Source organism: Streptomyces sp. R41 (genome assembly GCF_041053055.1).
GTDB lineage: Bacteria > Actinomycetota > Actinomycetes > Streptomycetales > Streptomycetaceae > Streptomyces.
Map to the genome: position 1 here is coordinate 9,408,423 of NZ_CP163443.1, position 56,580 is coordinate 9,465,002.

The 56,580-nt window shown below is 70.0% G+C and carries 50 protein-coding genes and 3 pseudogenes (1 of these 53 cut by a window edge); 27 read left to right on the forward strand and 26 right to left on the reverse strand.

Features of this window, described 5'->3' with window-relative positions:
* Positions 1-107 precede the first annotated feature (107 nt).
* The 5 genes and pseudogenes from AB5J53_RS42740 (at position 108) to AB5J53_RS42760 (ending at position 3,251) form a co-directional block, all read left to right on the forward strand.
* On the forward strand, positions 108-710 hold the full coding sequence (locus AB5J53_RS42740) for an LAETG motif-containing sortase-dependent surface protein (RefSeq protein ID WP_369250962.1): 603 nt from the start codon (positions 108-110) through the stop codon (positions 708-710).
* Between the two features lie 117 nt (positions 711-827).
* Positions 828-1,280 (forward strand): annotated as a pseudogene (locus tag AB5J53_RS42745) (ATP-binding protein); the annotation flags it as partial.
* Between the two features lie 337 nt (positions 1,281-1,617).
* Positions 1,618-2,205 carry a hypothetical protein gene (locus AB5J53_RS42750; protein ID WP_369252961.1) on the forward strand — a complete coding sequence of 196 codons (588 nt, stop codon included), beginning with the start codon at positions 1,618-1,620 and terminating at the stop codon, positions 2,203-2,205.
* Positions 2,205-2,411 carry a hypothetical protein gene (locus AB5J53_RS42755; RefSeq protein ID WP_369252963.1) on the forward strand — a complete coding sequence of 69 codons (207 nt, stop codon included), beginning with the start codon at positions 2,205-2,207 and terminating at the stop codon, positions 2,409-2,411. Before AB5J53_RS42750 ends, AB5J53_RS42755 begins: the two co-directional genes overlap by 1 nt.
* 60 nt (positions 2,412-2,471) lie before the next feature.
* Positions 2,472-3,251, forward strand: coding sequence for an oxidoreductase (locus AB5J53_RS42760; RefSeq protein ID WP_369250963.1), 780 nt, complete (start codon positions 2,472-2,474; stop codon positions 3,249-3,251).
* A gap of 939 nt (positions 3,252-4,190) precedes the next feature.
* Here the strand turns inward: AB5J53_RS42760 and AB5J53_RS42765 are convergent.
* Positions 4,191-5,075 carry a LysR family transcriptional regulator gene (locus tag AB5J53_RS42765; RefSeq protein ID WP_369250964.1) on the reverse strand — a complete coding sequence of 295 codons (885 nt, stop codon included), beginning with the start codon at positions 5,073-5,075 and terminating at the stop codon, positions 4,191-4,193.
* Positions 5,076-5,195: 120 nt separating this feature from the next.
* On the opposite strand from AB5J53_RS42765, the gene AB5J53_RS42770 reads away from it, so the two are divergent.
* The 5 genes from AB5J53_RS42770 to AB5J53_RS42790 all read left to right on the forward strand — a co-directional run bounded on the left by AB5J53_RS42770 (position 5,196) and on the right by AB5J53_RS42790 (position 10,634).
* Positions 5,196-5,867: a succinate dehydrogenase gene (locus AB5J53_RS42770; protein WP_369252829.1), complete on the forward strand. Its 672-nt coding sequence runs from the start codon at positions 5,196-5,198 to the stop codon at positions 5,865-5,867.
* 1 nt (position 5,868) lies between these two features.
* Positions 5,869-7,818, forward strand: coding sequence for a fumarate reductase/succinate dehydrogenase flavoprotein subunit (locus AB5J53_RS42775; protein WP_369250965.1), 1,950 nt, complete (start codon positions 5,869-5,871; stop codon positions 7,816-7,818).
* Positions 7,815-8,564: a succinate dehydrogenase/fumarate reductase iron-sulfur subunit gene (locus tag AB5J53_RS42780; protein WP_369250966.1), complete on the forward strand. Its 750-nt coding sequence runs from the start codon at positions 7,815-7,817 to the stop codon at positions 8,562-8,564. Before AB5J53_RS42775 ends, AB5J53_RS42780 begins: the two co-directional genes overlap by 4 nt.
* Before the next feature lie 328 nt (positions 8,565-8,892).
* Entirely contained in the window at positions 8,893-9,663 is a 771-nt protein-coding gene (locus tag AB5J53_RS42785) for a GNAT family N-acetyltransferase (protein ID WP_369250967.1), read from the forward strand.
* Complete coding sequence (locus tag AB5J53_RS42790; protein ID WP_369250968.1) at positions 9,663-10,634, forward strand: lysophospholipid acyltransferase family protein; 972 nt, start codon at positions 9,663-9,665, stop codon at positions 10,632-10,634. The genes AB5J53_RS42785 and AB5J53_RS42790 overlap by 1 nt, the downstream gene beginning before the upstream one ends.
* Here the strand turns inward: AB5J53_RS42790 and AB5J53_RS42795 are convergent.
* The 6 genes from AB5J53_RS42795 to AB5J53_RS42820 form a co-directional block, all read right to left on the reverse strand.
* Entirely contained in the window at positions 10,631-12,985 is a 2,355-nt protein-coding gene (locus tag AB5J53_RS42795; RefSeq protein WP_369250969.1) for an ATP-binding cassette domain-containing protein, read from the reverse strand. The two genes, AB5J53_RS42790 and AB5J53_RS42795, sit on opposite strands and share 4 nt — an antisense overlap.
* Positions 12,986-13,051: 66 nt before the next feature.
* Positions 13,052-14,095: an LLM class flavin-dependent oxidoreductase gene (locus tag AB5J53_RS42800; protein WP_369250970.1), complete on the reverse strand. Its 1,044-nt coding sequence runs from the start codon at positions 14,093-14,095 to the stop codon at positions 13,052-13,054.
* Positions 14,096-14,272: 177 nt separating this feature from the next.
* The gene (locus tag AB5J53_RS42805; RefSeq protein ID WP_369250971.1) at positions 14,273-15,610 is read right to left on the reverse strand and encodes a DUF3500 domain-containing protein; all 1,338 of its coding nucleotides are present in this window, start codon (positions 15,608-15,610) and stop codon (positions 14,273-14,275) included.
* A gap of 165 nt (positions 15,611-15,775) precedes the next feature.
* Complete coding sequence (locus AB5J53_RS42810) at positions 15,776-17,281, reverse strand: ATP-binding protein (RefSeq protein WP_369250972.1); 1,506 nt, start codon at positions 17,279-17,281, stop codon at positions 15,776-15,778.
* The gene (locus AB5J53_RS42815) at positions 17,278-18,003 is read right to left on the reverse strand and encodes a response regulator transcription factor (RefSeq protein ID WP_369250973.1); all 726 of its coding nucleotides are present in this window, start codon (positions 18,001-18,003) and stop codon (positions 17,278-17,280) included. Before AB5J53_RS42815 ends, AB5J53_RS42810 begins: the two co-directional genes overlap by 4 nt.
* Before the next feature lie 123 nt (positions 18,004-18,126).
* Entirely contained in the window at positions 18,127-18,255 is a 129-nt protein-coding gene (locus AB5J53_RS42820) for a hypothetical protein (RefSeq protein WP_369250974.1), read from the reverse strand.
* A 573-nt stretch (positions 18,256-18,828) separates the two neighbouring features.
* Here AB5J53_RS42820 and AB5J53_RS42825 point away from each other — a divergent pair.
* The 5 genes and pseudogenes from AB5J53_RS42825 to AB5J53_RS42845 all read left to right on the forward strand — a co-directional run bounded on the left by AB5J53_RS42825 (position 18,829) and on the right by AB5J53_RS42845 (position 23,175).
* Positions 18,829-19,602: a nuclear transport factor 2 family protein gene (locus tag AB5J53_RS42825; RefSeq protein WP_369250975.1), complete on the forward strand. Its 774-nt coding sequence runs from the start codon at positions 18,829-18,831 to the stop codon at positions 19,600-19,602.
* Between the two features lie 79 nt (positions 19,603-19,681).
* A complete protein-coding gene (locus AB5J53_RS42830; RefSeq protein ID WP_369250976.1) occupies positions 19,682-20,650 on the forward strand; it encodes an aldo/keto reductase in 969 nt (322 codons plus the stop codon).
* A gap of 38 nt (positions 20,651-20,688) precedes the next feature.
* Positions 20,689-20,883 (forward strand): annotated as a pseudogene (locus AB5J53_RS42835) (hypothetical protein); the annotation flags it as partial.
* A 379-nt stretch (positions 20,884-21,262) separates the two neighbouring features.
* Positions 21,263-21,898 (forward strand): hypothetical protein, encoded by a 636-nt coding sequence (locus AB5J53_RS42840; protein ID WP_369250977.1) that lies wholly within the window; start codon positions 21,263-21,265, stop codon positions 21,896-21,898.
* A 404-nt stretch (positions 21,899-22,302) separates the two neighbouring features.
* A complete protein-coding gene (locus AB5J53_RS42845; RefSeq protein WP_369250978.1) occupies positions 22,303-23,175 on the forward strand; it encodes a ricin-type beta-trefoil lectin domain protein in 873 nt (290 codons plus the stop codon).
* A 4-nt stretch (positions 23,176-23,179) separates the two neighbouring features.
* Here AB5J53_RS42845 and AB5J53_RS42850 read toward each other — a convergent pair whose 3' ends face one another.
* From AB5J53_RS42850 to AB5J53_RS42860, 3 genes are all read right to left on the reverse strand, one after another.
* Entirely contained in the window at positions 23,180-24,427 is a 1,248-nt protein-coding gene (locus AB5J53_RS42850; protein ID WP_369250979.1) for a hypothetical protein, read from the reverse strand.
* A gap of 307 nt (positions 24,428-24,734) precedes the next feature.
* Entirely contained in the window at positions 24,735-25,466 is a 732-nt protein-coding gene (locus AB5J53_RS42855) for a DUF4232 domain-containing protein (protein WP_369250980.1), read from the reverse strand.
* Positions 25,467-25,658: 192 nt separating this feature from the next.
* Positions 25,659-27,035: a serine/threonine-protein kinase gene (locus AB5J53_RS42860; RefSeq protein ID WP_369250981.1), complete on the reverse strand. Its 1,377-nt coding sequence runs from the start codon at positions 27,033-27,035 to the stop codon at positions 25,659-25,661.
* A gap of 46 nt (positions 27,036-27,081) precedes the next feature.
* Between AB5J53_RS42860 and AB5J53_RS42865 the strand changes: the two genes are divergently transcribed.
* Together AB5J53_RS42865 and AB5J53_RS42870 are read left to right on the forward strand one after the other, a co-directional pair.
* Positions 27,082-27,633, forward strand: coding sequence for an RNA polymerase sigma factor (locus AB5J53_RS42865; protein ID WP_369250982.1), 552 nt, complete (start codon positions 27,082-27,084; stop codon positions 27,631-27,633).
* A gap of 210 nt (positions 27,634-27,843) precedes the next feature.
* A pseudogene (locus AB5J53_RS42870) lies at positions 27,844-28,776 on the forward strand (hydrolase); the annotation flags it as partial.
* Positions 28,777-28,857: 81 nt separating this feature from the next.
* On the opposite strand, the gene AB5J53_RS42875 reads toward AB5J53_RS42870, so the two are convergent.
* Genes AB5J53_RS42875 through AB5J53_RS42885 form a run of 3 tightly spaced genes read right to left on the reverse strand, consistent with a single transcriptional unit; the run spans position 28,858 to position 33,037 of the window.
* Positions 28,858-30,204, reverse strand: coding sequence for a jacalin-like lectin (locus tag AB5J53_RS42875; RefSeq protein WP_369250983.1), 1,347 nt, complete (start codon positions 30,202-30,204; stop codon positions 28,858-28,860).
* A 29-nt stretch (positions 30,205-30,233) separates the two neighbouring features.
* Positions 30,234-31,619 (reverse strand): glycoside hydrolase family 43 protein, encoded by a 1,386-nt coding sequence (locus AB5J53_RS42880; protein WP_369250984.1) that lies wholly within the window; start codon positions 31,617-31,619, stop codon positions 30,234-30,236.
* 29 nt (positions 31,620-31,648) lie between these two features.
* Positions 31,649-33,037 (reverse strand): glycoside hydrolase family 43 protein, encoded by a 1,389-nt coding sequence (locus AB5J53_RS42885; protein WP_369252831.1) that lies wholly within the window; start codon positions 33,035-33,037, stop codon positions 31,649-31,651.
* 334 nt (positions 33,038-33,371) lie between these two features.
* On the opposite strand from AB5J53_RS42885, the gene AB5J53_RS42890 reads away from it, so the two are divergent.
* A complete protein-coding gene (locus AB5J53_RS42890; protein ID WP_369250985.1) occupies positions 33,372-33,863 on the forward strand; it encodes an HAD family acid phosphatase in 492 nt (163 codons plus the stop codon).
* 85 nt (positions 33,864-33,948) lie between these two features.
* Here the strand turns inward: AB5J53_RS42890 and AB5J53_RS42895 are convergent, their stop codons facing one another.
* Both AB5J53_RS42895 and AB5J53_RS42900 read right to left on the reverse strand, forming a co-directional pair.
* Complete coding sequence (locus tag AB5J53_RS42895) at positions 33,949-34,164, reverse strand: dodecin (protein ID WP_189185607.1); 216 nt, start codon at positions 34,162-34,164, stop codon at positions 33,949-33,951.
* A gap of 38 nt (positions 34,165-34,202) precedes the next feature.
* A complete protein-coding gene (locus tag AB5J53_RS42900; protein ID WP_369250986.1) occupies positions 34,203-35,006 on the reverse strand; it encodes a GntR family transcriptional regulator in 804 nt (267 codons plus the stop codon).
* Positions 35,007-35,220: 214 nt separating this feature from the next.
* On the opposite strand from AB5J53_RS42900, the gene AB5J53_RS42905 reads away from it, so the two are divergent.
* The 3 genes from AB5J53_RS42905 (at position 35,221) to AB5J53_RS42915 (ending at position 39,562) form a co-directional block, all read left to right on the forward strand.
* Positions 35,221-36,771 (forward strand): beta-N-acetylhexosaminidase, encoded by a 1,551-nt coding sequence (locus AB5J53_RS42905; protein ID WP_369250987.1) that lies wholly within the window; start codon positions 35,221-35,223, stop codon positions 36,769-36,771.
* Between the two features lie 17 nt (positions 36,772-36,788).
* The gene (locus AB5J53_RS42910) at positions 36,789-38,183 is read left to right on the forward strand and encodes a cellulose binding domain-containing protein (protein WP_369252833.1); all 1,395 of its coding nucleotides are present in this window, start codon (positions 36,789-36,791) and stop codon (positions 38,181-38,183) included.
* Between the two features lie 116 nt (positions 38,184-38,299).
* Complete coding sequence (locus AB5J53_RS42915) at positions 38,300-39,562, forward strand: extracellular solute-binding protein (RefSeq protein ID WP_369250988.1); 1,263 nt, start codon at positions 38,300-38,302, stop codon at positions 39,560-39,562.
* Positions 39,563-39,635: 73 nt separating this feature from the next.
* On the opposite strand, the gene AB5J53_RS42920 is transcribed toward AB5J53_RS42915, so the two are convergent.
* Positions 39,636-40,220, reverse strand: a complete 585-nt coding sequence (locus AB5J53_RS42920) for a helix-turn-helix domain-containing protein (RefSeq protein ID WP_369250989.1) — start codon at positions 40,218-40,220, stop codon at positions 39,636-39,638.
* A gap of 117 nt (positions 40,221-40,337) precedes the next feature.
* On the opposite strand from AB5J53_RS42920, the gene AB5J53_RS42925 reads away from it, so the two are divergent.
* Genes AB5J53_RS42925 through AB5J53_RS42935 form a run of 3 tightly spaced genes read left to right on the forward strand, consistent with a single transcriptional unit; the run spans position 40,338 to position 42,620 of the window.
* Positions 40,338-41,174, forward strand: a complete 837-nt coding sequence (locus AB5J53_RS42925) for an EamA family transporter (RefSeq protein ID WP_369250990.1) — start codon at positions 40,338-40,340, stop codon at positions 41,172-41,174.
* Positions 41,175-41,220: 46 nt separating this feature from the next.
* A complete protein-coding gene (locus tag AB5J53_RS42930) occupies positions 41,221-41,868 on the forward strand; it encodes an FMN-binding negative transcriptional regulator (RefSeq protein ID WP_369250991.1) in 648 nt (215 codons plus the stop codon).
* Between the two features lie 44 nt (positions 41,869-41,912).
* Positions 41,913-42,620, forward strand: a complete 708-nt coding sequence (locus AB5J53_RS42935; protein WP_369250992.1) for a B3/4 domain-containing protein — start codon at positions 41,913-41,915, stop codon at positions 42,618-42,620.
* 299 nt (positions 42,621-42,919) lie between these two features.
* Here the strand turns inward: AB5J53_RS42935 and sigJ are convergent, their stop codons facing one another.
* Together sigJ and AB5J53_RS42945 are read right to left on the reverse strand one after the other, a co-directional pair.
* Positions 42,920-43,771 (reverse strand): RNA polymerase sigma factor SigJ, encoded by an 852-nt coding sequence (sigJ, locus tag AB5J53_RS42940; RefSeq protein WP_369250993.1) that lies wholly within the window; start codon positions 43,769-43,771, stop codon positions 42,920-42,922.
* The gene (locus AB5J53_RS42945) at positions 43,768-44,346 is read right to left on the reverse strand and encodes a carboxymuconolactone decarboxylase family protein (protein ID WP_369250994.1); all 579 of its coding nucleotides are present in this window, start codon (positions 44,344-44,346) and stop codon (positions 43,768-43,770) included. The genes sigJ and AB5J53_RS42945 overlap by 4 nt, the downstream gene beginning before the upstream one ends.
* 298 nt (positions 44,347-44,644) lie before the next feature.
* Between AB5J53_RS42945 and AB5J53_RS42950 the strand changes: the two genes are divergently transcribed.
* Positions 44,645-44,953 (forward strand): hypothetical protein, encoded by a 309-nt coding sequence (locus AB5J53_RS42950; RefSeq protein ID WP_369250995.1) that lies wholly within the window; start codon positions 44,645-44,647, stop codon positions 44,951-44,953.
* Between the two features lie 383 nt (positions 44,954-45,336).
* Here the strand turns inward: AB5J53_RS42950 and AB5J53_RS42955 are convergent, their stop codons facing one another.
* The 7 genes from AB5J53_RS42955 to AB5J53_RS42985 form a co-directional block, all read right to left on the reverse strand.
* On the reverse strand, positions 45,337-46,650 hold the full coding sequence (locus AB5J53_RS42955) for a vanadium-dependent haloperoxidase (protein WP_369250996.1): 1,314 nt from the start codon (positions 46,648-46,650) through the stop codon (positions 45,337-45,339).
* Between the two features lie 481 nt (positions 46,651-47,131).
* Entirely contained in the window at positions 47,132-48,649 is a 1,518-nt protein-coding gene (locus tag AB5J53_RS42960; protein WP_369250997.1) for an amidase, read from the reverse strand.
* 169 nt (positions 48,650-48,818) lie between these two features.
* Positions 48,819-49,820 (reverse strand): zinc-binding dehydrogenase, encoded by a 1,002-nt coding sequence (locus tag AB5J53_RS42965; protein WP_369250998.1) that lies wholly within the window; start codon positions 49,818-49,820, stop codon positions 48,819-48,821.
* A gap of 591 nt (positions 49,821-50,411) precedes the next feature.
* The gene (gene fmdA, locus AB5J53_RS42970) at positions 50,412-51,662 is read right to left on the reverse strand and encodes a formamidase (RefSeq protein WP_369250999.1); all 1,251 of its coding nucleotides are present in this window, start codon (positions 51,660-51,662) and stop codon (positions 50,412-50,414) included.
* A 25-nt stretch (positions 51,663-51,687) separates the two neighbouring features.
* Positions 51,688-52,326, reverse strand: coding sequence for an AmiS/UreI family transporter (locus tag AB5J53_RS42975; protein ID WP_369251000.1), 639 nt, complete (start codon positions 52,324-52,326; stop codon positions 51,688-51,690).
* A gap of 81 nt (positions 52,327-52,407) precedes the next feature.
* Positions 52,408-52,686, reverse strand: a complete 279-nt coding sequence (locus AB5J53_RS42980; RefSeq protein ID WP_369251001.1) for an FmdB family zinc ribbon protein — start codon at positions 52,684-52,686, stop codon at positions 52,408-52,410.
* Positions 52,687-52,875: 189 nt separating this feature from the next.
* Complete coding sequence (locus tag AB5J53_RS42985) at positions 52,876-53,184, reverse strand: CrcB family protein (RefSeq protein ID WP_369251002.1); 309 nt, start codon at positions 53,182-53,184, stop codon at positions 52,876-52,878.
* 161 nt (positions 53,185-53,345) lie between these two features.
* On the opposite strand from AB5J53_RS42985, the gene AB5J53_RS42990 reads away from it, so the two are divergent.
* Together AB5J53_RS42990 and AB5J53_RS42995 are read left to right on the forward strand one after the other, a co-directional pair.
* Positions 53,346-54,509 carry an NAD-dependent formate dehydrogenase gene (locus tag AB5J53_RS42990; protein WP_369251003.1) on the forward strand — a complete coding sequence of 388 codons (1,164 nt, stop codon included), beginning with the start codon at positions 53,346-53,348 and terminating at the stop codon, positions 54,507-54,509.
* A gap of 239 nt (positions 54,510-54,748) precedes the next feature.
* Positions 54,749-55,171 (forward strand): hypothetical protein, encoded by a 423-nt coding sequence (locus AB5J53_RS42995; RefSeq protein WP_369252835.1) that lies wholly within the window; start codon positions 54,749-54,751, stop codon positions 55,169-55,171.
* 460 nt (positions 55,172-55,631) lie between these two features.
* On the opposite strand, the gene egtD is transcribed toward AB5J53_RS42995, so the two are convergent.
* Positions 55,632-56,580, reverse strand: partial view of an L-histidine N(alpha)-methyltransferase gene (gene egtD, locus AB5J53_RS43000; protein ID WP_369251004.1) — the 3' portion only. 14 nt of this gene lie beyond the right edge of the window; 949 of the gene's 963 nt are visible here — the last part of the coding sequence; its start codon lies beyond the right edge, outside the window — the gene reads right to left on this strand; it ends in the stop codon at positions 55,632-55,634.

A 56,580-nucleotide genomic window follows, 5' to 3' on the forward strand; every position in this document is an offset into this window, starting at 1 on the left:
GTGCCGCCTGTTTCACTTCGATACGAACTCCGTAGCCTCCCGGGGAACCCGTGCAGACAGCGTGCAGGACCGGCCGGTGTTTCAGTGCGTGGCGCCGCCCGGCTGCCTTGGCGGCGGCCTCCGCGGCAGCCGTCGGGGTCGGGCTGACGGCCACCCCGGCCTCGGCCCACACCCCCGCCTGGTCGGTGACCTGTTCGCAGGTGACCGTCGACCTGACGAACTACACGGTCCAGGTCATCAACACGGTCGAGGTGACGGACGACGGCAAGGACCTCGCGCCGTTGTTCACCTTCCGCGATGAGCTCCACCACACGTACGCCATACCGAGGCACGACAAGCCCGTCTCGATCCACATCGTGGTGACGGCCGGCGACGGCGGCGACACGTTCGAGGACACCAAGACGTCCCCGGTGTGCGACACGGCTACTCCGTCGGCCACTGCGACCTCGACGACCCCGAGCTCGACGACCCCGGCCTCGATCGCTCCGGCCACTGCCACGTCCACCGGTACGTCGTCGAGCGCGTCGTCCGCCCCGTCGTCGAACTCCCCGTCGGCGGCCGGCGCGACCCCGACCGACTCGGCCGCGCCACTGGCCGAGACGGGTTCCTCCAGCGCCACTCCGCTGATCGCCGCGACGGCCGGCGTCGTCGTGGCCGCCGGCGCCGCTCTCCTGCTGGTCGCCCGCAGGCGCAGGGCCACCCGCCCCTGACCGTTGCTCCGTACGTCCCGGTTCGTCGGCTGCCGACGACTGGGACGACCCACAGGAATGCCCCCGGCTGTGCTCGGCGATAGCGTGAGCCGCAGCGGGGGGGGAGAGAGTGGGCGGATGGCGGACGAACAGCAGATCGTCGGTCGGGAGGGTGAGCTCTCCGAGCTCTCCCGGCTCGCCGCGTCGCCCGACGGCCGGGCCCTGTTGCTGCGCGGCGAGGCCGGGGCCCGCAAGAGCGTCCTCCTCGACGCGGCAGCGGCGGACGCCGCCGCACTCGGACACCGGGTGATCCGCGCGGCCGGCGTCGAAGCGGAGACCGGGCTGCCGTTCGCCGGCCTGCGTCAGGTGCTGTATCCGCTGCTCCCGCGTGCCGCCGACCTCGACGATCGAACCCGCGCGGCGTTCGACATCGTCTTCGGCGGTACGACGGGCGAGGCACCGTCCGTGATGGCCCTCGGCATCTCCGTACTCGACCTGCCGGCCCTGGCTTCCGGCGACGTGCCGCTGCTCGTGGCGATCGACGACGCCCACTGGTTCGACCCGCAAAGCGCCGAGGTCGGCCGGTTCATCGCGCGTCGGCTCGCAGGGCACGCCGTGCGGATGGCCATCGGCTTACGCGCCGACACCGCTTCGGCCAGGGGCGCGGCCGGGCTGCCCGGGCTGATCGTCCCGCCGCTCGCCCCCGACGCGGCGGCCCGGCTGCTCGACGAGCGCGCCCCGCACTTGCCGACCGGCGCCCGCAGCCAGGTCCTGGAACCGGCGCAGGGCAACCCGCCTCGCCCTGCTGGAGCTGCCGCGCGCCCTCGGCCGGGGCGCGGGGTCGGGCGAACTGCCGCTGTCCCGGCGCGTCGAGCACCTCTACGGCGACCGGATCCAGGCCCTCGCCCGGGCCGAGCGCACCGAGCTGTTGCGGGCCGCTCTCGACGGCGCCGCCACGGGCGGAGCGCCCGCGCCGGCCGGCCGGGCCCGCTACCGGATGAGCAACGTCGACGCGGCGCTCGCCGGCGGTCTGCTCACCGTGGACGGCGCCACCGGAGACCTGGTCTTCCGTCATCCGCTGGTCCGCTCCGCCCTGTTGCAGTCCGCCACACCGAACGAGCGGCGCGCGGCCCACGCCGAACTGGCCCGGCTGCACCGCGAGGACATCGAACGCCAGGCCGCGCATCCGGCGAAGCTGCTGGGCGCGGGCCTGGGCCGGGCCGCCGTGGCCATCGGCCCGGCCCAGATCAAGGGTGTCAAGGCGCTGCCCCCGGCGCAGCCGCGCGCGGGCTTCCCGGTCCTCGGCAATCCCGCGAACCGCCGCCGCGCCGTCTCCCTCACCGCCGCGCAGTTCCGTTACGGCCTCGGCAACGCGCTGCCGCCGGCCGTGTCCGACGACCTGCACGCCCGCCTCACCATCCCCTCGCCGGGCCGGCCGCTCTTCCAGGCCGCGTTCGCCAACTTCGCCCGACGGTCCCCGGCGGCCGTGGCCACCGACAACACGGACCGCTGCTGATGATCTCCGGCCAGGCCGACCACACTGTCCCCGACGTGGTGACCCGCTTGGCCTACAAGCTCTACGGCGATTCGCCGGCGGTCACCGACCTCAAGCAGTTCCCCGACCGCGGCCACTCCCAGGTCGTAGACCACGGTTGGCGGACTGTGGCCCTTCAGTGGCCGGCCGACCAGGACATCCACGGCCGCGACGCAACGGGCGCCTGACGGGACATACATCCAATCGGCGCCCGGTGGCCGGGTGCCGCAGCGAAGGAGTCGAGACGAATGAGCACGGAACTTCAGGGCAGGACCGCGGTCGTGACCGGCGCCAGCAAGGGCATCGGACTGGCCGTCACGGAGGCGCTGGCCGGGGCGGGGGCGACGGTGGTCGCCGGATCCCGCACCACCTCGCCGGGCCTGGACGCGCTGATCAAGCACGGCACCGTCACCTGGGTACCCGTCGACCTCACCGAACCCGGTGCCGCCGAACAGCTCGTGCAGGCGGCGGACGGCCGGATCGACGTCCTGGTCAACAATGTCGGCTCGGCCCCGGCCCGCACCGGCGGCTTCCTCTCGATCACCGACGAGGACTGGGCCCGCACCGTCGACCTGAACCTGCTGACGGCCGTACGGGTCACCCGCGCCGCCCTACCGGTGATGCTGGAGGCCGGCCGGGGCTCGGTGGTGACGATCGCCTCGGTCAACGCCACCCTGCCAGACCCCCTGGTGATCGACTACAGCGCAGGCAAGGCCGCCCTGGTCGCCTTCTCCAAGGCACTGTCGAAGGAGGTCGGCCCCAAGGGCATCCGGGTCAACACCGTCAGTCCGGGCCCGGTCGAGACGGAGCTGTGGCTGGGCGGCGACGGCGTGGCCGCGACCGTCTCGGCCGCCGCCGGGATCACCCCCGACGAGGTGGTGGCAGGGGCGGCCGGCGCCACGGTCACCGGCCGCTTCTCCCAGCCGCAGGAGGTCGCCGAACTGGCCCTCTTCCTCGCCGGCGACCGCGCCCGCAACATCACCGGCAGCGACCTGGTCATCGACGGGGGCTTCATCCCAACGTGGTGACGACTACAGGGCCTGCCCGCACCAAGCACGGCTGCATGAGCACCGCAGCCCCATAGGCGCACAAGCCACGACGCACCCGCAGTCGCCGACGCACGCGAGGGGACGTACCGGAACGTCCGCCAGGTGCACAAGCCACGACGCACCCGCGGTCGCCGACGCACGCGAGGGGACGTACCGGAACGTCCGCCAGGTGCACAAGCCACGACGCACCCGCGGTCGCCGACGCACGCGAGGGGACGTACCGGAACGTCCGCCAGGTGCACAAGCCACGACGCACCCGCGGTCGCCGACGCGCGTGGGGGGAGGTGCCGGAATGTCTGCCAGGTACACGCGCCACGACGCACCCGCAGTCGCCCACGCACGCAAGGGGACGTGCCGGAACGTCCGCCCGCAGCGGATGGCGCGTCACCGCCGGGTTTCTCGGAAGCCGACCGATTCCGCGCCAGACCGAGGACGGATGCTCCGGCACGGCCCCGACCCACCACCGGACCGCAGGCGAACCGGCAGTGCGCACAACCCGTCGACGGCGACGCGGGCACGGCCCCGACCCACCACCGGACCGCAGGCGAACCGGCAGTGCGCACAACCCGTCGACGGCGACGCGGGCACGGCCCCGACCCACCACCGGACCGCAGGCGAACCGGCAGTGCGCACAACCCGTCGACGGCGACGCGGGCACGGCCCCGACCCACCACCGGACCGCAGACGAACCGGCAGCGTGCACAACCTGTCGAGGCCGACGGACGGGCGGACGGGCGGACGGGCGGACGGACGGGCGGACGGGCGGACGGGCGGACGGGCGGACGGACGGGCGGACAGGCGGACAGGCGGACAGGCGGACGGGCGGACGGGCGGACGGGCGGACGGGCGGACAGGCGGACAGGCGGACAGGCGGACGGACGGCGCCAGATCAACCGCCCCGGACGTTTTCCACCCGCCTCAGCGCTCCAGCAGCATCCGCTGCAGCTCCCGGGCCGCCCGCGGCGGAGCCACATCGCTGCGATGCGCCAGCGCGATCGTCCGGTGCAGCCCGGGCCGGGCCAGCGGTGTCACCCGCAGCCCCCGCCCGGACCGGGTCGCGACCATGCGGGGTACGACGGCCACGCCGAGCCCCGCCCGGACGAAGCCGAGGACGGCGTCCATCTCGCCGCCCTCGACGGCGAAGTCGGGTTCGAAGCCCTCGGCGCGACAGGCGGCAACCGTGAGTTCTCGCAGGTCGTAGCCATGCCGGAACATCACCAGACGCTCACCTTCCAGATCGGCGACACGGACCGTGCGTCGACCGCGGCCGGGTGCGGGGGCTTCCGGCGACGACACCACCACCAGGTCCTCGCGCAGCAGCTCCACCGTGGTCAGCGCGGGGGACGGCGTCGGCAGGGGCAGGACGACCAGCGCGAGGTCGAGCGCGCCGCGCGCGAGCTCTCGTACGAGATCGTGCGAACCGCCCTCCTCGATCAGCAGCCGGATACCCGGATAGCGGTCGTGGAAGGCGCGCAGCACGTCCGGGAGCAGACCGGTGCACACGCTCGGGGTCGCGCCGAGGCGGACCCGGCCGCTGCGCAGCTGGGCCAGTTCCTGCACCTCGTGCCGGGCCGTGTCCGCGTCCGCCAGGATGCGCCGGGCCAGCGGCAGCAGCGCCTCGCCCGCGTCCGTGAGCGTGATGTTCCCGCGTGCCCGCAGGAACAGATCCGCCCCCAACTCCCGCTCCAGCGCCTTGATCTGCTGGGACAGGGACGGCTGGGCGACATGGACCAGATCGGCGGCCCGGGTGAAGTGCCGGGTCTCGGCGACCGCCACGAAGTACTGGAGCTGTTGGAACTGCACACTGCCACGATAGTCCACACCTATGGAATCGAGCCGGACCATGTCTTGGACCGATCGGCCCCTGGGGCCCTAACGTTCCGTGACATGGCTCTGGCAACGCGGACGGACCGACGGCCGTCCATGGCGCGCACCGTGTGGGACAGCTCCGTCGGCAAGAAGACCGTGATGGCCGTCAGCGGACTGATCATGGTGCTGTACCTGGTCGCCCACATGATCGGCAATCTGAAGATCTACTTCGGGGCGGGCGAGTTCGACCACTACGCGCACTGGCTGCGCACCGTGGGCGAACCCTTCATGCACTACGAGTGGACGCTGTGGCTCATCCGCGTGGTGCTGGTCGCCGCCGTCGTCGCGCACGCCGTCTCCGCGTACCAGCTCAGCCGGCGCGACATCAAGGCGCGCCCCAGCAAGTACGCCCACAAGAAGCCGCGGGCGAGCTACGCCACGCGCACCATGCGCTGGGGCGGCATCATCCTCGGCCTGTTCATCGTCTGGCACATCCTCGACCTGACGACCGGCACCGTGCACTCCGGCGGCTTCCAGGAGGGCCACCCGTACCAGAACGTCGTGGACACCTTCTCCACCTGGTACGGCAACGTCATCTACATCGTCGCGATGCTCGCGCTCGGCCTGCACATCCGGCACGGCTTCTGGAGCGCGGCACAGACCCTGGGCGCCGGCAGCCGCACCCGCGACCGCGCCCTCAAGACCGTGGCCAACGCCCTCGCGCTGGTGCTGACGGCGGGCTTCATCTCCGTACCCGTCGGTGTCATGACTGGAGTGGTGAGCTGACATGACCGCATACACCGAGTACGCGACCGGGGAGCCGGTCGTCGACGGCAAGGCCCCGGCCGGTCCGATCAACGAGCGCTGGGACACCCGCCGCTTCGAGGCCAAGCTGGTCAACCCCGCCAACCGCCGCAAGCACACGGTGATCGTCGTCGGCACCGGCCTGGCGGGCGGATCGGCCGGCGCCACGCTCGCCGAACAGGGCTACCACGTCGTCCAGTTCTGCTACCAGGACTCGCCCCGCCGCGCCCACTCGATCGCCGCGCAGGGCGGCATCAACGCGGCGAAGAACTACCGCAACGACGGCGACTCCATCCACCGGCTCTTCTACGACACCGTCAAGGGCGGCGACTTCAGGGCGCGCGAGTCGAACGTCCACCGGCTGGCGCAGATCTCGGTGGAGATCATCGACCAGTGCGTCGCGCAGGGCGTGCCCTTCGCCCGCGAGTACGGCGGTCTGCTCGACACCCGCTCCTTCGGCGGCGTCCAGGTGTCACGGACGTTCTACGCCCGAGGCCAGACGGGTCAGCAGCTCCTGCTCGGCGCCTACCAGGCGCTGTCCCGGCAGATCGCCGCTGGCAACATCGAGATGCACCCCCGGACCGAGATGCTCGACCTGATCGTGGTCGACGGGCGGGCGCGCGGCATCGTCGCCCGCGACCTGATCACCGGGAAGATCGACACGTACTACGCGGACGCGGTGGTCCTCGCCAGCGGCGGTTACGGCAACGTCTTCTACCTCTCGACGAACGCCATGAACTCCAACGCCACCGCGATCTGGCGGGCGCACCGGCGCGGTGCCTACTTCGCCAACCCCTGCTTCACCCAGATCCACCCCACCTGCATCCCGCGCACCGGCGACCACCAGTCCAAGCTCACCCTGATGAGCGAGTCGCTGCGCAACGACGGCCGTATCTGGGTGCCGAAGGCGAAGGGCGACACCCGCTCGGCGAACGAGATCCCCGAGGACGAGCGCGACTACTACCTGGAGCGCATCTACCCGTCCTTCGGCAACCTCGTGCCCCGCGACATCGCCTCCCGCGCCGCCAAGAACGTCTGCGACGAGGGCCGCGGTGTCGGCCCCGGCGGCCAGGGCGTCTACCTGGACTTCGCCGACGCCATCCGTCGCATGGGCAGGGCGAAGGTCGAGGAGAAGTACGGCAACCTCTTCGACATGTACGCGCGGATCACCGCCGAGGACCCGTACACGGTCCCGATGCGGATCTACCCCGCCGTGCACTACACGATGGGCGGACTGTGGGTCGACTACGACCTCCAGACCACCATCCCGGGCCTGTTCGCGATCGGCGAGGCCAACTTCTCGGACCACGGCGCGAACCGGCTGGGCGCCTCGGCCCTGATGCAGGGCCTGGCCGACGGCTACTTCGTCCTCCCGTCGACGATCAACGACTACCTCGCCCGCAACCCGCACCATGACGAGGTGACCGACGAACACCCCGTCGTCCAGGAGGTGTTGGCCGAGACCGAGGACCGGCTTCGGCTGCTCCTCGCCGTCGACGGCGACCGCACGCCCGACTCCTTCCACCGCGAAGTCGGCGAACTCATGTGGGAGTTCTGCGGCATGGCGCGTACGGAGACCGGGCTGCGCAAGGCACTTGAGCGCATCCCGCAGATCCGTGAGGAGTTCTGGCGGCGCATCAAAGTCCCGGGCACGGGCGAGGAGTTCAACCAGTCCCTGGAGAAGGCCAACCGCATCGTCGACTACCTCGAGCTCGCCGAACTCATGTGCCTCGACGCGCTGCACCGGGCCGAGTCCTGCGGCGGTCATTTCCGCGAGGAGTCCCAGACGCCGGACGGCGAAGCGGCCCGCAGGGACGAGGAGTTCTCGTACGCGGCCGCCTGGGAGTTCACCGCCACCGGCGACGCGCCCGTCCTGCACAAGGAAGACCTGGTCTTCCAGTACGTCCACCCCACTCAGCGGAGCTACGCATGAAGCTCACCCTGCGCGTCTGGCGGCAGAAGAACGCCGACGCCGACGGAGCGATGTCCACGTACGAGGTGGACGACATCTCGGCCGACATGTCCTTCCTGGAGATGCTCGACACCCTCAACGAGGAGCTCATCCTCAAGGGCGAGGACCCGGTCGCCTTCGACCACGACTGCCGTGAGGGCATCTGCGGCGCGTGCTCGCTCGTCATCAACGGCGACGCGCACGGGCCCGAGCGCACCACCACCTGCCAGCTGCACATGCGGTCCTTCCAGGACGGCGACACGATCGACATCGAGCCGTGGCGGGCTTCGGCCTTCCCTGTCGTGAAGGACCTGGTGGTGGACCGGTCGGCCTTCGACCGGATCATCCAGGCCGGCGGTTACATCACCGCCCCGACCGGCGCGGCGCCCGAGGCGCACGCGACGCCCGTGCCGAAGCCGGACGCGGACTTCGCCTTCGAGCACGCCGAGTGCATCGGCTGCGGGGCGTGTGTGGCGGCCTGCCCGAACGGGGCCGCCATGCTCTTCACCTCGGCGAAGATCAATCACCTGAACGTGCTGCCGCAGGGCGCGCCCGAGCGGGAGACCCGGGTGCTCGACATGGTGGCGCAGATGGACGAGGAGGGATTCGGCGGCTGCACCCTCACCGGGGAGTGCGCGACCGCCTGCCCGAAGGGCATCCCGCTGTTCTCCATCACCAGCATGAACAAGGAGTGGCTGCGGGCTACGCGTAAAGCGGGGAAGCGCTAGGGCGGTCTTGCAACTGCGGGCCGGATGGGGCTGGTCGCGCGGTTCCCCGCGCCCCTTCGGGGCGCTCCCGCCAGGCCCGTCTTTCAGGAAAACGTTCGCCGGGAAGGTGCGGACGGGCGGGACCGGTCGTGGTGCTCACTCCGGTCCCGCCAGGCACCCACGGCAGTCCCGGGGCCACGCCGATCCCCGGCATTCAACATCCCCACATCCCACCTCCTGGCCACGGTCACGTGCACGCCAACCGGCATCGGAAGAACAGGAGCGCACAGACCGCACCGACACGGTCTGCCGCCGCACCGCCGAACCGGCCCGTGACCAGGAGAGTGCCATGACCGGCGTTTCCACCCTCGACAGCCCCCCACAGCCCGTGGCCCCCACCCGCTACACCGTCACCCTCGCCCGCGACGAGGCCGACGTGCGGGCAGCCCAGCGGCTGCGGCACGACGTCTTCGCGGGGGAGATGGGAGCCCTCCTGTCCACCCCGCAGCCGGGCCTCGACATCGACCCCTTCGACGCGTACTGCGACCACCTGCTGGTCCGCGACACGGTGAGCGACCAGGTCGTCGGCACCTACCGGCTGCTGCCGCCGGAGCGTGCCGCGATCGCCGGACGGCTGTACTCGGAGGGCGAGTTCGACCTCGGCCCGCTGGCCGGAATCCGCTCCGGGCTGGTCGAGGTGGGCCGTTCCTGCGTGCACCCCGATCACCGCGACGGCGCGGTCATCGGGCTCATCTGGGCCGGGATAGCGCGGTACATGGTCGACGGCGGCCACGAGTGGCTCGCGGGCTGCTGCTCGATCCCGCTGGCCGACGGCGGCGCGCTCGCTGCCGGGACCTGGGACCGCGTCCAGGCGAAGCACCTGGCGCCCGAGGAGTACCGCGTACGGCCGCTGCTGCCCTGGAGCGCGGAGGGCGTCGCCCGCCCCGCGCGGACGGAGCTGCCCCCGCTGCTGCGCGGCTACCTCCGGCTCGGCGCCTGGGTGTGCGGCCAGCCGGCCCACGACGCCGACTTCGGTGTCGCCGACCTGTACGTGCTGCTGTCGATGCGCCGGGTCAACCCGCGCTATCTGCGGCACTTCCTCTCGCTCGTCCCGGCCTGATGAGCGCCCCTCGTACCGGAGCGCCCCGTCTGTCCGTCATACGCCGCCCCCGCTTCGGCGGGGCGGCGCTGCCCGGCCGGCGCGGGGTTGTCCTCGCGGACTCCGCGACGGTGTCCCCGGCGCCGCGTCCCGTCGCGGCTCGCCCCGCCCCGCCGACCAGCGCGTGGCTGCCCACCGCGCCCTGCTCTCCGCACAGCTGTGTGGATTCCACGGCGTCCTGGGCCGCCGTGCCGCGCGCCACGGCGCGGCTCGTCTCGGTCCTGGTGCTGGTCCTCGTCGGCGTCGCACTGACCCCGCTCGTCGGACGGCTGCGGGCGAGGACGCGTGACCGGTGGATCCGTCGCTGGTGCCGGTCCGTGGTGAGCGCCGCCGGCGTACGGGTGCGGTTCACCGGGGCCGCCGCGCCCACCGGGGGACTGCTGATCGTCGCCAACCACATCTCGTGGCTGGACATCCCCCTGCTCGCCGCCGTCCGCCCGGCGCGGATGCTCGCCAAGACCGAGGTCCGCGGCTGGCCCGTGGCCGGCCCGCTGGCCGCCCGCGGAGGCACCCTGTTCATCGAGCGCGACCGGCTCCGCGCCCTGCCCGGCACGGTGGGGCGGATCGCGGACGCCCTGCGCGACGGGGCAGCCGTCGTCGCCTTCCCCGAGGGCAGCACCTGGTGCGGCCGGGCCCAGGGACACTTCCGGCGGGCCGTCTTCCAGGCCGCGCTCGACGCCGACGTGCCCGTCCAGCCCGTGCGCATCCACTACCGGCTCGCGGACGGCACGGCGAGCACCGCGCCCGCGTTCGTCGGGAGTGACTCGCTGCTCGCTTCCGTGTGGCGGGTCGTATCGGCCGACGCGCTCGTCGCGGAGGTGCAGGTGCTGCCCGTGCTCGCGCCGGGCGATCACACCGACCGGCGCGGTCTCGCCCGTGCCGCGCAGGGAGGGCGGCACGCGCAGGGCGACCCGCACATCATGTGCGCCTAGGGGGCCTCAGGGAGCGCGCGGGCGAGATACGGGGCCGTCGTGCTGCCCTGCGCCCGCGCCACCTCGCCCGGAGGTCCCGCCGCGACGATCCGCCCGCCCGCGTCGCCGCCGCCCGGGCCCAGGTCGATCACCCAGTCGGCGCCCGCGACGACGGTCATGTCGTGCTCGACGACCACGACGGTGTGGCCGGCGTCGACCAGACCGTGCAGCTGGCGCATCAGCACCTCGACATCGGCCGGGTGCAGCCCCGTCGTCGGCTCGTCGAGCAGATAGAGGGTGTGCCCGCGGCGTGTCCGCTGCAACTCGCTGGCCAGCTTGATGCGTTGTGCCTCGCCGCCGGACAACTCCGTGGCGGGCTGGCCGAGTCGCAGATAGCCGAGGCCCACGTCGAGGAGCGTGGTGAGGCTACGCGCGACGGCCGGGGTGTCCGTCTCGGCGAAGAACCGCGCCGCCGCCTCCACCGTCAGGTCCAGGACCTGCGCGATGTTCCGTCCCCGGTACGTCACTTCGAGCGTCTCGGGGTTGTAGCGCGCCCCGCCGCAGTCCGGGCACGGCGCATAGGTGCTGGGCAGGAACAGCAGCTCCACGCTGACGAATCCCTCACCTTGACAGGTCTCGCAGCGACCGCCGGCGACGTTGAAGGAGAATCGTCCGACGCCGTAGCCGCGCCGCCGCGCCTCGTCCGTCGCGGCGAAGACCTTGCGCACGACGTCGAAGAGCCCGGTGTACGTCGCCAGGTTCGAGCGCGGGGTACGGCCGATGGGCTTCTGGTCGACGGAGACGAGCCGTCCGACACCCGTCAGGTCCTCCGTCACCTCGCCGATCAGTGTGGACTTGCCGGAGCCGGAGACGCCGGTCACCGCGGTGAACACACCGAGCGGGAACTCGGCGGTGACCCCGCGCAGGTTGTGCCGGGTGACCGGCCCGATCTTCAACTGACCGCCCGGCGACCGGACTTCGCGTACCGGAGCGGGGGAGCGGTCGAAGAGGAAGCGTGCCGTGGCCGACTCCTCGACCGCGGCCAGCTCCGCCACCGGACCACTGTGCAGTACCCGCCCGCCGTGCTCCCCGGCGCGCGGCCCGACGTCGACGAGCCAGTCGGCGCCGCGCACGACATCGAGATGGTGCTCGACGACGAACACCGAGTTCCCCGCCGACTTCAGCCGCTCCAGGACCGTGAGCGAGGCCTCCGTGTCCGCCGGGTGCAGTCCGGCGGACGGCTCGTCCAGCACGTACACGACCCCGAAGAGCCCGGAGCGCAGCTGCGTTGCCAGGCGCAGCCGTTGGAGTTCGCCCGCGGAGAGCGTCGGGGCCGCCCGGTCCAGGCTGAGATAGCCGAGGCCGAGCTCGACGACGGGCGCGATACGGGACGTGAGATCGTCGGTGAGCACCCGGGCGGCCTCGGTAGTCCCGTGCGGCATACGGGCCAGCTCCGCCAACGGCGACGCGGCCAGCTCAGCGATGTTCCGTCCCGCGAACGTCACCGCCAGCGCCTCCGGACGCAGCCGGCTGCCGCCGCACAGCGGACAGGGAGCGCTGGTGAGAAACCGCTCGGCCTTGGCCCGGAGCGTCGGGCTCTTCGTGTCGGAGAAGGTCTTCATGACATAGCGCCGTGCACTCATGTACGTGCCCTGGTAAGGGCGTTGGATCCGCTCGGCGTCTCGCACCGGATGCACGGTGACCACCGGCTGCTCGTCCGTGAAGAGGATCCACTCCCGTTCCTCGGCGGGCAGCTCGCGCCAGGGCCGGTCCACGTCGTACCCGAGCGTGTCGAGGATGTCCCGCAGGTTCTTGCCCTGCCAGGCACCCGGCCACGCGGCGATCGCCCCCGCACGGATCGACAGCGCCGGATCCGGTACCAGCAACTCCTCCGTCGTACGGTGCACTTGGCCGAGCCCATGGCACTCGGGGCAGGCCCCGGCCGTCGTATTGGGCGAGAACGCGTCCGAGTCCAGCCGCTCGGCGCCCTCGGGATAGTCGCCCGCCCGCGAGAACAGCATCCGCAGTGAGTTGGAGAGATTGGTGACCGTCCCGACGGACGAGCGCGAGGTCGGCGACGAGCGGCGCTGCTGAAGCGAGACCGCGGGCGGCAGCCCGGTGATCTCCCCGACCTTCGGCGCCCCTACTTGGTGGATCAGCCGCCGCGCGTACGGGGCGACCGACTCGAAGTAGCGCCGCTGCGCCTCCGCGTAGATCGTCCCGAAGGCCAGCGAGGACTTTCCGGAGCCGGAGACGCCGGTGAAGACCGCGAGGACGTCACGCGGGATGTCGACGTCCACGCCCTGGAGGTTGTGCTCACGGGCTCCCCGGACGCGGACGTACGAGTCGTGGGGGCCGTGGGGGCTGGGCATCGGCGGGACTCCTGTGGGCGGCCTGGGGCCTGGACATCGGTGGGGCTCGGGGCAAACCCCACGATTCTAGGTCGTGGTCAGTCCCGCGACCCGGGCGAGTCCGCGGAAGGAGTTCAGCAGGGCGTCCCGGTCGTACGTACTGGTCGTGACCAGCACCTCCTGGGCGCCGGTCTCCTTGATCAGCGTCTCCAGCTCGTGGGCGACCTGGTCCTCGGTGCCCACGATGTGGCCGGCCAGGCCGGACTCGTAGAGGCCGCGCTCCTTGGCGGTCATGGTGAGGGCCTCGACGCGCTCGGCGGGCGGCAGCGGCGGGAACGTGCCGTGCGTGCGGGAGTACGCCATCGACCAGGCCTCCGGGAGCAGCAGACGGCGCGCCTCCTCGGGGCTCGCGGCGACCGCGACGGTGCCGGAGACGACGACGTACGGCTCCCGTGCCCAGACCGACGGGCGGAAGGTCGCCCGGTAGTGGTCGATGCCGCGCCGCATCTTCTCCCGGTTCCTGAGGTCCCCGATGACCATCGGCAGACCGGCCCGAGCCGCGATCGTGGCACCCTCGCCCAGGGCCAGCACGAAGGGCGGCACGGTCAGGCCTTCCGTGGGGCGCGCGTGCACGCCGGTCGGCGATGTGCCGCGGAACCAGCCGAGGAGTTCGTCGAGCTGGGCCGCGAAGTCCTCGGCGTCGTCCTTGTCCCGTCCGAGCGCACTGCGCACACCGTCGGTGAAGCCGACGGAACGGCCCAGGCCCATGTCGATCCGCCCCGGAAACAGGGACTCCAGCACACCGAACTGCTCGGCCACGACGAGGGGTTGGTGGTTCGGCAGCATCACACCGCCGGTGCCGACCCGGATCGACCGCGTGGCGGCGGCGACCGCGGCGGCCAGCACGGTGGGCGCGGACCCGGCGACGCCGGGAACACCATGGTGCTCGGAGACCCAGATCCGGTGGTAGCCGAGCTTCTCCAGATCCTGGGCCAGCCGTACGGTGTCGCGCAGGGCCTCGGTCACCTGGTGCCCCTCGCGGGTGCGCGAGCGGTCGAGTACGGAGAACCGCGTCGCTTCCACTCGGGAGCCCTGCGCCTGGTGGGGATCGCGATTCCGCTGGTTCGACATGGCTGCTCCGGAAGGACGGGTCTCTGACGTCTCAGCCGTCAACGTCTGGATGCCTCTGTGGCTTCCATGATCCGCGTGGCTTCCGGGACGGGCAAGGCAATCATGATCGCCGCGACGTGCGGCCCTCCGCTCTCGCCCACGCCGAGGGCCGCACCCGGACGGGTGCGGCCCTCGCGATCAGTGGTGGTGAGGTGACGTCAGGTAGTGCTGTCGCAGGAGCTCCCTCCCGTAGTCGTTGCCGTTCGGCGTGCGGATGATGGAGTGGACGTGCTTCTGGGTCGCGCCGCTGCCCCGCGTGGCGCCGTACGCGCCCGCGAGCGGGCCGGGGGCCTGGCAGTCGACCTCGACCCAGACGACCGGGCTGTGCACCCGGACGTAGAAGGCGGAGTCCTCGGCGATGCCGCCCGCCCAGGTCACGTAGGTGTCGTCGAGGTACTTGCGCACCTCCGCCATCCGCACCTCGGCGACATCCGCCTTGCCGCGGCTGACGAAGGCCTCGACGATGCCGAGGAGCTTCTTCTTCTGGGTGCCGTTCAGGACATCGCCGCGAATGCCCGTGTACTCCTGGACCGTGTTGTCGGAGAAGGCACCCGCCTTCATCGACTCGTCGGACTTGGTCGAGGACGCGATGGCGACCTTCCGCTGGGCCTCCGTCAGGGAGTTGATGAAGGCGAGGCCGGCCACGACCTCCTCGTGGCAGACCGTGACGGTCTCGCCGTCGATCTCCATCGAGGTCGGCTCGGAGCCCCAGAAGCAGGGGCTCATGACGACCTGGTCGCCGAGCACGAAGTAGTTGATGACCAGATGGTGGCCGTCGAACTGGAAGCCCCAGGGCTCGGTGGCCGACGGGGTGCCCATCAGCGTCCAGTAGTAGGCGTCCTCGTTGAAGGCGGTGGTGTTGTTGATCGCCTCGCCCGCCGCCTGGTTGATCCTGCGGATCTTCTCGGTGGTCTCCAGGCCGTCCGCGCTGAGCGCCGACTTCAACAGGGCGGTACCCAGAGTCTTCTGATCATCCGTCATGTTCGCGAGTGTGACGCCCTGGCGCGCGTAGGAGTCGACGTTGCTCCACAGCCGCCACTCGGTGGAGTGGACGGTGAACTGCGTCGCGGTCTTCTGGGTGTCGGTGAGGCCGGCCAGGAAGGCGTTCGCGGCGGCGATCACGGGCGCGGTCGCGACACCGGTGGAGTGGATCGTGTAGAGGTCGTCGATCCGCTTGCCGTCGGTGGTCAGCCCGAAGAAGTCCTCGGTGATCGACTGGTTGCCGGGACCGCCGGTGCCGCCGCCGGGGCCGCCGGGGGCGCCGCTCGGGGAGGCGGACGCCGAGGCGTCGGCGGTGCCGGTGGTGTCGTCGGCGAGCGCGGCCCAAGCGCCCGCGCCGCCCATGGTCGCGACCGCTGTGGCGCCGCTGGCGAAGAAGACCTTGCGCATGAAGTTGCGGCGGCTCGCGTGCGCCCGGCGGCTGGTCTGCGACTGCTCCTGAGGCGCTGCGGTGTCCCCGTTGTCGAGCTCGGTCATCGTCGCTGGCTCCCTTCGTCATGGGCACGTCCACTTCGGACGGCCGCGCGGGGACGACTCTGGCGCAGCAAGCTGATTCGAAACTGAATCGGGCTTCCAGGGACAGCGAAATCAAGGGCAGAGAACCGCGCGGAACGTACGTGACCTGCGCGTCTGTGAGATCGCTCAGAGTTTCTGGGCGCCGATGGCCGACCGCCGGCCGGGTACCGGAGCGGGCGGCTCGGCGGAGCCGGCGGGAGGCAGCTCGATGCTGAACTCCGTGCGCCCGGGCTCGCTCACGACGCTGAGGCGGCCGCCGTGCGCGGACGTGATCGCGGTGGCGATGGCCAGCCCCAGACCGGTGCCGGCCTCCTTGCCGGGGGCGCGGGAGCGCGAGGCGTCGGCTCTGGTGAAGCGTTCGAAGACCGTGGGCAGGAGCTCCTGCGGGATGCCGGGGCCGTCGTCGCGTACGCGGATGACGCACTGCTCGTCCGTGGCCTCGACGGAGGCGGTGACCGTGGTGCCGGCAGGTGTGTGCACACGCGCGTTGGCCAGCAGATTGGACACCACCTGGTGCAGTCGCGCCTTGTCGCCGGTGACCACTGCCGGTGCGTCGAGGAGCAGCGCCAGCTGCCAGCCGTGGGTCTGGCCGACGGCCCGCGCGTCCCAGACCGCCTCGGCGACCAGGGACGTGAGATCCACCTCGGCGGATCGCAGGGGACGCCCCTCGTCGAGCCGGGCGAGCAGCAGCAGATCCTCCACCAGGCCGGTCATGCGCGCCGAATCGGCGGAGACGCGGCCCCAGGCGAGGGTGGGATCGATCTTGTCGGTGCCGCGATGCATCAGCTCCGCGTACGCGGTGATCGACGAGAGCGGCGTACGCAGTTCGTGGCTCGCGTCGGCCAGGAAGCGGCGCATGCGTTCCTCGGTGCGCTGGCGCTGCGCGAGCGAGGTCTCGACGTGGTCGATCATGCGGTTGAGCGCGGCACCGACCTGGCCCGCCTCGGTGCCGGGGTCGGTGTCGTGGCCGGGCACGCGGGTGAGGCCGGTGACCTCACCGTGTCCCAGAGGCGCGTGGGACACCTCCACCGCGGTGGCGGCGACCCGGCCGAGGGGGCGCAGCTGACGCCGTATGACCACGGCGCAGACACAGCCCGCGACGGTGAGCCCGACGCCCGACACGACGGCCTCGAGCAGGACCAGGTTGCCGATCATGTGCTGTACGTGGTCCATGGGCATCCCGCTGAGCACAGGGACGCCGTCACCACTGATGGCGGTCAAGCGGTAGGTGCCGAGCCCGGGGATGTCCCGGGTGTGCAAGGAGCCGTCGGTGGTGATGCCCTCGAGGGCGGCGCGCTGGGCGGCGGTGAGGACCCGCTGGCTGCCGTCCTCGGTCACGACTTCCGCCGCGATGACGGCACCGTCGTCGTCGAAGCGGGCGGCCAGCGTGCCGATGGGCTGGCCGCGCTCGTTCAGGAACCCGAGGTCCGTGGCACTTCCCGTACGGCGCTGCAGTCCGCCCTGGCTCCGCGCGGCGGCGTCGGTGACCCGCTGGTCCAGGTTGCCGAGCAGGTAGGCGCGTTGGGCGTAGATGGTGGTGAGTGCCATGGCGGCGCACACCACGACGAGGGTGAGGCCGATGAAGAGCAGCAGACGGGTCCGCAGCGAGCGCCCCCGCGGCCGGGGTCTCATCCGCCCTGCTCCACCGGCCTGATGGCGTACCCCATCCTGCGCATCGTGCGGATCATCGGCGCCCGCCCTTTGTCGATCTTCCGGCGCAGATTGGAGATGTAGGCCTCCACGAGGTTTCCTCCGGCGTCGAAGGAGCTGCTCCAGACGTGGTCGAGGATCTGCGCCTTGCTCAGTACCTGCCGCGGGTGGCTCATGAGCATCCAGAGCAGGTCGAACTCCTTGGCGGTGAGTTCGATGGGCGTACCGTCGCGGTGCGCTTCCCTGGTCTTCTCGCTCAGGACAAGATCCCCGAGGGTCAGCACGCAGCCGTCGGCCTTCGCGTCCTCGACGCCGGCCCGGCGCAGCAGCCCGCGCAGCCGCAGGACGACCTCTTCCAGGGAGAACGGTTTGGTCACGTAGTCGTCCGCGCCCGCCGAAAGTCCCTCGATGCGGTGCTCCAGCGCGTCCCGGGCGGTGAGCATGAGGACGGGCAGCTTCGGGTCCTCGTACCGCAGTCGCCGCAGCACCTGCACGCCGTCCAGGCCGGGCAGCATCCCGTCGAGGACGACGGCGTGCGGGGCGCAGCCGCGGGCGACGCGCAGCGCGCTCTCCCCGTCGGCCGCCGGGTAGGGCCGCCAGCCCGCCTCGGCGACGGCCACGGACAACACCTCGACGAGCCCCGGTTCGTCATCGACGATCAGCACGCGGATCAGGTCCTCATGGATCCCAGAAGTGCCAGGCATGCGTCAACCGTGTCGTAGCCGGTTAAGGGAGTGCTGTGGCGTGGCTGAGGGTGGACTGTGGGCTCGGGGCGGAGGGGGCCGCCCGCGGGCGCGGGCCGGAACGGGCGACGCCGTCGGGACCGGTTACGACGTGCAGACGTTCTTCAGTGCGTCGGCCGCGTCGTTGATCTTGCTGGCGTCAGGGTCGGTGTCGCCGTTCAGGACGGCCTTGTTGTAGTCCGCGATCGCCTTGTCGAGGTCGTCGACCGCCATGCTGACCTTGCCGTCGTCGCTGTTGTCGCCGATCTTGTCGAGGTTCTTGTCGATGGTTTCGATGGACTCGTCGGTCCGCGAAGGATCGTTCGCCGCGTCCAGGCCGGCCTCATGGATTGCCTTGAGGCTGTCGGCGATCGTGTCGGCGTTCGGCAGTCAGTCCAGCGAGTCGTCGACGTTGTCGCATCCGCTGGCGAGTCCCGCGGTGAGCGCGACGGCGGCCACGGCGGTGGCGATGGCTGCGGTACGGCGTCCGCGTCGGCGGTTCACGGCCATGAAAGGGTCCTCACATCGGGGCGGCGGGTAGATCGAAGATCTGGCGCGATCTCCGCCCACTACGATCCCGTCGCGCGCTCGCCGCAACGAGGGAGTGAGCCCCCGAATCCGTGGTGCAGCCTGCTGCACCACGGGACCGCCCGTTCGGCGGTCAGCCGGTCTGACCGGCGCGGAAGTCTCCCGGGAGCCGCCGGCCCCGGGCTCGGGACCCCCGGGCGTACGCCGCTGAGGTCGCGCCCCGCTCCGTACGGGCACACGATGCGAAGACGAACCACCGCACACTTCTCTGGAGCCCCCATGGTCTGGATCCCGCAGATCACCGACCTCGTCGACCGAATCGGCGCCGCCGACCTCGCCGCCGCCCTGCGCGACCCGATCGCGGCCACCGTCCCCGTCGCACTCGACGACCCGGAAGCCGGCCGTATCAGCGGCGTGGTCGTGCTCGCCGCCTGGCTCGCCGAGCAGGAGAAATGGCGCGCGGAACACCGGGTGGACATCGAGCCGGTCGCCACCACGTTCACCGAGAAACGGGCCGTGGGCGAATGGGTCGCGCACGTGAGCGGCCCGGACGGCAAGCGCGTCGGGCTCCCCGTCGCCGTCGCCGTGGAGCCGGCGTCCACGCTGCCTGTGCGGATCTACCACTCCCGGTGGCCGCTGCTCGGCCATCACGTCGTACGCCCCCCGATGCTGCCGTACGACCCGGACGCGCACGCCTCGGACGTGGTGGGCGCCTACAAGGCGGCCCTCGGCGCGGGCGACGTGGCCGGCGTCGTCGCCACCTTCGCGGCCGACGGCTACTTCCGCGAGCCGTCCGGCGACGCCTACCGATACGTCGGCACCTCGGTGCTGTCCGACTTCTACAAGGGCTTCTTCTCCGCGGGCGGCGGCATCCCGCTCAAGCTGTGCACCGTCACCGAGGACGGCACCCGCAGCGCGTTCGAGTACATCTGCGACCGCTGGGGCGACGCAGACCTGCCGCCGCAGGCGGGCCTGGCCGTCTACACGCGGGGCGGTGACGGCCTGATCACGGCCGCGCATGTGTATGACGACGTGGAAGGCCCCGTGGAGTAGGGCTTCGTGCCGCCCGTCGCGGGCAAGGATCAAGTCGTCGGAGTGCCCGACCACACCGCCAGCGAGAGCAGGAGAGAGCATGCAGTACGTGAAGCTCGGTTCGACGGGCCTGGACGTCTCCCGGATCTGCCTGGGCTGCATGAGTTTCGGCCTTCCCGACCGAGGCGTCCACGAGTGGACCCTCGACGAAGAGGCGTCACGGCCGTTGATCCGCCAGGCGCTGGAGGCCGGGATCAACTTTTTGGACACGGCGAACGTGTACTCCGACGGCACCAGCGAGGAGATCGTCGGCCGGGTGCTCGCCGACCTCACCCGCCGCGACGAGATCGTCATCGCCACCAAGGTGAACGGCGCGATGCACGACGGTCCCAACGGGCGGGGCCTGTCCCGCAAGGCGATCATGACGGAGATCGACAACAGCCTGCGCCGACTGGGCACCGACTACGTCGACCTCTACCAGATCCACCGCTTCGACCCCGCCACTCCCGTCGAGGAGACGATGGGGGCCCTGCACGACGTGGTGAAGGCGGGCAAGGCCCGTTACATCGGGGCGAGTTCGATGTACGCCTGGCAGTTCTCCAAGGCCCAGTACACGGCCCGGCTGAACGGCTGGACGCGGTTCGTCTCCATGCAGAACCACTACAACCTCCTCTATCGCGAGGAGGAGCGCGAGATGCTGCCGCTCTGCGCCGACCAGGGTGTCGGTGTACTGCCCTGGAGCCCGCTCGCCCGCGGCCGTCTCACCCGTGACTGGGACACCGTGACGACGCGCAGCCGGACGGACGAGTTCGGCAAGAACCTCTACCAGGAGGGCGACCGCGAGATCGTCGACGCCGTGGCCCGTATCGCCGCCGAGCGCGAGGTGACGCGCGCGCAGGTCGCCCTCGCGTGGCTGCTGCATCAGAGCACCGTCAGCGCGCCCATCGTCGGCGCCACCAAGCCGCACCACGTTGAGGACGCGGTCGGCTCCCTCGCGCTGGAGTTGACGGACAAGGAGATCGAGGAGCTGGAGCAGCCGTACACACCTCGGGCGATCAGCGGTCACTGATCCGCCGGAGGGGCTTTCAGAAGCAGGACGACAGGGGCAGCCACGGCTGCGTCGGCCTGCACGACACCCAGGGCGCGAAGGACACCGGCACGCCGGCCTACTGGTTCTACGAGAACTCCCTCATCGGTGACGTGGTGGAGGTGGTCGACTCCCACGACGAAACCGTGTCGCCGGACAACGGCCTGGGCGGCTGGAACATGAGCTGGGAGGAATGGCGGGCGGGAAGCGCGCTCGGTGGACCGGACGAGAGCGCTCCCAATGTGGTGAGTTCGGTAGCGGTTCGTGGGGGCGGCGAGATTCCGAATTTCATTTGCGAGCGCCTGGCTGACGTTCAGTCAATATCAAGGCGCCCGAGGCGAAAAGGAAAAAGGCGAGATCGCTTGTTCCGGCTCCGTGCCCTGTGCAAAGGTGTGGCCTGTCGGCGTGCAGACAAACGTTCAACTTCCTTCTGTGCGCATACGGTGCGCCCGTTCGTCCCTCGCTCCAAAAGAGCTGCCTGAGGTGGTCGTTCGCGGCGCAACCCCCCATGGGTAGGCCCTCCGGTTCGTCGGGCGGTCTACATACCCATTGGTATGGACTAATTCCTGTGTTGCCTTTGGGAGGAAAGCGGACGTGAATGACGCAGCCCTGTCTCATTCCCCAGCGGCCCCCGCTCGCTTGTTCGAGGTCTCGGATGAGCGGCTCGCGGCAGACCTCAAGAACAGCCCGGGGAACACGCCCGCGCACTATCCCGTCGGAGAACTCCTGGACCGCCACTGGGAAGCGGTCTTCTCTTACGCACGCCTGTGCACCCACGGTGTGCGTCCTGCCGGAATGCTCACCACGGCCTCATTCACCCGACTGTTCGGGGAATCGCTGCGGCAGACCGGGCCGACGTCGGCCTGGCGACCGCAACTGCTGGTCACCGTCCGCCGCATAGCCGCCGAGTGGCTCATGGACCAGCGGCGCGAGCTCCTCCATACCGAACTGCTCGCCGGTTCGGACCGCGAGGACCGGGCCGCGGCGCGACTGCTTCCGCCGGAGCGCAGACGCCTGCTGTCCCGGGCGTTCCAGCGGCTCCCCGAGCCCGCCCGCTGCCTGCTGTGGCACGCGGAGGCCGAGGCCGAGCAACTGGAGGTGCCCTCCGCCCTGTTGGGCCGCGCCGTCGAGGACGCCCCGACAGAACTGAGACGGGCCCGCGAACGCCTGCGCGAGGGCTGCCTGGAGATCCATCGTGAACTGGCCCCCGAGCAGGAGTGCCGCCGCTAGAACCGCATGCTGGACGTGTCACTGAGGCGCGGCGGTGTCGACCTCGACCCCGATCTGCGGCGTCATATGGCCAGATGCGCACACTGCCGCTACGCCGCGGACCAGTTGAACCAGTTCAACGGCCCACTCGCCCTGGCGCTGGCCGAAGCCGTGCTCGGCTGGAATGCCCGTGCCTACCTCGAATCCCGTCCGGGGCGCGCCACCGCCATCGTGGAGGTGACGGAACCGCCCGAGGCCCCTGAGGGCTCGACGTCCGAACCGGCCGACGCGCACGGAGAGTTCCCCCTCGAACCGCGTCGCGCTCTCCGGCGGCCGCCTCCCGCCCGCCGACACACAGGGCGACGACGCACAAGGCCCCCCGGCGCGCCCCGCGCCGCCGCAACGTCGCACTCGGCGTGCTGACCGTGAGCACACTCATCCTGGTCCCGCTCGTCCTGTGGGCGGCCGGTTCGAGCTCCGACGGCGAGGGCGGCACGTCCGACGGCGCAGGCTCCTCGGAAGCGCCGAGCGCTGGCCCGAGCACGGTGCCCGGCGCGAACCCGTCCTGGATCGGGACCGGTGACCCGGCGAACGGCACCGTGCGAGGCAGGCTGCGCAACGCCGCGACCGGGCTGTGCATCGGCATCGTCGGCAAGAAGCCGGTGAAGGGCGCGGAGACCCAACTCGCCCCGTGCACCTCGAAGTCGGCCCAGCAATGGTCGTACGAGGCGGACGGGCTGCTGCGCGACGTGGCCGACCCCGACCTCTGCCTCGACTCCCACCTGGGCTACTCGGTCCAACTGGCCCCCTGCTCGGGCGAGTCGCAGCCAGGCACCAAGAACATGCGCTACGACTTCACCCTGCAGGGCACCCTGGTGCCGCGCTGGAACCAGGACCTGGCTCTCGCACCCGCCTCCGCCAAGGGCGAGGCGGCGCTCGTCCTCAAACTCCGCAAGGACGAGCCGGCCCAGCGCTGGACCCTCGACACCTCCTCGCCCTCGCTCCAGCTGGAGGTGGTCAATTGGGACTCCACCCGTGCATCGACGGCGCCCGCTGCCCCGGCCCCTTCCCAGCCCTCGAAACCGCCGTCGCCGACCGCCACGCACAAACCTTCGGTGACGCCGTCCACACCGTGGCCGACTCCGTCGTCCACTTCTCCGGCGTACGACTACTGCTACTACCCCTATTACTACTGCCCGGGAGACGGGCAGTACGGCTATGGCTCCGGCTATGGCTATGGCTATGGCTATGGGTACGGCGGTTACGGATACGGGGGAGGCCAAGGAGGCCACCGGTGAGTGGTCAGGACCCGGCGGCGCCCGACGGCGAAGCGGCCGTGCCCAGGAATTCCGCCCAGCCGCCGAGCGGCGACTGTCCGGGGGTCAGCGTGCGCAGCTTCCGCAGGACCGCCGGATCCTGAGCCTCCAGCCACTCCACGAGCTGCCGGAAAGAGACCATCCGTACGTCGTCGTAGGCGGCGATCCGCTCGACGGTCTCCTCGACGGCGTCCATGTAAATACCGCCGTTCCACCGCTCGAAGTGGTTGCCGACGAAGAAGGGCGCGCGATTGCTCTCATAGGCGCGGCGGAATCCGGCGAGGTAGGTGTCGCGGGCCTGGGCGCGCCAGGTGTCGTACTGGGCGCGGTCGCCGAGGGAGTTCGCGTTCGACTGGTTGGCCATCATGTTGTAGTCCATCGACAGGACCTGGAAGGAGTGGCCGGAGAAGGGAATCGACTGGAGCGGGAAATCCCAGATCCGGCCGCCCTGCACCTTGCCGGGCCACATCTGGAGGCCGCCGGGAGAGCTGGCGTCGTATTTCCAGCCGAGTTCGGCGGCGGTGGGCAGCAGAGCGGACTGGCCCTCCAGGCACGGGGTGCGGCCGCCGATCAGTTCCTTGCGATAGTCGAAGGGGAGCGGATCGAGGTCGGTGAAGCCGGTGTTGGTCTTCCATTCGGTGACGAAGCGCGTCGCCTGGTCGATCTCGCTGCGCCACTCGGCGGAGGACCAGCGGCGGACCCCGTTCGCGCCGCAGAAGTGACCGTTGAAGTGGGTGCCTATCTCGTGGCCCTCCAGCCAGGCCGCGCGCACCTGCTGAAGGGTGGCGTGGATGTGCCGGTCGGCGAGGTAGCCGATCGCGGACGCGCCGACGGGGTGCTGCGGCGGACTGTAGAGGTGCTTCTTCGACTCGGGCAGGGTGTAGATGCCGCTGAGGAAGAACGTCATCGAGGCGCCGTGGTCGGCGGCCACCTTGCGGAAGCGGGAGAACAGTTGGTTGCTGAGTTCACCCGCGCCGTCCCAGGAGAAGACCACGAACTGCGGCGGGCGCTCGCCCGGCTTCAGCCGCTCCGCCTTCGGCTGCCTGGGCTGGGCGCCGGTGTCGGCGGTGGATCCGTCGCCGATCGGCTTGGTGGGCCGGGCCTGCGCCGTGGGCTTCCCTTCCGCACTGTCGCCCCCTACTGACCAGCCCTGGGCGGAGCAGGCGGAGAGCGCGCCCAGGGCGCCCGCCGAAGCCGTCGCCGTCAGCAGCCGCCTGCGTGAGATGCCGCTCATGATCGTTCCCCAGTTCCTCGGTCCTCGGCACGGCTGCGGCCGGGCGGCCGGAGCTCGCGTCCCCGTCGGCGCGCCGCCCTGCGGGGGCACGTCGACCGTTTGGATGGGCGGGAGTTCCGGAAAAGATCGCGGGAATCGGGACGTGTTGCTGTTCCGTGACAAACCGCCGCCGACTTGCGCGGCCGTCGCTCCGCACGTGCGAAACAGCCCCGCCGACCTGCGCGGCCATCGCTCCGCACGCACGAAAGAGCCCCGCCGGCCTGCGGGAACAGGCGGCGGGGCGGGGGAGTACGGGGAGCGCGATCGGTCAGGTGCCGGTGCCCGCGCGGACGACCGTCAAGGACACCGAGGAAGCGTTGCCGGAGACCGGCACCTTGCCCTGCGTCCACTTCACCTTGAGCGAGTCCTTCTCGTCGGGCGGCGTGACGAGGAGCGAGGCGGGCGTCGCCGTATGGGCCCCGCTGATCTCCGGGTTGGAGAACGTGAGGCCTGCCCACGCGCTCTGCCCGGGCGCCAGCGTGACCGTGGTCGGCGTGCCCGAGGAACGCTGCGGATCGGGGCCCAGCTGCTTGCCGGACGCGTCGATGAACGCCGCTCCCGGGTAGCCGCGCACAGTGCAGGTGCGCCCTGAGCTGTTGGTCAGGACGATGGGGAAGTTCTCCTGCCCCGCGCCCGGGTCGTTGTTCCCGACCGACGCGCGCAGTTCGGAGGTGTGGCAGCGGGTGCCGGTCGAGCCGCTCCCGGACGACGCGGAGGCCGATCCCGACGTCGTACCGGAACCGGTCGTGGCGGGACTTCCGGTCGTGTCGGCCGTGGGACTCGAACCGGCGTCCGTGGTCCGGTCACCGGAGGCCGGCTCCGCTGTGCCGGGCAGCTTCTGCGGCGTGTTGTGCGGGGTGTCGGTACCGCAGGCGGTGAGCAGGCCCAGCAGCGCGATGCCCGCGAGCAGCGCCGCCCGCCGGGCGGGAGTCGAAGTGCGGGGTGCGGGAACCGGGCCGAGCCGGTCCGTGTCCGCCGCGCCGCGCCGGAAGGTCGCCATGTCACCACTCCTTGAGAATCACCGCACGCGTCCTGACGCGTGCGCACGGCGCGTTGTGCCCCGTCATCACTCTCCGATGCACCGGAGCACGGAAAGGTTCGCGGGACCTGCGGACAAGTTTCGCCGGACACGCCCCAACTGCTCAGGCCCCGACCCGTACGGCTCCTCAGGCCCGGACCTGTACAGCTCTCGTCAGGCCCCGACCCGTACGGTGCCGAGGACGCGGTCGGTTGCGTCGTCGCCGCCGTCCTGGCGGATCTGCACGTACACCTGAGGCTGCTCGGCGCCGCCCGCCGGAGTGAGCCCCGCCTCCGTGAGGGAACCGTCGCTGCCCGGGCAGCCGTTCCAGATCCGTATCAGACCGTGCCAGTGCGCACCCTTGTAGGTGCGGCTGCCGTCGTAGTGGCATCCGGTGTGCGCGATCGCGCGGACCTCGGCCGTGAGGTCGCCGTGCTCGCTCAGGCCGATGAAGACTCCGTTGACACGCGAGCCGAGGTCCTGCCACTTCGCGAGGTCGTCCGCGACCGCCAGACCGGGTTCCTTCGTGTCCGTCAGGCCCAGGGTGTGCGGATTCCATCCGGAGTCGCGCAGCTGGTGGCCCCACGCGGCGGGTACCTCGGCCGTGACCCGCCCGGTGCTGTCCTCGACCCGGACGGTCTTCGCGGTGGGCCCGCGCGTCACGATCGCGGCGGTGACGCCGATGGCCCCGGCCACGACGGCGGCGGCCAACACCGTGATCACCGCCCACCGACGCCGCCGAGGAGCTCTCGGAGCGCCGCCGAGTTCGGCCAGTCGCTCCAGCTCCACGGCGAAACCGGCCGCCGTGGGCCAGCGCCGCTCCCGGTCGGGTTCCATGGCGCGCAGCAACGCCCGCTGGACGTCGGGGACCAGGTCCGTACGGAGCCGGTCGGGCCGTACGACCTTTCCGGGCGGGCCGGGGACCGAGCCGGTGATCAGGTGGTAGCCGAGGGCGCCCAGGCTGTACACATCGGCCCGCGCGTCGATCCCGGAGCCGGGCTCGGCCTGCTCGGGCGGCGTGTATCCGGCGGAACCCGCCGCCATGGTGAGCCCGGACGCCTGGGCCAGGCTCTTGGCCAGGCCGAGGTCCGCCAACAGCACACGGTCAAAGCCGCCGGGCGAGGTGCGCAGCAGCACGTTGGACGGCTTGATGTCCCGGTGCACGATGCCGGCCTCGTGCAGCGCGGCCGCGCCCCGGGCCGCGAGGGCCGTCAGCCGCAGGGCCTCCGCCACCGGCAGCGGTCCGGCCTCGACCCGGTCGGCGAGGGTGCCCCCGTCGGCGTACTCCATGACGAAGTACGGCCTGCCGTCCGGCAGTTCACCGATGTCGTACACCTGGACGACCCGGTTGGAGTCGGCGCGGCGCAGCAGCCGTGCCTCGGAGAGGAAGCGCTCCCGGATGTCCAGGTGGTCGACCCAGTTCTCGGACAGCACCTTCACCGCGACGGTCGCCTCCAGCACGTCGTCGTGGGCGAGCCAGACCACGCCGAAGCCGCCCGCGCCCAGGCGCCGGTCCAGACGGTAGCGGCCGATCCGCTCCAGGGAGTGCATGCGACTATCATGCCTGGCCTCCGATCTATACCGAGGGGAGCACCCAGTGCAGGACGCGGCGGAGACCGAGGAACTCGCTCTACGCGCGGCCGCCGGTGACGAGGCGGCGCTGAACGCGCTGCTGCAGAAGATCCAGCCCGAGGTCGTACGGCGCTGCGGACGCTTCCTGCCCTGCCGTGAGGACGCCGAGGAGGCGGCCCAGGACGTGCTGCTCCAGGTGGCCCGGAAGGTCACCGCGTTCGAGGGCCGCAGCCGCTTCAGCACCTGGCTGTACACGGTGGTCGCCAACTGCGCCCGCCAGAAGTACCGCGAGCTGAAGCGGCACGCGGCCGAGCAGCCGGTCGCCATCGACGCGTCGCAGCATGTCGATCCGCGCACCACGAGCGTCATCGCCGGTTCCCGGGTCGACCTCCTGGAGGCGCTGGAGCGTCTGGAGCGTGAACACCCGCATCTGGTGGCGCCGTTGGTCTACCGGGACATCTGCCAGCTGGAGTACGCGGAGGTGGCCGAGCGGGTCGGTATCCCGCTCGGCACGCTCAAGTCCCGCCTGCACGAGGCGCGCAAGCAGGTCCGGCCCTGGCTGGCCGACGCATCCTGACGAGTCGTCAACTCGTGCTTTTCTTGTGAGAGTTGTGTCGCAGGGTAAGACTTCCCTGAGAAGTCCCGGGAGGGTCTCCCGGCTGCCGTGATCTTGTGTGTACCGTCCACCCTTGTGTTGAACGGCAGTTGTTCAACGGCCGTTCTACGCGCGCAGATCGGCGCCCGCACCGCCTGTTCCCCCGTCCCCCCACCCATGGAGGAATGTCGGATGCTCACCCCCACGAAGCCCCGCCACAGACTCGCCACCGCGCTCACCGCGCTCGGCGTCCTGCTCACCGGAGCTGCTCTCCAGACGTCCACCGCGTCCCCCGCCCACGCGGCGACCACGCACCGCATCCTGTTCGACAACGCCCATGCCGAGACGGCGGGCAACGCCGACTGGATCATCTCCACCAGCCAGCCCGACCCGCTCGGCCAGGACTCCTCCCCGTCCGCCGAGACCGACTGGACCGGCGCGCTGTCCTCGTGGGGCGTGGCCCTGCAGAAGACCGGCAACTACAGCCTCAAGACGCTGCCCTCGGGCTCCAGCCTCACCTACGGCGGCTCCGCCGCGACGGACCTGTCGAACTTCGACGAGCTGGTGCTGCCCGAGCCCAACACGCTCTTCACCACCGCCGAGAAGACCGCGATCATGACGTTCGTGAAGAACGGCGGCGGCCTGTTCATGATCTCCGACCACACCGGCGCCGACCGCAACAACGACGGCGAGGACGCGGTCGAGATCCTCAACGACCTGATGACCAACAACAGCGTCGACAGCACCGACCCGTTCGGCTTCTCCATCGACTCGCTGAGCATCAGCTCCGACTACCCGAGCGCCATCAGCGACAGCACCAACCCGGTCCTGCACGGCTCGTTCGGCACCGTCACCAAGAGCCTCATCGCCAGCGGTACGACGGCCACGCTCAAGCCCGCCGACAACTCGGCCGTCAAGGGCCTGCTCTACCGGACCGGTTACTCGGGCAACACCGGAGCGTTCTTCGCCACCAGCACCTTCGGCAGCGGCAAGGTCGCCTTCTGGGGCGACAGCTCGCCGATCGACGACGGCACCGGCCAGTCCGGCAACACGCTGTACGACGGCTGGAACGACACCGGCGCCACCAACGCGGCCCTCGCGCTCAACGCCACCGAATGGCTCTCCTCGTAGGCGAGTTGGGCTCATGAGTCCTTGCGCCGCTGTGTCCTCGGACACGGCGGCGCAAGGGTCTCTTGGCCGGTCGGGTCAGCGCTGGGTGTAGATGAAGCCGATCTTGTCGACCTCGTCACCGGCGCGGCCGTGGAAGCCGGCGATCTGCCAGCCGGACGGCGCGGTGCGGGTCACGCAGTCCGAGGTCGTCGTGCCGCCCGCCAGGGTGCGGCCCAGGTTGGTGCCGAACTTCGCGTAGAAGATCCGGGTGTGGCTGTCCTTCACGCCCTGGCACAGCTGTGCGGAGGTGACGTACTCGCCGCTGTCGAGGGTGAGGGACGAGGCGGTGCCGCCCGTGCCCCCGTGCGCAAGCGTCGTGCCGTTGCTCAGCGTCAGCCCCATCTGGTCGACGCGCGAACCGCTGTGCAGCGAGACGGTGGTGGCGCGGGCACCGGCCGGCACGCTGTCGATGTCGTTGAAGTAGCCCCCGTGCGGGCCGCCGAACTGGTCGCTGAGCTGGAAGGCGGAGTTGCGTGACCAGGTGAAGCCGACGGTGATCGGGTCGTGGTCGGAGAGCATGAGCCCCTCGGAGTTCAGGAACTTGGCGTGCTCGTTGTTGTACGAGGTCGCGTTGAGCGTCACCAGCTTGCTGCCGCGGTAGAGGACCTTGTCGACGACCTCGCAGGTGTTGGGCACGGTGGCGCCGGTCTGGTCGCACACCAGCGCGTCGCTGCCCTTGGCGGGCGGGGTGCCGCCGCGGATGAGCTTGACCCAGGAGTCGGTGAGGCCGTTGGCGGAGGCGAACTCGGCGATCGTGTCCCCGGACCGGGTGTAGCGGGTGTTGGTGTCACCCATCACCACCACGGCGTTGCCCGCCGAGTGGGTGCCGATGAACGAGGTCAACTGGGCGAGGTTGGCGGCGCGCGCCGCCAGGTCGCCGGCGTTGGTGCCGGCGTTGGTGTGCAGGTTGTAGAAGTCCACGTACACGCCCTCGGCCAGGCGCTCTCGCATGAAGCTGAAGCCCTTGGGGGTCAGACAGTCGCCCGAGTCCACCTGGCAGTCGTTCCAGCCCACGCGCTCGAAGTCGTCACCGTCCCAGGCGTAATTGGAGACGGTGTTGAGACCGCTGCCTATGCCCGCGCCGCCGCTGGTCGCGGTGCGGTAGGGGTGGGTGTCCGTGGAGTACAGGTACGCGTGGTAGTTGAAGTCCTCCTGGACGTTGACGATGTCGTACGGGGCGATACGCCGGCCGATCTCGGTGGTGCTGGTGTCCCGCGGCGTCGAGGCGCTGGACAGCGACTCCGGCAGTCCGGCGACGTTGTAGCTGAGCACACTGAAGGAGCCCGAGTCGGCGGCGGCCGCGGCCGGAGCGGCCACCGTGAGCCCGCCGACAGCGGCCGTTGCCGCTGCCAGACAGGCGAGAACTCTGCGGAGAGGTGACATGGGGGGTGTCTCCTGGGGGCGAGGGGAGGTCAGTAACCGACCGAGAACGTGGCGTCGGCCTTGTCGGTGCTGGTGGAGATGGGATCGATGCGCAGCACGTAGTTTGCGTGCCGGATGTAACGGTCCGGGTTGTTGTAGGAGCGGAAGGATGACCACGAGGTGTCGGCCAGACCCGCCGTCCGGTAGAACGTGGCGTCCTGTGCGAACGTCGTCGTGCCGTCGCTGACGTCCAGTTGCAGCTGGTAGTTGTAGTGCCGCAGATAGCGGGTCGGGTAGTTGACCGACTGGAGGGACACTCCCGCGCTGTCGGCGAGACCCGGCACGAGCTTCCACTCGGAGTCGGTGTACGGGTCGAAGGGGTACTCGTCGATTCTGCCGACGTAGTTGGAGTGGCGGACGTAACGCGCGGGATAGTTGTAGGACTTGATCCGGTTCCAGGCCGGAGCGCCCCACTTCGCGAGAAGGTTGTTGTACTCGGTCGTCGTGATCGCCTGGATGGTGGCGTGCTTGGAGTTCACCGGCTGCGTGTACAGGCGCTGATCGACCGCGGTCCAGGTGCCGGCGGCGAGATTGGTGCTCTGCCAGGCGTAGAAGACGCCGTTGGGCGTGTAGGTGTCTCCCCAGAGGTACCAGGTGCTTGACGTCTGGGACTTCACGAGGATCGGGGCCTCAGTGCCGCCGTGCGAGACCGGCGTGCTGAACACGGTGAAGCTGCCCGGGTCCAGGGTGGTGGACCTGGCGCCCACCAGCGTCTGGTCCTTCTTGAAGTACAGGTAGTTGACCCCGCTGACGCCGACGGCCAGGTCGCCGTCGATGACGTCGTAGCCGGGGTCGAAGAAGACCTGCGCGGTCGACGCCGTCACGAAGTCGGTGGTGTAGTTCACCATGATGACGTTGTGGCCAGTGGAGTTGACGGCCGAGTAGATGATCCCGTACTGCCCGCGGCCGGCGTCCCAGAAAGCCTCCGGCGCCCAGCTGTGGGTGGCCATGTCGTGCAGCTTCAGCCGGCGGTAGCCGGTGAAGGAGCGCAGGTCGGCGGAGTCCCAGACGTGGATGTACTGGCTCTGCAGGCTCCAGTCGGTGCCCTTGAGGTCGGTGGCGAGCACCACGAACGTGCCGTCCTGCTTGCGCAGGATGAACGGGTCACGCAGGCCGCCGGTGCCTCCGGTCGGGGTCACGACGGGGTTGTTCTGGTTCAGCGGGGTCCACTGGAGCGAGTCGGTGCTGACGGCCAGATGGAGGCCGTAGTCGGAGCCGTTGCCGTTCGGCGACTCCGTGAAGTAGCCCATCACGTACGAGGTTGGCGTCGCGGCGCGGGCGGACGGGGCGCCGAGGCTCAAGCCGGCGGTGAGGGCGGCCATCGCCCCCAATACGCCCCGGCGGGACGGCTGCAGCGGGCCGGGTCGGTCGCTCATCGGATCTCCTTCTCTCTGGCGGGTGGCGGTCATGCCCAGGCCATGACGGGGACGAAGGAGCCGTCCTGGCGGAAGAGATCGGTGCCGTCCGCGGCGTCCACGCGGAGCTGGTAGTTGTAATGGCGCAGGTAGTAGCCCGGGTAGTTGTACGACTCCAGGCGGACCGCGCCGCTCGCCGTGCCGGTCCGGGCGATGTACGTGGCGTCCTTGGCGAACGTCGACGTCCCGTCGTTGGCGTCGAAGCGGGCGCGGAAGTCGTAGTGCCGCAGGTAGTTGCCGGCCGCGTCCCGGAAGGAGTAGCCGTTGGCGTCGGCGAGACCCGCCACGACGGTGAAGGTGGCGGCCTGCTTCTCCGCGGTGCTGCTGGAGCCGCTCACCACGGGCAGGTTGAGCAGCGAGGACTGCTCCTGCCAGTAGCGGGTGGTGTAGTTGCCCGACCGGAAGGAGCGGGTGACGCCGGTCGGCAGACTCGTGCCTGCGGAGACCGTCTCCTTGATCACGGTGAAGTGGCGTGCGGTGCCGGAGATACCCGGCAGCTTCTTCGGGGCGCTCCAGGTGGCGAAGGTGTCGTAACTGTCGCTGTAGTAGTAACTGCCGTCGCCGTAGCCGTCGAAGAAGATCCGCCAGCCGCCGTTGTCGAGCTGGATCAGGGCCGGGCCCTCACGGGTGCCGCCCCAGCCCGCCCAGTCACCGGTCCGCCGGATCGTGTACGAGCCGGTGAGGCTGGAGGCGGTCGCGTACTCGATGTACTTCGTCGTCTCGTTCTTCGTGAACGCGTGGTACGTCGACCCGGTCTTCACGATGAACGTGTCGATGTGGTTGGCGCCGATGCCGGACAGCGCCACCGGCGAACTCCAGGCGGTGAGCGCGGAGTTGGTGGCCCTCAGCAGATACGGCGTGAAGATCCACTCGTCGCTGGTGACCGAGCAGGACACGATGATGTTCACGCTGCCGTCGCTGTCCACGAACCACTCGGGCGCCCATGCGCGGGAGAGGCCCGCGATCGGGACCGTGTAGTCGTACAGGAAGGTCCAGTTGACCCGGTCGGAGCTGCGCGCGAAGCCGATGGTGGTGCTGACGTCCTGCCAGGTGTGCGTGGTGTAGGTGATGTAGTAGTAGCCGTCGGCGTGTTTGAACACGCTGGCGTCGCGGATCCGGTTGCTGGGCGGCGTGTACGCGGAGGCCTTCAGCAGCCGGAAGTCCGTGGCGTCGTCCGACTCGTAGACGTTGACGGTGCCGTCGTTGCTGTTGAGGAACGGCACGATGGTGTAGCGGGTGGCGTAGCCCCGGGCGGGTGCCGCGGCCGCGGCGGTGCCGAGCAGTCCGGGCAGCTCACCGAGGACGAGGGCGGTGGCCGGCAGGGCGACCATCGCGCGGAGCAGGCTCCGGCGCGATGGCCGCGCGGGGCGCGACGGTATGCCAGGTGTGTTCATGTGCGGCTCTCCTTGGATCGGTCACGCAGTCGGCGCGGCGACTTCCGCCGTGCTCGTGACGGCGAGGAAGTGACGTCTGTCGAGAGGGGGGTTCACGAAGACCTCCGCATGCCCAAAAGCCGGGTCGGTGGTGTCCCTTCACCACCCTGCTTCTGTTCGAAATACCGAATGCTGTACGACATGCTGTGCGAGGCATTACGGTAAGGGCTTGCTGGGTGGTGTGAACAGAGGCTGACGATGCGGAAGTTGGACGTGTTCACGCGGGGGATCGGCTGCCGCGGCGCGCAGGGTGTCCTCGCCCCTGTTTAGGGTGGTCCGCGTGAAGGAGAAGAGCAGCAGACCACTGGCCGTGTTCGACCTGGACGGCACACTCGCGGACACCGCGCACCGGCAGCGGTTCCTGGAGCGCAAACCGCGGGACTGGGACGCGTTCTTCGCGGCCGCGCCGCAGGACCCGCCGCTGGCCGAGGGCATCGCGCTGGCGCAGGAGAGCGCGGAGGAGTGCGAGGTGGTCTACCTCACCGGCCGCCCCGAGCGGTGCCGCCGGGACACCGTCGACTGGCTGGCCGCGCAGGGGCTGCCCGACGGGCGCATCTGGATGCGGCGCAACGACGACCGCAGGCCCGCCCGGCACACCAAGCTGGAGATCCTGCGCCGACTGGCCCGCAATCGTGAGATCCGCGTCCTCGTGGACGACGACGAGCTCGTCTGCGAGGACGCGGAGCGGGCGGGCTTCAGGGTCGTACGGGCGCGCTGGGCTGCCACGTCAGAGGCGCTCAAGGACGCGCAGGAGCGGGAGGGTCGGACCTGAAGCCGGAGGGCCGGACCTGAGGGGTTCGCGAAGGCCCTGGCGGGGCCGGGCAGGGAGTGGGCCCCAAGGGTGGCCCCAGGGGGTGTCAGTCGCCCTCCTCCAGCCGGAAGCCGACCTTCAGGCCGACCTGGTAGTGCTCGATCTGCCCGTTCTCGATCTGCCCCCTGACCTGCGTGACCTCGAACCAGTCCAGGTTGCGCAGAGTCTGCGAGGCGCGGGTGATGCCGTTGCGAATCGCCTGGTCGACGCCCTCGTGGGAGGTGCCGACGATCTCGGTGACCCGGTACGTGTTCTCGGACATGCGGGTGCTCCTCTCCGCCGTGGCGGGTGTGCCACGCGTCATTCCACGGTGCCCCACAGCGCGGCGGTCCGCGAGATGTCGGGGATGCCCTGGGTGAAGTCCTCGGGTGCGTCCCGGGCCGTACGGCCGTGGTGCGAGCCCAGCGACAGCCGCGAGACGATGCGGTAGCGGTCGCCCCGGTAGAGGGAGTGCACGTACTCCACCGGGCGGTCGGAGGTGTCCGTGGTCAGGCGCTCGATCAGCAGCGCGGGGGAGAGGACCGGAACCCCCAGCACCTTGGCCTCGGCCTCGCTGACGACGGTCGGCTCGATCGACTGGGTCGCCTCGTGGACATGGACCTGGTGGTGCTCCCGCAGATGGGTGTAGAGGTCTCCGGCCTCCAGTTCCGCGGGGGTGAGCGTGGGCACCAGCGCGGCCGGGATGTGCAGATGCTCGATCGCCATGGGGGAGCCGTCGACCAGCCGCAGCCGCGCGATGTAGACCAGCTCGGCGGCCGGTGACATCCGCAGCTTCCGGCCGATCCTGGCGCCCGCGCGGATCGTCGCCAGCTCCAGCACACGGCTCGACCAGCTGCCGGTGGCCAGCGGCACGCTCGCCGTCTGCCGGTCCGGAACGATCTCCTGGGTGATCTTCGCGGGCGCCACGAACATGCCCCGCCCGTGCTCGCGCACCAGCAGTCCGGTGGCGACGAGTTCGTCGACGGCGGCACGCAACGTGGGCCGCGAGACGCCGAGTTCGGCGCAGAGCGTGCGCTCGGAGGGAATGGCCGCCCCGGGGCCGCGGTCCTCGACGAGTCCGAGCAGGAAGTCGCGGACCCGCTCCCGTTTCAGTACGCCGTCCATGGGTCGCCCGCTCCCCGATGCTCGCCTTCAGCTGGTCAGGTCGATGGTAGCTGGCCGGTTGACCAGTTGACGAGCCATGCCTCCAGGTACGGCGTCAAATCCCTTTGCTGCAAGGACTCTTGACGCCCCTATTGGTCTATGCCACCTTCATGTCGCGCAAGAGGTCAGTTGACCAATTGGTAAGGTCGATCCGGTCGCGAAAGGCTCCTCCGCCATGCCCGCAGTCGACGTTCCGCTGCTTCCCGTCCCGAGCCAACTCGCTGTGCGGTCGGGGCAGTTCACTTTCGACGAGCGCACCAGCCTCACGGTGGCACCCGGCACCGAGGCGGCCGCCGCGCTGTTGCGCGAACTCCTCGCCCCCGCCACCGGGCTGCCGCTGCCCGCGACCGCCGACGGACAGCTCACCTTCGCCCTCGACCCGACGCTCACCGCCCTCGGCCGGGAGGGATACGGCCTCACCGTCACCCCCGACGCCGTACTCCTGTACGCGGCCGACCCCACCGGCCTGCTGCGCGCGGTCCAGACCCTGCGCCAACTGCTGCCACCCGACGCCCTCGCCGGCAGCCCCGTACGCGGTGTCGCCTGGACCCTGCCCTGCGTGCGGATCACCGACGTACCGCGATACGCGTGGCGCGGGGCGATGCTCGACGTGGCCCGGCACTACCAACCCGCCTCGTACATAAGGCGATTCATCGACCGGCTGGCGCTGCACAAGCTCAACACCCTGCATCTGCACCTCACCGACGACCAGGGCTGGCGCATGCCCGTCGCCGCCTACCCCAAGCTCACCGAGATCGGCGCCCGGCGCGCGCAGACCCGCGGGGACGGCATCCCGCACGGCGGCAGCTACACGCGGTCCGAGCTGAGCGGACTGGTCGCCCACGCGGCCGCGCGGGGCGTCACCGTCGTACCCGAGATCGACATGCCCGGCCATGTCCGGGCCGCCCTCGCCGCCTACCCCGAGCTCGGCAACGACCCCGACCGCCGGCTCGACGTGTGGACCGAGTGGGGTGTGTCCGAGCATGTGCTGGGCGTCCACGACCAGGCCCTGGACTTCTGCCGCACCGTCCTCGAGGAGGTCATGGACACCTTCCCCGCGCCGTACATCCACGTCGGCGGCGACGAGTGCCCCACCACCGAATGGGCGGCGCAGCCGGATGCGCGAAGGCGGGCGCTGGAGGAGGGGCTCGCCGGGCCCGAGCAGCTCCACGGCTGGTTCATGGGGCGCGTCGGGGAGTTCCTCGTACGCCGTGGACGCAAGCCCCTCGGCTGGTGCGAGGACGGGGTGACCCTGCCCCGCTCCTTCACCGTGCTGCCCTGGCGGGACGCGGCGGACGGCCTGGTCGCGGCCCGGCGCGGCCACGACGTGGTGATGGCGCCCCACCGGGCCACCTACTTCGACTACGCCGAGTCGGCGAGCCGCGAGGAGCCGCCCGCCCAGCCGGGGCCGCCGATCGGTCTCGACGCCGTGCATGCCTTCCGTCCCGCCCCCGCCGACTGGGAGCCCGAAGCCGCCGCCCAAGTCCTCGGCGCCCAGGCTCAGTTGTGGACGGAGTATCTGCCCACGCCCGCGCACATCGAGTACCGGGCGTTCCCGCGGCTGTGCGCTCTCGCCGAGAACGCCTGGTCGGCACCCCGACCCTGGCCGGACTTCACGCATCGGCTGCGGCATCACCGGGTACGCCTGCACGTCCTCGGCGTACCGCTTCATCCCCCACGACGGGAGCCACGGCTCCCGGCCCTCCGAGAGGAGACACATCGATGAACCGACAAGGCACCAGAATGCGTACGGCAATAGGCGTCGCGGCAGCCGCCGGGCTCGCCCTCGCCGGACTCACCGCCCTGCCCGCCACCGCGGCCGCCGACGGCCTCAGCGTGCAGTACCGCACCAGCGCGACCGGTGCGAGCGCCGACCAGAGCGAGCCCTGGCTGAAGGTCACCAACACCGGCAGCGGGTCACTGCAGTTGAGCGAGGTCAAGATCCGCTACTACTTCAAGGCGGACTCGGCGAGCACCACTTATCGCTTCGCGTGTTCCTGGGCGGTGAAGGGCTGCTCGAACATCACCGGCGCCTTCGGAACGCTCTCGCAGCCGACGGCGACGGCCGACCGGTACCTGGAGATCGGCTTCACCTCCGGCGCGGGCAGCCTGGCGGCCGGGACCGACACCGGCGACATGCAGCTGCGCTTCTACCGCTCCGACTGGCAGACCCTGAACCAGAGCGACGACTACTCCTTCGGCGCCGCGCAGACCTCGTACGCGAACTGGGACAAGGTGACGGCGACCCGCGCGAACACGCTCGTCTGGGGGTCCGCTCCCGCGGGCAACGACCCCGACCCGGACCCCGATCCGACCGACCCGCCCGCCGGCGGTGCCGCGCTCTTCGACGACTTCAACTACACCGGCCACACGGATCCGAAGATCTCCGAGCACGGCTGGAACGTCCGCTCCAACTCCGGTGGCCCCGGAGTGCCCGGCGCGACCTGGGCCCCGGAGAACGTCACCTTCGTGAGCTCCGGCGGCAACTCGGTGATGAACCTGGAGACATCGACCGCGGGGACCGGCGCCTCGACGGAACAGACCGAAGTCCTCACCAAGGCCACGAAGTTCAAGAACGGGACGTACGCGGCACGCGTCAAGTTCGCCGACGCGCCCAAGACGGGGCCGGACGGCGACCACCTCGTCCAGACGTTCTTCACCATCAACGACCTCACGGCGCCGATGGCCGACGACTACTCCGAGTACGACTTCGAGTATCTGCCCAACGGCGGCTGGGGCGAGCCCTCGAACATCCTCTACACGACGTCCTGGGAGACCTACAACCCGGACCCGTGGCAGGCCGTCAACCAGCACACCGAGGGCCGCCAGAGCTACAGCGGCTGGCACGACCTGGTCCTGACGATCGACGGCAGCAGCATCAAGTACTACATCGACGGACAGCTCTTCGGTACGCACGACGCCGCGTATCTGCCCGAGCGTCCCATGTCGATCAACTTCAACCAGTGGCTCATCGACCTGGCCGGGCAGACCAGTGCGACACCCCGCGCCTACGACGAGCAGGTCGACTACGTGCTGCACGTCAAGGACCAGGTCCTCAGCCCCGCCCAGGTGACCGCCAAGGTCGCCGCGTACCGCAGCGCCGGGACCGCCTTCGAGGACACCGTGCCGGGGAGCTGAGCCCTTGACGGGGCCGATTGGTCCATACCAAAATCCAGAACACCCGTGCGAGCGCTGAGCTCGTCCCCCACGTCGGGCCCCCTTCCCCCTGTCCGCAAGACAGAAAAGGACCCCTCGTGAGACACCGCCTCCTCGCCGTCGTGTGCGTTGCCGCCTCCCTGCTCACCGCCTGCGGTGCCCTGCCGGAAGGCGGCGCGGAGCGGCGGACCGTGACGGTGTGGCTGATGAAGGACAGCGCGTCCAAGGAGTTCCTGAAGCGGTTCACCGAGGACTTCGAGCGGACGCACGGCGATCTGCGGCTCGACATCCGCATCCAGGAGTGGACCGGGATCGGCGAGAAGGTCCAGGCGGCGCTCAAACGCGAGGAGAAGGGCGCACCCGACGTCATCGAGGTCGGCAACACCCAGGTCGCTCAGTACGTGGACGGCGGCGGACTGAGCGACCTGACCCTCGAGTCGATGCGCGACTGGGGCATGAACGACTGGCTGCCGGGCCTCGCCGAGCCCGGCCGCTTCAACACCCGCCAGTTCGGCATCCCCTGGTACGCGGCCAACCGCGTCGTCATCTACCGCAAGGACCTGTTCGCGCGGGCCGGTATCAAGCAGCCGCCGAAGACCCGTGACCAGTGGCTCGCGGACACCGGTCGGCTCAACTCCTCCGGTAACCAGGGGATTTATCTCGCGGGACAGGACTGGTACACCCTCGCCGGGCTCATCTGGGACGAGGGCGGCGACCTCGCCAAGAAGGGCTCCACCGGGGCCTGGGAGGGCACGCTGCAGACGCCGTCCGCGCTGCGGGGCATGGACTTCTACCGGCGTCTGCAGGCACTCGGCGAGGGGCCGATGAATGCCGACGAGGAACACCCGCCGCAGGCCGGGGTGTTCGCGAAGGGAAGAGTCGCCCAGCTCGTGGCCGTGCCCGGGCTCGCTCAGGCCATCGAGCGGGCCAATCCCGCCCTGAAGGGGAAGCTGGGCTTCTTCCCCGTCCCCGGCAGGACGGCGGCCGAGCCCGGCGCGGTCTTCACCGGCGGCTCCGACCTCGTGGTGCCCAAGAACACCGACGACCGGCTGGGTGCCACGGCCGTCGTCGCGGCACTCGCCGGCGCCAAGTGGCAGACCGAGCTGGCCCGGACGATGAGCTACGTGCCCAACAAGACCACCCTCGCCGGAGCGGTGGCGGGCGATGAGGGAGTCGCGGCCATGGCGGCGGGCGCCGCGCAGGGCCGGGCGACCCCTTCCTCGCCCCAGTGGGCCGCCGTCGAGGCCGACAACCCGATCAAGGCCTACATGACGAAGGTCCTCACCGGATCCGACCCGGCGACGGAGGCCTGGCGAGCCTCCGACCGCATCACGCGGGCGCTGGCGGAAGAGGGCGAGTGAAGGGGCGCTCGCGGTTGCCGGGTTGCCGGGTTGCCGGGTGCAGGCGTAAGCCTTCGCATGCGTTGTTTGCAGGTCAGGTTGTGGAAGCGGGGCCCGGGGGCAGGTGGACTGTCATGATCAGGTGGCAGGTTTCGGTGCCCGAGCCGCGGTAGGTATGAGGGGTGTCACCGTCGAACGTGGCGGTCTGCCCGGCTTCGATGGTGTGATCGGTGCCGTCGACGACCAGGATCATGCGGCCGGAGGTGACGCTGACGGTTTCCACGACTCCGGCCTGGTGGGGGTGGCTGGGGTATTCCTCATCCGGCTCCAGTCGCCAGCGCCAGACCTCGACAGGGGCCGGGCCCGAGGTCGTCAGCATGAGCCGGGCCTCGCTGCCGCCTTCTCCGGTCCACAGCGGTGCCACTGAGTCGGCGGCTACGACGCGGACGCGGCCTTCGGACGGTCCCTGCATCAGGGCGGACACCGAAATGCCGAGGGTGTCGGCCAGCCGGACCAGGGTGGCCAGGTTGGGGTTGCCCTGGGCTTTCTCCAGCCCCACCAGGGCGCCCTTGCTCACCTGGGCGCGTCGACTGAGCTCGTCCAGGGACAGGCCCGCGCGAGTGCGGGCCGCCTTGACGTTGTGCGCGACCGTTCGCAGGGCTGCGGCCGTCTCGGCCATCTGATCTCCATCCTTACCGCTGGACCACTGGAATGCACCGTGCGGTCGTTTGGTTGACATCGACCGGTCGATCCGTTGTACGGTTTAGTCGTTCCATTGAATAGTAAGGGATGTACCGTGATCGCTCTGCTGCTGGCCCTTGGCAGCTCACTCGCCTACGGGTGCGCCGACTTCCTCGGAGGGCTCGGCGCCCGGAAAGCCCATGTGCTGCGTACCGTGATGGTCGCGGCCCCGGCCAGTCTCGCGGTCGAGCTGCTGCTGTGGCCGGTGCTCGGCGCCTCGTTCAGCTCCGCGGCTTTCGGCTGGGGCGCCGCATCAGGTGTCGCCTCGGCCGCCGCGTTCGCCCTGCTCTACCGCACCCTGGCGATCGGCCCGATGAACGTACTGTCGCCCGTGACCGCGCTGGTGTCCGCCGCGCTGCCCGTCGGGGTGGGTCTGCTGCAGGGCGAGCACCTGGCCGCCGCCGGGCTGGTGGGACTGCCGCTCGCGCTGCTGGCGGTGGTGCTGGTCAGCGCCGGACACGGCGCGGGCTCGGCGCACCCCTCACGCACGGCGCTGCTGCTGGCCTTCGGCGCGGGCGCCGCCATCGCCCTCCAGCTCATATTCCTGCACCAGACGCCGTCCGACAGCGGGGTGGCCCCGCTGATCGTGGGCCGGGCGGTCTCCTCGGCCGTCACCCTGATCGCCGCGGGACTGATGCGCCGCAAACTGGGCTCCGAGCGGCCCGCATACGCGATGTCGGCAGCGGCGGGTGTGCTGGACTCCGTGGCGAACCTGTTGTTCCTGCTCGCCGCTCGCAGCGGAGACCTCACCGTCGTCGCCGTGATCACCGCTCTCTACCCGGCCGGCACGGTCCTTCTCGCCCGCGGTGTGCTCGCCGAACGCATCCACCGTGGCCAGCTCGTCGGCCTGGGCACCGCCGCCGTCGCCGTCAGCCTTCTCGCCCTGACCTGAGCAGCCCGCAGCCCACCCCCACAGCCGACCACGCAAGGAGACCCGCATGTTCGTCCAGCCCTGGGACGCCGGCCTCGACGAAGCCGAATGGCAGACATGGATAGCCGACGGCCACGACTTCGGACAGCTGAGTGTCAATGGCCTGCCCGGCCACCCGCCCACCGTGGTCCCCACCCACTTCACCTGCGACGACCGCCACCTCCTCATCCACCTCGCCCGACCCAACCCGGTCTGGAAGGCGATCGAGCACGACCCGAACGTCGTCCTCACCGTCATCGGCGACTATGCCTTCATCCCCGGTCCCTGGCGCGCCAAGGCCGACACCCCGCCCACCGACGGCGTGCCCACCAGCTACTACGCGGCGGTGCAGTTCGCCTGCCGCGCGAGCATCGTCGACGAGCCCGAGGCCAAGGTGGAGCTGCTGCGTCGTCAGCTCGCCCACTTCCAGCCGGACGGCGACCACGCCCCCGTCGCCGTCGACCAGCCTCCCTACGGCCGGATGCTGCCCGGCATCCGTGGCCTGCGCCTTGAAGTCACCGACGTGGTGGCCAAGTTCAAGTACGACGACCACAAGCCCGTGGAGCACCGCACCGCTGTCGCCGGCCGCCTCACCGAGCGCGGCCAGGGCCTGGACGTGCCCACCGCGCGCCAGCAGCTCCGCCGCCTGGACCGCATCGGCCCCTGGAAGCCCTGACCCCGCACCCCGCCCGCACGTACCCAGGAAACGGAATCCCTAGCATGCCCGCCTTCCGCCTCGCCTCCGCCGTCGCAGACGCCTTCCCCGACACCCTCATCGCCCTGGTCACCGCCACCGGCCTGCGCGGCAGTGAACCCTGGCCCGACACGGCCGCCGCCCTGGACGATCTGGAGCAGCGGCTTGCCGACGGCACCTGGCAGCCGGCCGACGAGTCCGACCCCCGTATCGAGGCGTGGCACACCGCCTACCGCTCCTTCGGCACCAACCCGCGCCGCGTCCGCCCCAGCGTCGACGCGCTCGGTCGCCGCGTCGCGAAGAAGGGGACTCTGCCGCGTATCAACCCTGCCGTCGACTCCTACAACGCCGTCTCCGTCCATCACGGCCTGCCCGCCGGCGCCTTCGACCTGGACCACGTCACAGGCGATGTCGAGATCCGCTACGCGGACGGCACCGAATCCTTCACCCCGCTCGGCGAACCCGGCACCATCGAGAATCCCAAGCCCGGCGAGATCATCTACGCGGACACCACCGGCGTCCTGACCCGCCACTGGAACCACCGCGACGCCCACCGCACTCGCGTCACCGAGGACTCCACACACGTCGCCTTCGTCCTCGAAACCCTGCACGCCGACCGCGACGGGGACCTCCTCAAGGTCGCAGCGCAGGAGCTGCAGGGCCTGCTCGTCCCGCACGCCGGACAGACCGCCGTGTACTACCTGACCCCGGCACACCCCCAGGCCACTGCCTGAGACCTCCACCCGTCCCCATCTCTCGCCCCGGTCTCCCGCCGATGCCGCGAGTTGTATCTGGAATCCAGCTCGCCTCCGGTGCCCCATTCCACGCTGAAACGGCGGCCGTGCCGGGAGTGTTCGGGACCGACCGACGCCGGCAGTCGGGTCAAGCTCGCGCGGCTCCTGACGAGGCGGATGCCGGCCTCGCGAAATAGGCCTGCATCGATGTGCCTCGACGTCTGACCACTGCGCGGTCGTGTGTGTTCCGGGCGGTCGGAACCACCCGGAACCCACACGATGCCGGAGCAGCAGCGGGCCTACCTGGCGAGTTCGGCCGGTTCATCCAGCCGCGTCAGCTTCCGCGGGTTTGCCATCGCGTGGATCCGGGTGACTTTCCCGTTTTCCACCACGAGGCTCACCGCGGCCAGTCGGCCGTCGATCTCGATCCGGCCCGCGGGCGCGCCATTGAGCCACACGGCCGACACCGCCCGCCCCGGGCGAGCGAGCATCTTCGCCACGAGTTCGGCCCCGTGGATCGGAGCCGGAGCAGCGGCCGCAAGCCCGCCGCCGTCGGCGATCAGGACCACGTCCGGTGCCATGACGTCCAGCAGTTCCTGCAACTGGCCGGTGCGCAGCGCGGCCAGGAACCGCTCCACCACGGCCTGCTGCTCCGACCGGCTCACCGGCACCCGCGGCCGCCGGGCCGCCACATGCTCGCGTGCCCGCCGCGCGATCTGCCGCACCGCGGCCGCGGACTTGCCCGTCGCCTCGGCGATCTCGCCGTAGGGCAGCTCGAAGACCTCGCGGAGCACGAACACCGCCCGCTCCGTCGGCCCGAGCGTTTCGAGCACGGTCAGCATCGCGATCGAGACGCTCTCCGCGAGCTCGACGTCCTCGGCGACGTCGGGGCTGGTCAGCAGTGGCTCCGGCAGCCACTCGCCGACGTACTCCTCGCGGCTGCGCGACATCGTCCGCAGACGGTTGAGGGCCTGCCGTGTGACGGTTCGGACGAGGTACGCCCGCGGGTCACGCACCTGCGATTGGTCGACATCGGCCCACCGCAGCCAGGATTCCTGCAGCACGTCCTCCGCGTCGGCCGCCGAGCCGAGCATCTCGTAGGCGACCGTGAACAGCAGGCTGCGATGGGCGACGAACGGGTCCTCGATCATGCCGTCGACGCTACGCCGGACGTCTCAGGACGCGCGGCCAGCGGAATCTCGCAGGCATCGGAGTAGCCCTGCGACGTGATCCCGTGCGCCGTATTGCACCTGGTCGCCAGGTTGGCGAAGCCGATGAACACGGTGAGTTCGACCAGCGCCGCCGGGCCGAGCCGGTCGAGCAGACCCTTCGACAGCTCGTCGGTGACGGTCGGCGGCGTGTTCGTCATGGCCTCGGCGTACTCGAGAACGTCGCGCTCCAACGGCGTGAACACCTCCGACTGCCGCCAGCGCGGCACCTGGCTCGCCTTGGCCAGGTCCAGGTTCTGGTTCAGCGCGAGGAAGTAATTGATGTCGAGGCACCAGCTGCAGCCGACCTGTGCCGCGACGGCCATGTGCGCGAACGTCTTGAGGCTCGCGTCGGCCGCGTCCCACTCGGCCACCTTGGCCGAGAACTCCTGGTTGGCCTCGGCGAGCTTGGGGTTGTTCCACAGCACCTCGGTGGGCTCGAGCACGGCACCGAGCTGCTTGATCATGTTTTCGCGGAGCTCGGCGGGGAGCTCGGCCTTCGGGACGCGTAGCGTCATGGTGTTTCTCCTTGTACGTGGGCCTGTTTGGCCGTTCGGCATGAAGACACCGCCGGACCCGCGCATGTGACAACGGGGCTGAGGAGTAGTCCGAGACCCGGCACCTCCAGCTCCTCACCCGGCGGCCGCATCGAGCGCGCGCCGCGGACGCGGGTGTGACGAAACCGCGGTTCCCCGACGCCATCGCCGCCTTCGAACGGACCTGCCCGCCTTGCACGTTGGGGTCGAGTCCCCAGGCGCAGGCCCAGGGAGGCCGGTAGCGTGGCGCCGACGTCGGGAACTGTGACGGGGGACAGCGTTGACCGAGACGTGGCGGCTCATGCAGGGCGACGTTCTGATCGGCGAGCTACGCCAGTACGGGTTCGATCAGCCGACTTATCTGTGCCACTTCGTACCTGGACCGGGCTGGGAGGCCGTCAAGGGCCTGTTCGAGGCGTGGGCGGCCGTACAGGGACCCGACCCCGACGGCAGCCAGAACGCAGACGCTATCCGTCCCCTGATGGATCTGGGGCTGACACTGCTCCCCGCGAACGGGGGCACTCCGCTGGACTGCTTCAGAAGCTGCATCGTGCGTATCTACGGGGATACGGCCCGCCTCCGTTACTGACGGGCTCGCTGCTGCCGCAGGCTCGTGACCGCTGTAGGGTGCGGCGCTGACACGAACCAGGGCCGCCGCGGTGGACACCCTTCGCCGGCTGCGCGCAGGCCTGCCCCACGCACGGATCCTGGTCATCGGGCCTGTCTACTCCGACCCACAGCCGATCGGCTCGCGACCGGTCGACGAGGCCGTAGCGGCCGCCGCGGACGAAGTGGCCCTGCCCTACCTGTCCGCGGTGCGGCGTGCGTGGTTCACCGGACCCGCCCACAGTCCCCGCTCGGTCTCTGTCAGAAGTGGCCGACCCCTGCAAGGGAAAGGTCTACCCGCTGATCCAGTGCTCGAGGCTGGATCGGAAGCCCGGCACGACGCCGGGTCCTCTTCTGCTCCGTGGTTCAGTCGGTGTCGTCGCCGCACCAGGGCTCGGCGAGCCTGTCCTGCCGAGCCGTTCGTGTCGGCAGGGACGGCTGGGTGCCGTTCTTGGCGACCGGCTGGAAGTAGTGGGCCAGCGCCCAGGCGGCCACGCGGGTGCCGGCCCGGCAGCCGGCCACGTCCGCCGTGCGGGAGTGGACGCCGCCCCACACACGGGCGTCGACGACGTCCCGGTTGAGGTCGTCGGCGGACCCGTAGAACCGCGTGGTGCCGGTGACCTCGGAGGGGACGTAGAGGTCGATGTGCGAGGTGCCGAGGGCGCCGGTCAGGGCGCGTGCCACGGCGGCGGCGACGGTCGTATGGCCGGCGATGTAGTCCGGGTGTGGTGGGGTGAGGAGCAGCGGCTCCCAGGCCGGGTCTGCCGTCGTCGCGGGGTTGCCGTCGGTGTCGGCGAGGCGGATGGCGGTGATCGGCCGCCAGGAGCCGTAGTGGAGCTTGGCGTCCCATGCCGTGACGACGGCATCGGTCGCCGACGCGTTCACCGCGGCGAACAGCCGGGCCGTCTCGGCGATGCCGAGCCGGTGCCGGGTGGCGTGGTCCCGTACGGCTGTCTGGACCTGTTCGACCAGGTTGCCGCTGAAGAAGAGGGCGGTCTCGGTCTGCTGCGCGCTTCTGCCCGAGCCGGTCTTCGCGCCCATGGCCTTCAACTCCTGGACATCCTCGGCGTAAGCGGCCGAGGAGATGGCGGGTGGTCCGCCGGGGCGGAACTGCTCCGGGGAGGCGAGCAGGAGGGGGCGGAGCCTGGCGAGCCAGGTGTCGATGAAGGGCTGGAACGCGGGCGGGGTGGGCCGCCAGACCCCCGGTGCCGGGGAAGCGGTGAAAGGAACGTCCGCGAACCTTCCGTCCCCTTCCCGGAGTTCGATGATGCGGGCGGCAGCGCGCTTTCCGTAGTCAACGCCCCGGTCTCTGGCCTGCCCGGCCGGAAGTGCGGCGAGCGAGTCCGCGTAGGCGGTGTCGAGCCGCTCCTTGAAGGCAGGGAAGTAGGTGAGCAGCACGTCGTGGGCCGCAGTGGCGGCGGCCGCCGCGGAGGAGGCCTTGGCCGGACCGCGCTCGCGCCATTTGTACAGGGCGTAGCCGCCTTCAATCCCTACCACGGCGTTGTACACGGCGACGGAGACGAACCCCTCCCAGATCGCCACCTGCCCGGAGGGGCGTGGGCCAAGGCTGGTCTTGATCGTGTCGGTGGCGATGGCGTTCCACTCGCGGACCACGGCTGCCGGGTCTGCCGCGGTCCGGGTGTCCGCGTCGGGGGGACTTGTCGCGCCGGTGAGCGTCACGAGGGCGATGGCCGCGACGGCGCAGATGAAACCCCGGACACGTGAACGTGGAGGAACGGGAAGAGGGGGCCCTTGATACACAGCGTCCTCCATAGAGTTGAGTGCCCAAGGCTTAGCAACGGCCCACTGCGTGAGCAAGACAACTCGCCGCGAACCGGGCAGGCCCAGGGCGCCCTCGAACGCCTCACCGCCCGCTACGAGGAGGTCACCGCCGGACGGCCCCTGCACCCGCCCCGGGCCCCGGCGAACCGCGCTGCATGGGCAGGGTCGCGAACCTGCTCGCCCGCCTCGACACCACTGTTTGCCGCCCAGGAGGACGCCAGGAGGCAGCACTTCCCCGAGGAACTGATCGGGGCAGTCGCGGTCGCCCGTGACCTCGGTGTTGAGCTCCGGCCCGTGCACGGCGGTGAGACGATCCGGCCTTGGATGATCTATCTCTCAGAGGAGAAGGCCAGCTTTCGGTACCGACTCTCCGGGGCTTTCACGTTCGGGGTGTGCAGGGGCTGGGGATGCCCAATGATCGAGCGGATGCGGTTGCCGATGCCGCCCAATTCGGTGCCTGGAAGCCGCCGATCTTCTGCTCGAGCAGTTCGGCCAGCCGCAGCGGGGTGCGGTCCTCGTACATCGGACCGATGAGCTGCACTCCCACCGGCAGACCCTCGGGGGACCGGCCCGCTGGTATGGCGGTGGCGGGCAGGCCGGGCATGGTGGCCAGACCAGCCCAGACAAGTTGGTCGAGGTACGGGTACTCGACGGCGTCGATGTCGATCCGGCGTTCCAACAGATCGGGGTTGTGGTCGTGCGGGAACGCGGGGGTTGGCGTGATCGGACACACCACGGCGTCGAACTCGGCGAAGAGCTGGCGCCAGCCGTGGCGGTGGAGCTCGCGACGGTTGTTCGCCTCGATCCAGTCGCGGTGGCTGAACACCATGCCGCGCAGACGCGCCGCGTCGAGACTCTGGTCGTGTGCGCTCAGTCCGGCGGCGCGGGTCCGCAGCTGCTCGTACGCCTCGACGGGAAAACGCGCAACGGAGCTCGAAAACAGCAACTGCGTGTAGAGCGTCGCGGCTTCGGTCAGATCGGGTAGCAGCGGACTGTGCCGTTCGACGCGGGCGCCGCCGTCGACCAGCGCGTCGGCCACCCGGTTCACGCCCGCCCGCACAGCGGACCCGGTCGGAATGAGCGGATGCTCGTCGAGGACCAAGACCCGGAAGTCGCGGAGCCGCTCGTGGCGCGCGGGCGGCAGCGTCACGTGGTGCGCCACGCCGAACGTCAGTGGGTCCGGTCCGGCCATGACGTCGAGCAGGAGCGTGAGGTCGCGGGCGGCGCGCGCCATCGGACCGACGACGGCGAGGTCGTGGTCGACCGGCAATGCCGGCTCGGACGGCGGGACCATACCGCGGTTCGCGGCCAGCCCGAGGGTCGGCTTGTGCGCGTAGACACCGCAGAAATGCGCGGGGGTGCGCAGCGAACCGCCGATGTCGGAGCCGATGGACAGCGCGCCGAACCCGGACGCCAGGGCCGCCGCCGATCCACCGGAGGATCCACCCGGCGTGCGACCGTGATCCCACGGGTTATTGGTGGTGCCGTAGATCTCGTTGAAGCTCTGCACATCTTGCAGCCCCAAGGGCACATTGGTCTTACCGAGCACCACCGCGCCTGCGGCCTTGAGCCGCGACACCTGCACCGCGTCCTCGGCCGGCATGTAGTTCCGGTGTAGCGGCATGCCCCAGGTCGTGGGCAGCCCGGCGATGTTGTAGGACTCTTTGACCGTCACCGGAATGCCGAGCAGCGGCCGGTCCTCACCGCGGGCGCGCGCCTGGTCGGCACCGCGCGCGGCGGCGCGTGCACGATCGAAGTCCGGCACACAGATCGCGTTGATCGCCTTGTCGTCCCGCTCGATACGGGCGATCACCTCGTCGGTCAGTTCCGCCGAGGTCACTTCACCGGCACGCAAGGCAGCCGCGAGTTTTTCGGCCGTCTGAGAATTCCAGTCCATGAGTCGGACCGTACCGGCCTCTGGAACAGGTCATGAAATGCCGCTTCGCACAACGGGATTGATGTCTCACGGCAATAGCGGCTTCAGCTGCTCCCGCTGTTGGTCTGTCAGATCTCCACGGGCCACGCCGAGATCGTTCCACGACCTTGATCAACACTTCAAACAGGCCCTAATGCCGGACGCGGACGACGAGTTTGCCGGTGGCGCGGTCGTGCTCCATGTCGTCGTGGGCCTGCGGCACCTGCTCCAGGCCGTCGTAGACGCGGTCCACGGGGAAGGCCAGCCGGCCGGCTGCGATCGCGTCGAGGATCTCCTGGAAGGCTTCCCGCGGCAGGTCGGCGGCGTCGCCGAAGTAGCCCGCCAGGCGCACACCTTTCGGCAGGTACTCGTTCGGAGAGAAGTCCCGCACCGTCCACTGGTTGGAGAGGCTGCCGCCGAAGCAGGCCGTGCCGTGCACGCGCACCGCGCACAAGGTGTCGGGCAGGGTCGGCGTGCCGACGAGATCAAGGGCGGCGTCGACGCCGTCCGGGTACAGCTCTCGCACGGCGGGCGCGACCTCGCCGGTGTCGAGCAGAGGGTGGTCGACACCGTGCTCCTTCAGCGAAGCGAGGCGGCTGGCCCGCCGGGTGGTGGACAGCACAGTGGCGCCGCGCCATGTGGCCAGGGCGGCGGCGGCCAGGCCCACCGAGGAGGTGCCGCCGCGGATCAGCAGGGACTGACCGGGCTTCAGGTCCAGGCCGATGGTGAGCGAGCCGTAGGCGGTCTGCACCATCTCCGGCAGGGCGCCCAGCACCTCCCAGGGCAGGTCGGTGTCGACGGGGATGACCTGGGACAGCGGCACCGACGTGTATTCGGCATAGCCGCCGTCGAAGGTGCGCCCCATGTCCCCCATCATGGCGACAACCTTCTGCCCAGGAGCCAGCCCGCTTTCGGGCGGGGCTGCGTCGACGGTGCCGGCGGCCTCGATACCCGGTACCCGGGGAAAGCTGACGCCCACGCTCAGACCCAGCCGAAGCTTCAGCTCCGAGCGGTTGAGGCCGAACGCCTCGATGCGGATGCGCACCCAGCCGTCCCTCTCGGGCGGGAGAGGGAGCGTGGTCAGCCGCAGGTTGTCGACGGGGCCGGGGGAGGAGAGTCGGACGGCGCGCATAGTGGTCGGCGAGGACGTCATGGGCCTGCCTTCTTCCCTGGGTAGGAGAGTTGGTCAGCGGTGGTCAACATGCAGCCGCTGCGGCTTCATTCCTGACTCGCCCCGGGTTTCCGCCTGTTGAGATTCACCCCCGACCATGTCCTTGCCGACCGCGCCTGCTCCTCCCGCCGCATCCGCGCCTACCTGCGGTCCGCCGGTGGGCCGGCCGAGGATGCGGGCGACGTTGGACTGGGGCAGTTCAGGCTGACGGCGGCCGGGACACCGTCCCGTTCGACGAGTCCGGAGATGAAGGCATTGCGGACGGGCTGGTCCACGGCGCTGGCGGTGCCCAGGATGACGGCCAGCGCGCACAAGGACGGCAGGGTGATTCTTCCGGTGAGGGTCCTGTGGGGAATTTTCTACTGGCCACTGACACCACCCTTCTGATCCGTTTCAGGCATCAGTCGTCTTCGTGAGCTGCAGGGGCTCCAGGCTCTTTCCGCCCCTGGGCGAGATCGCGGCGAGCGTCGAGCGTGTCAGGGTGGTCAGGGCCGTGGACTCGTGACATGCGAGCCCACGCACAGTACGGCCCCGCAGTCCTTCCGGCTGCGGGGCTGTGGTCGTCCGGTCCGGTCAGGCGGTGCTCACCGCGCACTTGCCGCGGTCGGCCTTCATCGGGCCGTCGGCGGAGGGCCGGACATCGAAGTCGAATATGGCGCTGGGTACGTACAGCGAGCAGCAGGCGTTGGGGATGTCGACGATGCCGCTGATGCGTCCCTCGATGGGTGCGGAGCCGATGAGCAGGTAGGCCTGCTCTCCGCTGTAACCGAACTTCTTGAGGTACTCGACGGCGTTGAGGCAGGCCCGGCGGTAGGCCAGCGTCGCGTCCATGTAGAAGTTGGTGTCCGTGTCGTGGTCTACGGAGACTCCGATGAAGGAGATGAACTCCGTGTACCTCGGCTCCACATTGCCCGGCATGAAGATCGGGTTGGTGGAGACGCCGTACTTCTCCATGCCGCCCTTGATCAGGTCGACGTGGAAGTCGATGAAGCCGCCCATCTCGATGGCACCGCAGAAGCTGATCTCTCCGTCGCCCTGGCTGAAGTGCAGATCGCCGGCGGAGAGCTTGGCGTCCTTCACATACACGGGGAAGAAGGCCCGCGAGCCACGGGTGAGGTTCTTGATGTCCTGGTTGCCTCCGTTCTCACGAGCCGGGACCGTGCGCGCGCCTTCGGCGGCGATGCGCGTCGCGAGGTCGCCGGTGGCTGTGCCGGCGAGTGCGTTGCTGGTGTCCGGGGGGACGGCGAGCGGCGGGACCCGGTTCGGATCGGTCTCGATCAGCGCCGTCTCGCGGGCGTTCCAGCGGGCGAGCATCTCGGCGGAGGGGGCCGTTCCGAACAGCCCGGGGTGGGTGATCCCGGTGTAGCGGATCCCCGGAAGGTGACGGGATACGGCCTGCTGTCCGTGCAGGTCCCATATCGCCTTGTAGGCGTCGGGGAAGTAGTCGGTCAGGAAGCCGCCGCCGTTGGCCTTGGCGAAGATGCCGGTGTACCCCCAGCCTTGGCCCGCCGCGTCCCCGGTCTGCTGGGGAACGGGGCCGAGGTCGAGGATGTCGACGACGAGTAGGTCGCCCGGTTCGGCGCCCTCTATGCCTATCGGGCCGCTCAGCATGTGGGGGATGGTCAGGTCGATGTCGCGTACGTCGTTGGCGGAGTCGTTGTTGCCGACCTGGCAGTCGGTCCAGTCACGACACTCCAAACGGAACTCGGCGCCAGGCTTGACCGTGGTCACTGTGGGGACGTCCGGGTGCCACCTGTTGTGTCCGGGGACATCCTGGTCACGCATCGACTTGCTCTGGTCAACATGGAAGATTACTTCGGGCATGACAGCTCCTCGTTTCCAATCCAGGTCACGTTGGTGCGCTCACGCTTCCGGCCGCCCGGGCCGCCGGGGTCGGCTGCCGAGACCTGGTGAGCGGCCACAGCCCCGCGAACGCCAGGACGCCGAACGCCGCCAGGGCGATGGCGATCTCGGTGGGGTGTTTCCAGTAGCCGGAGAGCAGCAGCCCAGCGGGAATCACTCCCGTGACCCAGCCCTGGACCGCCGTTACCCAGCCCGTATAGGCCCTGAGGTGGCCGTTCATCTTGAGACCGAGCAGCAGGAAGAACAGGAACCACAGGAATGCCCAGTAGAGCCAGATGACCCCGAAGGGTTGGTCCTTGAGGAGCCGGAAGTTGACGAACGCGTATCCCAGGGCCGCGATTGCCACGAACAGCGAGTAATAGCCGACGCCGGTGCTGTCGAGACCGGCGAGCAGGCCGATACCTACGTAGAGGTAGGTGAAGCCGAACAGATAGATCCCGGACGCTGCCAGAATCTTCAAGGGGTCATTGTCGGCGGTGAAGATGAGGTAAGTCGGCGTCAGCACCTGCAGTGCGCCGATGAAAAGGTTGAACACTGCTCCAGCCTTGGCGTCGACCTTGCCGAGAAGCAGCAAGCCGTTCATGAAGAGCACCGCACCGACAAAAAGCAGTCCCACATTGCCCACGGGGACGCACCTCCTCGGTCCGCGTGGGGGACGGAATTGGCGAAACCCGCCTGAGACGTTCTGCCTTGTCGACCACCGCCCTCAGGGTTGCGGCAACCGCGAGAGCGCGGGGTGCGGGCGCCGTGGCACCCTTCTGCCTGGCGGCACTTCGGAAACGACTGCCGGGGCATCACGGGACCGCTCCTCCCGCTCATGGAGGGCGGCGACCGTGCGCGAGGTCAGCGTGAGGCCGGGCGAGGAGTACACACGTTTTGCAGCCCCTGCGCAAACAGGGCAGCCATGGGTGGCGGGCGCAGTCCCGATCGCCAACTTGACGTCGAAAGGACCACACCGGCTGCATCGGTATTCATAGGTTGCCATCACCCCTCCGGGTGCCGGTGGACGCTGGCCAACCCGGGAATGAGGCGGCGCGGAACTCTCATAGGCGCACGCCACGATTCTTGTTACTCACTTTCAAGGAGACGACTCGCCAATGCGGGTGTCAAGTCCCGGACGGCCGGGCCGCCGTGTTCCCCGGACGACGTTTTCCTGGCGATCCGACAGCGGGGCTCAGAACGTCCCGATGGCAAGCCCGGCCGCAGCCGACGGCGAACCTGTCGCGAGGCTCGACCCTCCGTACAACAGCGATGTCCCGACCTGCCTTTGCTCGCACAGGCGGACCAACTCGTAACTGAATGTGGAGAACGTCGTGCAGGAGCCGCAGAAACCGACGCCGGCGATCGGATCGATCTGCTCCGGCAGCCCGTGCCGTGCGCCGAGGCTCACGAGAAGCTCCAGGACGTACGAGCCGGTGATGTTGATCAGCCATGTGCCACGAGGGAACGAGCCGGGCTTTCGGTACTGCACCCACTGGTGCACCTGCCCCATTGTCCGCGGCGGGTATCCACGTGAGAGCTCCGCTGTCGACGGGGATTGCAGCACCTACTCCCACTCGACTAAAATTCAAGATCATCGGTGCCGATCGGTTCAGGTGCCCGACCGGTTTTCCGGAGCAGTGGCCCCACCGATGGAGGACGGCCATGGCAAAGATCCTTGCGGTGCTCTATCCGGATCCCGTGGGCGGTTATCCACCCGAGTACGCCCGCGACGAGATTCCCACCATCACCGGCTACCCGGGCGGTCAGACCGCGCCGACCCCGCAAGCCATCGATTTCACCCCGGGACAGCTCCTCGGCTGCGTCTCGGGAGAACTGGGACTGCGCCGCTTCCTGGAGGAGCGGGGCCACACGTTCGTCGTCACGTCCGACAAGGAAGGCGCGGACTCCACGCTGGACCGCGAGCTGCCCGACGCCGACGTGGTGATCTCGCAGCCCTTCTGGCCCGCCTATCTGACCCCCGAGCGGATCACCGCCGCTCCCCGGCTCAAGCTGGCGATCACCGCGGGGATCGGGTCGGACCACGTCGACCTGCCGAGCGCGATCGACCACGGCATGACCGTGGCGGAGGTGACCTACAGCAACAGCATCAGCGTGTCCGAGCACGCCGTCATGCAGATCCTCACCCTGGTGCACAACTACCTGCCCGCCCACGAGTGGGTGAGTACCAAGAAGGGCTGGAACATCGCCGACAGCGTCTCGCGCGCCTACGACCTCGAAGGGATGGACGTCGGCGTGCTCGGCTCCGGCCGTATCGGCCAGGCGGTGCTGCGCCGCCTCAAGCCGTTCGACGTCAGGCTGCACTACTGCGATGTGCACCGGCTGCCCCAGGAGGTCGAGGAGGAGCTGGGGCTGACGTGGCATCCCGACGTCCGGTCGCTGGCCCCCGCGGTCGACGTGCTGTCGATCCACACCCCCCTGCATCCGCAGACGCAGAACCTCTTCGACGACGAACTGATCGGGGCAATGAAGCGCGGTTCGTACATCGTCAACACGGCACGTGCGCTGATCGTCAACCGCGACGCCGTGGTGCGGGGCCTGAACAGCGGCCGGCTGGCCGGGTACGCCGGTGACGTCTGGTATCCGCAGCCGCCACCGCCCGACCACCCCTGGCGCACGATGCCGTACGAGGCGATGACACCGCACGTGTCCGGTTCGACCCTCGCGGCGCAGGCGCGCTATGCCGCCGGCACCCGGGAGATCCTGGAGAGCTGGCTCGACGGGCGTCCCATCCGCCCGGAGTACCTGATCGTCGACGGCGGCGGTCTCGCCGGGACGGGAGCGCGTTCCTACACGGTCGCCGGATAACGAATACAGCCGCGGACAATAAATCAGCAGCGGATTCCGCGGAAGATCTACTCTTGCCTTCCGCGAACCCATGCCTGCTGTGAGCCGACTCACGCCAAATTTCGCTGGACGGGCGCGAGCGAGAGCTTTAGCGTCCTTAAATAGTTTGATTTTCCATTATGCGAAGGCACCGGCGCCGCGCATACTGTTTCGCGGGAAACAAGGCGAATGCACGCCGGGAAGGTGGATCAGTGAGCAGCATGGACGCCGTGTGGGTACGGGGCGTGAACGGCATTCAGATGCATCACGTGACCGACCTTCAGGATGCCGGCAGATTTCTCGGCAACGCAGCGATGGCACTGCGGGCCGCGCATGTGCGGACCGGTGCCGACCGGTACGTCGGACTCGCCGCCGAGCTCAAGGCCCTGGTGCAGCGGGTGCGGGAGCTGGAGGACGAGGCGCGCTCCAGCATGCACGAACTGCACTCCAGCGACCCCGAGCGGTTCGTCCGCTGCCGGGACGGTCACGAGCCCTGGCCCGGCGAGATCCCGGCGGGATTCATTCCACGCCACACCTGCAAGGACGAATGCCTGTACCACGACCGCGACGTCCTCGAAGCGATCATGCAGTGCACCTGCGGTCGGCCGCCGTGCCGGGCGTGTGAGATCGACGGACAACTCTGACGCCCTGACGGCCCCGGACGCGGCCCGCGGCGGGCTCCCCCGTTGAACGGGAGCCCACCGCGGGCCGTCGTCATCCTCGGCCTTTGAGTGGCAGCTCAGTGGCTGTCGAGGCCGGCATCCCTCGCTGACGCAGACAGATCAGGAGTCATGCGCCGGCCTCGACGCCCCTGGCGCAGAGTTGGTCCGGTACGGGTGGGTGGTACGAGACACCCGGCCACGTCGCGACAGATGCGCTCCCGGCGCGCAACCCCGGTTCGGTCGTCATCCACCCGAGACGCGGTAGTCGATCACCCCGTACTCCCCGTCCAGCGCGCCGCGTACGGCGGTACGTCCGCCCAGGAGACGCGTTGCGCTGTTGGGGGCCGACGCTGGTCGCCGGCATCGGGTGCCGGCGGTATCCGCGCGTCGGCCCCCGATGCCGACCAGGTTCACCACTCGGGCGGTCTGTGGTCCACCGGGACTACCCGGCCGTGCTCAGCGACAGCGCGAAGCGGCCCTCCTCGTCCGTCCACCAATGGCTCAACTCGAAGCCCGCCGCGGCCAGTTCGCCGCGCACGCCCTCCTTGCGGAACTTCGCCGAGATCTCGGTGCGCAGTTCCTCGCCGTCCGCGAAGTCGACGGCGAGGTCGAGGGCGGGGATCTTCACGGTCTGCGCCGTACGCGACCGCAGCCGCATCTCGATCCACTCCCGCTCGGCGTCCCAGAGGGCGACATGGTCGAACCCGTCCGGGTCGAAGTCGGCGCCGAGCTCGCGGTTGACGACGGTCAGTACGTTCTTGTTGAACGCGGCCGTCACCCCGGCCGCGTCGTCATACGCGGCGACCAGGACCGACTCGTCCTTGACCAGGTCCGTGCCCAGCAGCAGCGTGTCGCCGGGCGACAGCAGGGCCCGTACGGACGCCAGGAACGTGGCGCGTTCGGCGGGCAGCAGATTGCCGATCGTGCCGCCGAGGAACGCCACGAGCCGCGGCCCGGGCGTGCCGGGAAGCGAGAGACCGCCGGTGAAGTCGGCGATCAGCGCGTGCACGTTGAGGTCCGGGTGCTCGGCGATCAGCGCCTGCCCGGCCTGGGTGAGGGCGCTCTCGCTGACGTCGACGGGGACGTACGTGTGCAGCTCGGGCAGTGCTTTGAGCAGATACCGCGTCTTCTCCGACGAGCCGGAACCCAGCTCGACGAGGGTGCGCGCGCCGGTCGCCCGGGCGATCTCGTCGGCCCGGGCGATCAGGATCTCCCGCTCGGCGCGCGTCGGGTAGTACTCGGGCAGTTCGGTGATCTTCTCGAAGAGCTCGCTGCCGTACGCGTCGTAGAACCACTTCGGCGGCAGCGTCTTCGGTGTGCGGGTGAGGCCATGCAGGACGTCGGCGCGCAGCGCGGCGTCCGTGGCGTCCTCGGGCAGGGTGCGGGTGAGA

Excerpts from the sequence above, each read along its gene's own strand:
- AB5J53_RS42755 (WP_369252963.1), top strand. The coding sequence starts at position 2,205 with ATGATCTCCGGCCAGGCCGACCACACTGTCCCCGACGTGGTGACCCGC.
- AB5J53_RS42760 (WP_369250963.1), top strand. The coding sequence starts at position 2,472 with ATGAGCACGGAACTTCAGGGCAGGACCGCGGTCGTGACCGGCGCCAGC.
- AB5J53_RS42770 (WP_369252829.1), top strand. The coding sequence starts at position 5,196 with ATGGCGCGCACCGTGTGGGACAGCTCCGTCGGCAAGAAGACCGTGATG.
- AB5J53_RS42775 (WP_369250965.1), top strand. The coding sequence starts at position 5,869 with ATGACCGCATACACCGAGTACGCGACCGGGGAGCCGGTCGTCGACGGC.
- AB5J53_RS42780 (WP_369250966.1), top strand. The coding sequence starts at position 7,815 with ATGAAGCTCACCCTGCGCGTCTGGCGGCAGAAGAACGCCGACGCCGAC.
- AB5J53_RS42785 (WP_369250967.1), top strand. The coding sequence starts at position 8,893 with ATGACCGGCGTTTCCACCCTCGACAGCCCCCCACAGCCCGTGGCCCCC.
- AB5J53_RS42790 (WP_369250968.1), top strand. The coding sequence starts at position 9,663 with ATGAGCGCCCCTCGTACCGGAGCGCCCCGTCTGTCCGTCATACGCCGC.
- AB5J53_RS42795 (WP_369250969.1), bottom strand. The coding sequence starts at position 12,985 with ATGCCCAGCCCCCACGGCCCCCACGACTCGTACGTCCGCGTCCGGGGA.
- AB5J53_RS42800 (WP_369250970.1), bottom strand. The coding sequence starts at position 14,095 with ATGTCGAACCAGCGGAATCGCGATCCCCACCAGGCGCAGGGCTCCCGA.
- AB5J53_RS42805 (WP_369250971.1), bottom strand. The coding sequence starts at position 15,610 with ATGACCGAGCTCGACAACGGGGACACCGCAGCGCCTCAGGAGCAGTCG.
- AB5J53_RS42810 (WP_369250972.1), bottom strand. The coding sequence starts at position 17,281 with ATGAGACCCCGGCCGCGGGGGCGCTCGCTGCGGACCCGTCTGCTGCTC.
- AB5J53_RS42815 (WP_369250973.1), bottom strand. The coding sequence starts at position 18,003 with ATGCCTGGCACTTCTGGGATCCATGAGGACCTGATCCGCGTGCTGATC.
- AB5J53_RS42820 (WP_369250974.1), bottom strand. The coding sequence starts at position 18,255 with ATGGCGGTCGACGACCTCGACAAGGCGATCGCGGACTACAACAAGGCC.
- AB5J53_RS42825 (WP_369250975.1), top strand. The coding sequence starts at position 18,829 with ATGGTCTGGATCCCGCAGATCACCGACCTCGTCGACCGAATCGGCGCC.
- AB5J53_RS42830 (WP_369250976.1), top strand. The coding sequence starts at position 19,682 with ATGCAGTACGTGAAGCTCGGTTCGACGGGCCTGGACGTCTCCCGGATC.
- AB5J53_RS42850 (WP_369250979.1), bottom strand. The coding sequence starts at position 24,427 with ATGAGCGGCATCTCACGCAGGCGGCTGCTGACGGCGACGGCTTCGGCG.
- AB5J53_RS42855 (WP_369250980.1), bottom strand. The coding sequence starts at position 25,466 with ATGGCGACCTTCCGGCGCGGCGCGGCGGACACGGACCGGCTCGGCCCG.
- AB5J53_RS42860 (WP_369250981.1), bottom strand. The coding sequence starts at position 27,035 with ATGCACTCCCTGGAGCGGATCGGCCGCTACCGTCTGGACCGGCGCCTG.
- AB5J53_RS42875 (WP_369250983.1), bottom strand. The coding sequence starts at position 30,204 with ATGTCACCTCTCCGCAGAGTTCTCGCCTGTCTGGCAGCGGCAACGGCC.
- AB5J53_RS42880 (WP_369250984.1), bottom strand. The coding sequence starts at position 31,619 with ATGAGCGACCGACCCGGCCCGCTGCAGCCGTCCCGCCGGGGCGTATTG.
- AB5J53_RS42895 (WP_189185607.1), bottom strand. The coding sequence starts at position 34,164 with ATGTCCGAGAACACGTACCGGGTCACCGAGATCGTCGGCACCTCCCAC.
- AB5J53_RS42900 (WP_369250986.1), bottom strand. The coding sequence starts at position 35,006 with ATGGACGGCGTACTGAAACGGGAGCGGGTCCGCGACTTCCTGCTCGGA.
- AB5J53_RS42905 (WP_369250987.1), top strand. The coding sequence starts at position 35,221 with ATGCCCGCAGTCGACGTTCCGCTGCTTCCCGTCCCGAGCCAACTCGCT.
- AB5J53_RS42910 (WP_369252833.1), top strand. The coding sequence starts at position 36,789 with ATGCGTACGGCAATAGGCGTCGCGGCAGCCGCCGGGCTCGCCCTCGCC.
- AB5J53_RS42920 (WP_369250989.1), bottom strand. The coding sequence starts at position 40,220 with ATGGCCGAGACGGCCGCAGCCCTGCGAACGGTCGCGCACAACGTCAAG.
- AB5J53_RS42930 (WP_369250991.1), top strand. The coding sequence starts at position 41,221 with ATGTTCGTCCAGCCCTGGGACGCCGGCCTCGACGAAGCCGAATGGCAG.
- AB5J53_RS42935 (WP_369250992.1), top strand. The coding sequence starts at position 41,913 with ATGCCCGCCTTCCGCCTCGCCTCCGCCGTCGCAGACGCCTTCCCCGAC.
- sigJ (WP_369250993.1), bottom strand. The coding sequence starts at position 43,771 with ATGATCGAGGACCCGTTCGTCGCCCATCGCAGCCTGCTGTTCACGGTC.
- AB5J53_RS42945 (WP_369250994.1), bottom strand. The coding sequence starts at position 44,346 with ATGACGCTACGCGTCCCGAAGGCCGAGCTCCCCGCCGAGCTCCGCGAA.
- AB5J53_RS42960 (WP_369250997.1), bottom strand. The coding sequence starts at position 48,649 with ATGGACTGGAATTCTCAGACGGCCGAAAAACTCGCGGCTGCCTTGCGT.
- AB5J53_RS42965 (WP_369250998.1), bottom strand. The coding sequence starts at position 49,820 with ATGACGTCCTCGCCGACCACTATGCGCGCCGTCCGACTCTCCTCCCCC.
- fmdA (WP_369250999.1), bottom strand. The coding sequence starts at position 51,662 with ATGCCCGAAGTAATCTTCCATGTTGACCAGAGCAAGTCGATGCGTGAC.
- AB5J53_RS42980 (WP_369251001.1), bottom strand. The coding sequence starts at position 52,686 with ATGGCAACCTATGAATACCGATGCAGCCGGTGTGGTCCTTTCGACGTC.
- AB5J53_RS42990 (WP_369251003.1), top strand. The coding sequence starts at position 53,346 with ATGGCAAAGATCCTTGCGGTGCTCTATCCGGATCCCGTGGGCGGTTAT.
- AB5J53_RS42995 (WP_369252835.1), top strand. The coding sequence starts at position 54,749 with ATGGACGCCGTGTGGGTACGGGGCGTGAACGGCATTCAGATGCATCAC.